Source organism: Fictibacillus norfolkensis (assembly GCF_014836645.1).
In the GTDB taxonomy this organism is placed as follows: Bacteria; Bacillota; Bacilli; order Bacillales; family Fictibacillaceae; genus Fictibacillus; species Fictibacillus norfolkensis.
On sequence record NZ_JACSQM010000001.1, the window covers coordinates 1 to 57,671 of the forward strand.

Annotated in this window: 56 protein-coding genes, 1 other RNA gene, 1 pseudogene and 2 other annotated features (1 of these 60 running past the window's edge); of the genes and pseudogenes, 6 read left to right on the forward strand and 52 right to left on the reverse strand. The window is 40.0% G+C overall.

Going from position 1 to position 57,671, the window contains the following annotated elements; all coding sequences use genetic code 11:
- Window positions 1-91: 91 nt before the first annotated feature.
- On the reverse strand, window positions 92-538 hold the full coding sequence (locus H9648_RS00005) for an RNA helicase (protein ID WP_225218659.1): 447 nt from the start codon (window positions 536-538) through the stop codon (window positions 92-94).
- Between the two features lie 82 nt (window positions 539-620).
- On the opposite strand from H9648_RS00005, the gene H9648_RS00010 reads away from it, so the two are divergent.
- Window positions 621-1,862: a glutathionylspermidine synthase family protein gene (locus tag H9648_RS00010; RefSeq protein WP_191751788.1), complete on the forward strand. Its 1,242-nt coding sequence runs from the start codon at window positions 621-623 to the stop codon at window positions 1,860-1,862.
- A gap of 28 nt (window positions 1,863-1,890) precedes the next feature.
- On the opposite strand, the gene H9648_RS00015 is transcribed toward H9648_RS00010, so the two are convergent.
- The gene (locus tag H9648_RS00015; protein WP_191751789.1) at window positions 1,891-2,043 is read right to left on the reverse strand and encodes a YrzI family small protein; all 153 of its coding nucleotides are present in this window, start codon (window positions 2,041-2,043) and stop codon (window positions 1,891-1,893) included.
- Between the two features lie 517 nt (window positions 2,044-2,560).
- Here H9648_RS00015 and menA point away from each other — a divergent pair.
- Entirely contained in the window at window positions 2,561-3,451 is an 891-nt protein-coding gene (menA, locus tag H9648_RS00020) for a 1,4-dihydroxy-2-naphthoate octaprenyltransferase (RefSeq protein ID WP_191751790.1), read from the forward strand.
- Between the two features lie 39 nt (window positions 3,452-3,490).
- Here the strand turns inward: menA and H9648_RS00025 are convergent, their stop codons facing one another.
- From H9648_RS00025 to H9648_RS00155, 27 genes are all read right to left on the reverse strand, one after another.
- Window positions 3,491-4,282 (reverse strand): glucose 1-dehydrogenase, encoded by a 792-nt coding sequence (locus H9648_RS00025; protein ID WP_191751791.1) that lies wholly within the window; start codon window positions 4,280-4,282, stop codon window positions 3,491-3,493.
- A 13-nt stretch (window positions 4,283-4,295) separates the two neighbouring features.
- On the reverse strand, window positions 4,296-5,150 hold the full coding sequence (locus tag H9648_RS00030; RefSeq protein WP_191752634.1) for a GRP family sugar transporter: 855 nt from the start codon (window positions 5,148-5,150) through the stop codon (window positions 4,296-4,298).
- A 248-nt stretch (window positions 5,151-5,398) separates the two neighbouring features.
- Complete coding sequence (locus H9648_RS00035; protein ID WP_191751792.1) at window positions 5,399-5,635, reverse strand: YrhC family protein; 237 nt, start codon at window positions 5,633-5,635, stop codon at window positions 5,399-5,401.
- Window positions 5,636-6,140: 505 nt separating this feature from the next.
- Complete coding sequence (locus tag H9648_RS00040; RefSeq protein WP_191751793.1) at window positions 6,141-7,274, reverse strand: bifunctional cystathionine gamma-lyase/homocysteine desulfhydrase; 1,134 nt, start codon at window positions 7,272-7,274, stop codon at window positions 6,141-6,143.
- A 2-nt stretch (window positions 7,275-7,276) separates the two neighbouring features.
- Window positions 7,277-8,200 (reverse strand): PLP-dependent cysteine synthase family protein, encoded by a 924-nt coding sequence (locus H9648_RS00045; RefSeq protein WP_191751794.1) that lies wholly within the window; start codon window positions 8,198-8,200, stop codon window positions 7,277-7,279.
- Window positions 8,201-8,212: 12 nt separating this feature from the next.
- Window positions 8,213-8,680, reverse strand: coding sequence for an S-ribosylhomocysteine lyase (locus tag H9648_RS00050; protein ID WP_144698899.1), 468 nt, complete (start codon window positions 8,678-8,680; stop codon window positions 8,213-8,215).
- Window positions 8,677-9,381, reverse strand: coding sequence for a 5'-methylthioadenosine/S-adenosylhomocysteine nucleosidase (gene mtnN / locus H9648_RS00055; protein WP_191751795.1), 705 nt, complete (start codon window positions 9,379-9,381; stop codon window positions 8,677-8,679). The genes H9648_RS00050 and mtnN overlap by 4 nt, the downstream gene beginning before the upstream one ends.
- A gap of 17 nt (window positions 9,382-9,398) precedes the next feature.
- Window positions 9,399-10,037, reverse strand: coding sequence for a class I SAM-dependent methyltransferase (locus tag H9648_RS00060; protein WP_191751796.1), 639 nt, complete (start codon window positions 10,035-10,037; stop codon window positions 9,399-9,401).
- 288 nt (window positions 10,038-10,325) lie between these two features.
- Window positions 10,326-10,961, reverse strand: coding sequence for a YrrS family protein (locus H9648_RS00065; protein ID WP_191751797.1), 636 nt, complete (start codon window positions 10,959-10,961; stop codon window positions 10,326-10,328).
- A 92-nt stretch (window positions 10,962-11,053) separates the two neighbouring features.
- On the reverse strand, window positions 11,054-12,802 hold the full coding sequence (locus H9648_RS00070; protein WP_191751798.1) for a peptidoglycan D,D-transpeptidase FtsI family protein: 1,749 nt from the start codon (window positions 12,800-12,802) through the stop codon (window positions 11,054-11,056).
- A 106-nt stretch (window positions 12,803-12,908) separates the two neighbouring features.
- Window positions 12,909-13,385 carry a transcription elongation factor GreA gene (gene greA, locus H9648_RS00075; protein WP_191751799.1) on the reverse strand — a complete coding sequence of 159 codons (477 nt, stop codon included), beginning with the start codon at window positions 13,383-13,385 and terminating at the stop codon, window positions 12,909-12,911.
- Between the two features lie 151 nt (window positions 13,386-13,536).
- Window positions 13,537-14,178, reverse strand: a complete 642-nt coding sequence (gene udk / locus H9648_RS00080; protein WP_191751800.1) for a uridine kinase — start codon at window positions 14,176-14,178, stop codon at window positions 13,537-13,539.
- A gap of 30 nt (window positions 14,179-14,208) precedes the next feature.
- On the reverse strand, window positions 14,209-14,853 hold the full coding sequence (locus H9648_RS00085) for an O-methyltransferase (protein WP_225218660.1): 645 nt from the start codon (window positions 14,851-14,853) through the stop codon (window positions 14,209-14,211).
- A gap of 186 nt (window positions 14,854-15,039) precedes the next feature.
- Window positions 15,040-16,176, reverse strand: coding sequence for an endolytic transglycosylase MltG (mltG, locus tag H9648_RS00090; RefSeq protein ID WP_191751801.1), 1,137 nt, complete (start codon window positions 16,174-16,176; stop codon window positions 15,040-15,042).
- A gap of 119 nt (window positions 16,177-16,295) precedes the next feature.
- Window positions 16,296-16,595 carry a DUF1292 domain-containing protein gene (locus tag H9648_RS00095; protein ID WP_191751802.1) on the reverse strand — a complete coding sequence of 100 codons (300 nt, stop codon included), beginning with the start codon at window positions 16,593-16,595 and terminating at the stop codon, window positions 16,296-16,298.
- A 22-nt stretch (window positions 16,596-16,617) separates the two neighbouring features.
- Window positions 16,618-17,037, reverse strand: a complete 420-nt coding sequence (gene ruvX, locus H9648_RS00100) for a Holliday junction resolvase RuvX (RefSeq protein WP_191751803.1) — start codon at window positions 17,035-17,037, stop codon at window positions 16,618-16,620.
- Between the two features lies 1 nt (window position 17,038).
- Window positions 17,039-17,314 (reverse strand): IreB family regulatory phosphoprotein, encoded by a 276-nt coding sequence (locus H9648_RS00105; RefSeq protein WP_144698881.1) that lies wholly within the window; start codon window positions 17,312-17,314, stop codon window positions 17,039-17,041.
- Between the two features lie 78 nt (window positions 17,315-17,392).
- Entirely contained in the window at window positions 17,393-20,029 is a 2,637-nt protein-coding gene (alaS, locus tag H9648_RS00110) for an alanine--tRNA ligase (RefSeq protein ID WP_191751804.1), read from the reverse strand.
- A 350-nt stretch (window positions 20,030-20,379) separates the two neighbouring features.
- Window positions 20,380-20,601 (reverse strand) — a binding site (T-box leader).
- Window positions 20,602-20,640: 39 nt separating this feature from the next.
- A complete protein-coding gene (locus H9648_RS00115) occupies window positions 20,641-21,711 on the reverse strand; it encodes an AI-2E family transporter (protein ID WP_191751805.1) in 1,071 nt (356 codons plus the stop codon).
- Window positions 21,712-21,767: 56 nt separating this feature from the next.
- A complete protein-coding gene (locus H9648_RS00120) occupies window positions 21,768-21,947 on the reverse strand; it encodes a DUF3918 domain-containing protein (protein WP_191751806.1) in 180 nt (59 codons plus the stop codon).
- A gap of 35 nt (window positions 21,948-21,982) precedes the next feature.
- Window positions 21,983-22,180 carry a hypothetical protein gene (locus tag H9648_RS00125; protein WP_066240196.1) on the reverse strand — a complete coding sequence of 66 codons (198 nt, stop codon included), beginning with the start codon at window positions 22,178-22,180 and terminating at the stop codon, window positions 21,983-21,985.
- Between the two features lie 148 nt (window positions 22,181-22,328).
- Window positions 22,329-24,659 (reverse strand): SF1B family DNA helicase RecD2, encoded by a 2,331-nt coding sequence (gene recD2 / locus H9648_RS00130; RefSeq protein WP_191751807.1) that lies wholly within the window; start codon window positions 24,657-24,659, stop codon window positions 22,329-22,331.
- Window positions 24,660-24,671: 12 nt separating this feature from the next.
- A complete protein-coding gene (locus H9648_RS00135; protein WP_191751808.1) occupies window positions 24,672-25,331 on the reverse strand; it encodes a tetratricopeptide repeat protein in 660 nt (219 codons plus the stop codon).
- Window positions 25,332-25,687: 356 nt separating this feature from the next.
- Window positions 25,688-26,815: a tRNA 2-thiouridine(34) synthase MnmA gene (mnmA, locus tag H9648_RS00140; protein ID WP_191752636.1), complete on the reverse strand. Its 1,128-nt coding sequence runs from the start codon at window positions 26,813-26,815 to the stop codon at window positions 25,688-25,690.
- 40 nt (window positions 26,816-26,855) lie between these two features.
- Window positions 26,856-27,995: a cysteine desulfurase family protein gene (locus H9648_RS00145; protein ID WP_191751809.1), complete on the reverse strand. Its 1,140-nt coding sequence runs from the start codon at window positions 27,993-27,995 to the stop codon at window positions 26,856-26,858.
- Window positions 27,996-28,009: 14 nt separating this feature from the next.
- Complete coding sequence (gene cymR, locus H9648_RS00150) at window positions 28,010-28,429, reverse strand: cysteine metabolism transcriptional regulator CymR (protein ID WP_191751810.1); 420 nt, start codon at window positions 28,427-28,429, stop codon at window positions 28,010-28,012.
- Entirely contained in the window at window positions 28,362-29,072 is a 711-nt protein-coding gene (locus H9648_RS00155) for a YczE/YyaS/YitT family protein (protein WP_318243464.1), read from the reverse strand. The genes cymR and H9648_RS00155 overlap by 68 nt, the downstream gene beginning before the upstream one ends.
- A gap of 154 nt (window positions 29,073-29,226) precedes the next feature.
- On the opposite strand from H9648_RS00155, the gene H9648_RS00160 reads away from it, so the two are divergent.
- The gene (locus H9648_RS00160; protein ID WP_191751812.1) at window positions 29,227-30,561 is read left to right on the forward strand and encodes an AAA family ATPase; all 1,335 of its coding nucleotides are present in this window, start codon (window positions 29,227-29,229) and stop codon (window positions 30,559-30,561) included.
- 124 nt (window positions 30,562-30,685) lie between these two features.
- Entirely contained in the window at window positions 30,686-31,534 is an 849-nt protein-coding gene (locus tag H9648_RS20950; RefSeq protein WP_191751813.1) for an RsfA family transcriptional regulator, read from the forward strand.
- A gap of 308 nt (window positions 31,535-31,842) precedes the next feature.
- On the opposite strand, the gene H9648_RS00170 is transcribed toward H9648_RS20950, so the two are convergent.
- From H9648_RS00170 to H9648_RS00220, 11 genes and pseudogenes are all read right to left on the reverse strand, one after another.
- Entirely contained in the window at window positions 31,843-32,610 is a 768-nt protein-coding gene (locus H9648_RS00170; RefSeq protein WP_191751814.1) for a tRNA threonylcarbamoyladenosine dehydratase, read from the reverse strand.
- A gap of 116 nt (window positions 32,611-32,726) precedes the next feature.
- Window positions 32,727-32,907: non-coding RNA, 6S RNA (gene ssrS / locus H9648_RS00175), on the reverse strand.
- 91 nt (window positions 32,908-32,998) lie between these two features.
- A complete protein-coding gene (aspS, locus tag H9648_RS00180) occupies window positions 32,999-34,777 on the reverse strand; it encodes an aspartate--tRNA ligase (RefSeq protein WP_191751815.1) in 1,779 nt (592 codons plus the stop codon).
- A 14-nt stretch (window positions 34,778-34,791) separates the two neighbouring features.
- A complete protein-coding gene (gene hisS / locus H9648_RS00185) occupies window positions 34,792-36,060 on the reverse strand; it encodes a histidine--tRNA ligase (protein WP_191751816.1) in 1,269 nt (422 codons plus the stop codon).
- Window positions 36,061-36,351: 291 nt separating this feature from the next.
- Window positions 36,352-36,583 (reverse strand) — a binding site (T-box leader).
- Window positions 36,584-36,626: 43 nt separating this feature from the next.
- Window positions 36,627-36,800 (reverse strand): hypothetical protein, encoded by a 174-nt coding sequence (locus H9648_RS00190; protein WP_191751817.1) that lies wholly within the window; start codon window positions 36,798-36,800, stop codon window positions 36,627-36,629.
- Window positions 36,801-36,861: 61 nt separating this feature from the next.
- Window positions 36,862-37,305, reverse strand: coding sequence for a D-aminoacyl-tRNA deacylase (gene dtd, locus H9648_RS00195; RefSeq protein ID WP_191751818.1), 444 nt, complete (start codon window positions 37,303-37,305; stop codon window positions 36,862-36,864).
- Between the two features lie 22 nt (window positions 37,306-37,327).
- A complete protein-coding gene (locus H9648_RS00200) occupies window positions 37,328-39,511 on the reverse strand; it encodes a RelA/SpoT family protein (protein ID WP_191751819.1) in 2,184 nt (727 codons plus the stop codon).
- Between the two features lie 383 nt (window positions 39,512-39,894).
- Window positions 39,895-40,407: an adenine phosphoribosyltransferase gene (locus H9648_RS00205; protein WP_144698846.1), complete on the reverse strand. Its 513-nt coding sequence runs from the start codon at window positions 40,405-40,407 to the stop codon at window positions 39,895-39,897.
- Window positions 40,408-40,427: 20 nt separating this feature from the next.
- The gene (gene recJ / locus H9648_RS00210) at window positions 40,428-42,779 is read right to left on the reverse strand and encodes a single-stranded-DNA-specific exonuclease RecJ (RefSeq protein ID WP_191751820.1); all 2,352 of its coding nucleotides are present in this window, start codon (window positions 42,777-42,779) and stop codon (window positions 40,428-40,430) included.
- Window positions 42,780-42,850: 71 nt separating this feature from the next.
- Window positions 42,851-45,065, reverse strand: a pseudogene (secDF, locus tag H9648_RS00215) (protein translocase subunit SecDF).
- Window positions 45,066-45,324: 259 nt separating this feature from the next.
- Window positions 45,325-45,585, reverse strand: coding sequence for a post-transcriptional regulator (locus H9648_RS00220; protein ID WP_191751821.1), 261 nt, complete (start codon window positions 45,583-45,585; stop codon window positions 45,325-45,327).
- Between the two features lie 99 nt (window positions 45,586-45,684).
- On the opposite strand from H9648_RS00220, the gene spoVB reads away from it, so the two are divergent.
- The gene (gene spoVB, locus H9648_RS00225; protein WP_191751822.1) at window positions 45,685-47,235 is read left to right on the forward strand and encodes a stage V sporulation protein B; all 1,551 of its coding nucleotides are present in this window, start codon (window positions 45,685-45,687) and stop codon (window positions 47,233-47,235) included.
- 19 nt (window positions 47,236-47,254) lie between these two features.
- Here the strand turns inward: spoVB and H9648_RS00230 are convergent, their stop codons facing one another.
- Window positions 47,255-47,914, reverse strand: coding sequence for a DUF421 domain-containing protein (locus tag H9648_RS00230; RefSeq protein WP_191751823.1), 660 nt, complete (start codon window positions 47,912-47,914; stop codon window positions 47,255-47,257).
- Window positions 47,915-48,110: 196 nt separating this feature from the next.
- On the opposite strand from H9648_RS00230, the gene H9648_RS00235 reads away from it, so the two are divergent.
- The gene (locus H9648_RS00235) at window positions 48,111-48,500 is read left to right on the forward strand and encodes a TIGR04086 family membrane protein (RefSeq protein ID WP_225218661.1); all 390 of its coding nucleotides are present in this window, start codon (window positions 48,111-48,113) and stop codon (window positions 48,498-48,500) included.
- 24 nt (window positions 48,501-48,524) lie between these two features.
- On the opposite strand, the gene yajC is transcribed toward H9648_RS00235, so the two are convergent.
- From yajC to nadC, 11 genes are all read right to left on the reverse strand, one after another.
- Window positions 48,525-48,794: a preprotein translocase subunit YajC gene (gene yajC / locus H9648_RS00240; RefSeq protein ID WP_191751824.1), complete on the reverse strand. Its 270-nt coding sequence runs from the start codon at window positions 48,792-48,794 to the stop codon at window positions 48,525-48,527.
- Window positions 48,795-48,835: 41 nt separating this feature from the next.
- Window positions 48,836-49,978, reverse strand: a complete 1,143-nt coding sequence (gene tgt, locus H9648_RS00245) for a tRNA guanosine(34) transglycosylase Tgt (protein ID WP_191751825.1) — start codon at window positions 49,976-49,978, stop codon at window positions 48,836-48,838.
- Between the two features lie 17 nt (window positions 49,979-49,995).
- Window positions 49,996-51,024, reverse strand: a complete 1,029-nt coding sequence (gene queA, locus H9648_RS00250; RefSeq protein WP_191751826.1) for a tRNA preQ1(34) S-adenosylmethionine ribosyltransferase-isomerase QueA — start codon at window positions 51,022-51,024, stop codon at window positions 49,996-49,998.
- Between the two features lie 92 nt (window positions 51,025-51,116).
- Window positions 51,117-51,308, reverse strand: coding sequence for a DUF2905 domain-containing protein (locus H9648_RS00255; RefSeq protein WP_191751827.1), 192 nt, complete (start codon window positions 51,306-51,308; stop codon window positions 51,117-51,119).
- Complete coding sequence (gene ruvB / locus H9648_RS00260) at window positions 51,305-52,306, reverse strand: Holliday junction branch migration DNA helicase RuvB (protein ID WP_191751828.1); 1,002 nt, start codon at window positions 52,304-52,306, stop codon at window positions 51,305-51,307. The genes H9648_RS00255 and ruvB overlap by 4 nt, the downstream gene beginning before the upstream one ends.
- Window positions 52,307-52,320: 14 nt before the next feature.
- Window positions 52,321-52,914 (reverse strand): Holliday junction branch migration protein RuvA, encoded by a 594-nt coding sequence (ruvA, locus tag H9648_RS00265; RefSeq protein ID WP_191751829.1) that lies wholly within the window; start codon window positions 52,912-52,914, stop codon window positions 52,321-52,323.
- 251 nt (window positions 52,915-53,165) lie between these two features.
- On the reverse strand, window positions 53,166-53,753 hold the full coding sequence (locus H9648_RS00270) for a YhcN/YlaJ family sporulation lipoprotein (RefSeq protein WP_191751830.1): 588 nt from the start codon (window positions 53,751-53,753) through the stop codon (window positions 53,166-53,168).
- Window positions 53,754-53,825: 72 nt separating this feature from the next.
- Complete coding sequence (locus tag H9648_RS00275; RefSeq protein ID WP_191751831.1) at window positions 53,826-54,743, reverse strand: phosphotransferase; 918 nt, start codon at window positions 54,741-54,743, stop codon at window positions 53,826-53,828.
- A 55-nt stretch (window positions 54,744-54,798) separates the two neighbouring features.
- Window positions 54,799-56,418, reverse strand: a complete 1,620-nt coding sequence (locus H9648_RS20830; protein ID WP_191751832.1) for a LysM peptidoglycan-binding domain-containing protein — start codon at window positions 56,416-56,418, stop codon at window positions 54,799-54,801.
- 136 nt (window positions 56,419-56,554) lie between these two features.
- Window positions 56,555-57,652 (reverse strand): quinolinate synthase NadA, encoded by a 1,098-nt coding sequence (gene nadA, locus H9648_RS00285; RefSeq protein ID WP_191751833.1) that lies wholly within the window; start codon window positions 57,650-57,652, stop codon window positions 56,555-56,557.
- Window positions 57,627-57,671, reverse strand: the end of a protein-coding gene (nadC, locus tag H9648_RS00290) for a carboxylating nicotinate-nucleotide diphosphorylase (protein ID WP_191752637.1). It continues 816 nt past the right edge of the window; 45 of the gene's 861 nt are visible here — the last part of the coding sequence; the start codon falls outside the window, past its right edge; the stop codon is at window positions 57,627-57,629. Before nadC ends, nadA begins: the two co-directional genes overlap by 26 nt.

Genomic DNA, 57,671 nt, shown 5'->3' on the forward strand with positions numbered 1-57,671 from the left:
GAATACCCCATAAAAAAACTCCCCTTAAGATAAACAGATTTTTTATTTCATCTGTCTACCTAAAGGGGAGCATATCACATCCGCCACATGCTTAAATTTTATCTCCGACATATATCACATAAACAGCACGGTCTTCATCAATTTCAGCTGAATCGCGTAAAAACTGTCCTTTACCCGGTATATCCACTACGTCTTTTAATAAATATCGGATTACATCCCAATGGCTGTTTAATGCTTGCGTCTGAAGTACAGGCATATCTCCTGAAGAGTTATAAGAGCGGAATTCTAAAAATATCCCTCTTCCTTTATAACTCGTTTCCTCTGTAAATCTTCTCGCTTCTCCTACTTCTCTTACGATTAAAATCTCCTCGCTACCTTTCATCTCATTCGATTGCAGCTCGTACTCTTTTCCACCTGTTACGAAAAATTCACAGAGCTGTCGTGCATATTTTTCATCGTTATGCATGTTTTCTGGAATCTTATACGTTAAGAAAGCTTCATATTCGTTGTCTCTTTCGATAAAATAAGTGAGTTCCATTATTTTCATCCTCTTTATAATTTGTTATGTTTATCATACCAGTTTACAGTTTGATATGTATGTTTTGGAGGTAATTACACGCATGACCTATATAGATAATAGACAAAAATTTTATATTCAGCTACCTGAATTTTGGGCGGATATGTACGGCCAAGAATATGCTTTATACGAACCAGCTAAAATTTCAGAAGACGCTGTAAAAGATGCGAAACTTCTTGGTGAAAGAGGTGGTCATATCTTATTTAAGACGGCTTCCCTTCTGCAATCTGAAAATATTGAAGATGATACCTTACAGCTTCTAGGTTTCCCAGAGGTTCTTAATTCGTTTCTCCGCTATCAAACACCATTAGCTAAAACGGTCATTGGCAGGATTGATTCAATCGAAACACCTGAAGGACATAAGATTATGGAGTTTAACAGCGATACGCCCACGTTTATTTATGAATGTTTTAAAGTAAACGAATTGATCTGTAAGCACCACGGATATTGCGATCCTAACGAAAACAAAGAGAAGCAATTAAAGAATGCTATACGCTCCTCCATCTTGAGTGCATATCGACACTTGGAGATGGAACACGCCCCGCATATTGTTTTTACAGCACATGAAGAAAATATTGAAGACAAGCAGACTGTCCTTTATCTTAAAGAACTTTCAGGATTTCCTTCTCAGTTTGTCCCTTTGGAAGAATTGGTCATACGAAAAGGAATCGGTTTATTCGATCAAAACGGGAAAAAAATCGATGTTTTATATAGACAGACATTTCCGATTGAGCTTCTTATTCAAGATGTAGATAAAGTGACGAACGAGGATATAGGGTTACAGTTAACACAGCTTGTGGTTCAAAACAAATTGGCCATCATCAATCCACCATCAGCCTTTTTATTACAGAGCAAAGCCATTTTAGCCGTCATTTGGGGATTACATGAAGAACGCTCTCCTTACTTTTCAAGTGAGGAACACGAATGGATCGAACGCTATTTTATCCCTACTTACCTTGAACCTGACACGTTTTTAAAAAACAAAGAAAAGTATGTGCAAAAACCCGTTTTTGGCAGAGAAGGAGATACGGTTCGTATATTTGATGGTAACGGCTGCATCATTGATCAAGACAAACATCAGAGTTATGACAACTATGTAAGTGTTTATCAAAAGCATGTATCACTTCCTAAGATGACTTTCCAATCTCATAAAGGGGTTCAAGAAGGCTACCGAATGACAGGTACATTTATCATTAACGGAAAACCAAGCGCTTTTGGATATCGGATTGGTAATGCGATAACCGATAACTTATCCTATTTCTTGCCTTCTTGTATAAAAGAATAGCGCATGCCGAACCGGCACGCGCTACTTTTTACAGCCATGAAGACAGATTATTAGATGCCTTTTCTTTAGCACGTTCATAAAGTGTTTTTACTTCCCTATCGCGAGCGTAAAGCTCATCAGATCGACTGTTCCTCTTAATAGAAAAGGTAATCGTTACAAAAAACAAATGTAGTGTAAACATATCTTTTTTAGCTCCTTCGTTTCAATCGTATTTTTTCCTCAGGTTGAATCTTTCTCCGTTAAAAGCCAAGTCAGCAGTGTAATTCCAATCATTATCATTTTCTTCTCCTCCTTTAAGTTGTATAAAAAAACACCGCAGAATAACCCCTGCGGTGTTAAAAAAGCACACAAAAAACCGCAGGCATTCGACCTGCGGTGTCTTTTAAATAACGTTAAATAGACACACTGCTCTGATTGGCGGTCGAACGTAAAGACTTATTCAGTTGGTAGATTGTATCAATGTACATCATCATTTTGTTCAACCTCCTTTTTATAATTTACTTTACTTAGAAAACCTTACACTATTTACCAAGTTGTGTAAAGAGTTTTTTTATCCTAGATAAGTATATGCATGTGAAATCGAAAGTTCACAAAAATAGGAGAGGTTTTCTATAAATAGGCAATACCTTTACAAGATAATTATGTGTACACTTTCACAAACTTTTACTATAATTGTGAGTGTAAAGGGGGAAACACAAATGATACATCCTAAGGTCATCTTTGCTTCAACACGGCCTTTTTCATTAACAGCATCTGTCATTCCCGTAATCTTCGGGACAATTCTTGCATTGCAGTGGACAAGCATTCATTGGACTACTTTCTTTTTAACACTTATTGGTGCTCTTTTTCTTCAGTGCGGAACAAACTTAGTGAACGACTATTTCGACCATGTTAAAGGTGCGGATATTCCAGGGTCGTTAAGCCCATCAGGCGTCATCGACCGAAAAGAGATGACTCCTCGCCAAGTATATATCACAGGACTTATTTTCTTTGGTTTAAGTATTATCGTGGGACTTATTTTAACTGCACTTACCGGCCCTGTTGTTCTTTACTTCGGGATTCCGTCACTCCTTGTAGGCTACTTCTACACAGCTACTCGTTATGCGCTTGCTTACAACGGATTAGGTGAGATCGCATCTGGAAGTACGCTAGGTATTCTCGCAGTTGTTGGTTCGTTCTACACACAAACATTAACGTTAAACACAGAAATCTTTTTAGCTGCTATTCCTAACGCCCTTCTTGTTATGGCTATCCTTCATGCTAACAACTTGCGTGATTTCGATACAGATAAGCAGATCGGTAAAACCACTATCGCTGGTTTGATCGGAAGAAAAGCATCACGACTAGAATACTATGTCTTAATGCTTGGTACGTACGTAAGTTTATTAGCTCTTATATTCTTAGACATCTTACCGCTTTGGAGTCTAATCGCGGCGATTACCCTTCCCATCGCGTTAAAAGGGTTAAAGATTGCGATCTCCACATGGGATGCTAAAGAATTAAACAAAGCGCTTGGTTTAACTGCACTTCTTCATATGGCTTTTGGTATTCTACTTTGTGTAGGTACGTTAACTGGAATCCTATTATAAAAATGAAAAAGCCCACTTCTAAAAAGTGGACTTTTTCTTTTACCCTTTTCCAGCTTGAAACCCTGGATATAATGTCATTCCGCCATCAGCAATAAGAGTTAGACCTGTAACATAACTTGCTTGACTAGAAGCTAACCAAACTGCGGTCGCTGCAATCTCCTCTGGCTCTCCGATATATCCCATAGGAATTAACTTTAATACGCCTTCTTTTTGTTTTGGATCCGAAAACTTTTCTGCATTAATAGGTGTATTGATAGCACCTGGCGCAATACCGTTGATTCTGATACGTTTAGGAGCATATTCAAGTGCGAGCGTTTGTGTCATCAGCTTAATTCCGCCTTTACTTGCTGCGTAATGTACAAAATGCGGCCATGGAATGATCTCATGTACACTCGACATGTTAATTATGGCTCCTTGGATATCATGCTCGAGAAAATAGTCGATCGCTTCTCTGCAACCTAAAAATTGGCCCGTTAAATTCGTAGATATGACTTTGTTCCAATCGTCCAATGTGAGCTCATGTGAAGGAACTTCATTTTCAATACCAGCATTGTTAATCATGATGTCTAGCGATCCAAATTCATCAATTGCTTTTTCAATAAGTTGTTTGATATCACTTTCTTTTGTTACATCTCCTTGAACAGCAATTGCATTTCCACCGCTATCCTTAATTTCCTTTATCATTTCTTCTGTTTCTTTCACTTGTTTATCTGAATGAAAATTAATTACAACGTTAGCATGTTCTTGTCCAAATCTTAATGCACAAGCCTTCCCGATACCCGTAGCGGCACCTGTGATAATAACCGTTTTCCCTTTTAAATCTGGATACATATTGTTCATCTCCTTATGATTTTGTAAATCCTAACATGATGCCACCGGCAATGATTAGAACACAGCCTGAGATTACCCAAATGATCTCTTTTTTGCTCCTTTTTTCACCTAAAAGAAAAATTCCTCCAAGCGTTGAAATGATGATACCGGTCTGTGAGAGCGAGAAGCTAGTCGCGATTCCGATAAGTGGCAATGACAGCAATAATGTCAGATTACCTGTGCTCCAGATTAAACCAGTTAAGATATTGCGATAAGAGTACTTATTAAAAGGCTTATGTTTAAATGATAAAACAAGCGCACCTATAAACATCCCTACCGCTTGCGGTAAAATTGCCTGCCATCCGTTTACTTCAAACCATCTGATAATAACGACATATGTAACATATCCAATCGTTGATATAAAAAGGATGGTGAGTCCTTTTTTAAAGTTTTGTTTATCTTTTTGGTCGCCTTGCTCACTTCTTCTGGATGTTAATAAAGCTCCCGCTATAATTGCACAGATTGCGATGATTCCGATTATGATTTCTGTTGTTGTTTTCCATTCATGAAAAACGATAACGCCGAACAATGTTGTTCCGAACAACTGCATGCCTGTTGAAAGAGGAACAATTTTAGAAACGCCTAAATAATCTACACTAGCAAATTGATTTCGCTGTCCGATCACCCAAAAGATTCCTGACACGATACCGATCGCAAAAACTGTTATATTTAGATCCGGTTGAACGATAAAGAATGCAACAATCGAAAACAACAATGCTCCGAGTGTCATTCCAAATGTTTGACTGTGAAAGTCTCCGCCAAGTTTTTCGCTCACTAATACGATACTTCCCCAGCAGACTGCTGTAATAAGTGCCCAGATGATACCCACTAATTCCACTTCTTTCTCCATATAGATTGTTAAAACTTAGTATGACCTTCTTCGGCCGTTCTGTATCCATACCCCATTGTTCTAGCGAAATAAACTATCTCAACCGAACTTCTTTGAGTGATATAAAAGAATAAATTTGCGTAATCGCTTTCTTTAGAAGAAGGTGTGGTGTGGGAAAGATTAAGATTAAAGACATAAAAAATACCGCCCCCTATTTAAGGGACGGTACGTGAAATTATCTATATGGTTTATTCACTTAATTCTTGTAATTGCGTTTTGCATTTTCTAACGACGTTATACATAAGTGCAGTGAATCCCAAGCATGTTGTAGAAGCAATACCTAATGTGATGGATTGAACAAAGTTTTTGTCTTCAACAGGAAGTACTAGTCCTAAATAAAAGAACGTGCTAACAGCCAATAGAATAAAACCGAAGCGCTGGTAGTCAGCGATTTTCTTTTGAATGAATTCAGCATTGTTTTTCATAGCGGTGTCTACCTCCTACTCCTAATCTCTATATAAAGGATAACATAGGTAAGACCCTATACCCCCAAGTAGATTTTGACAAAAGCGTGAAGTAATTTTGTCTAAATTGTGATCAAAAAATTGCATCCTACGCCATAATTTGAAGGTGAACATATCTTTTATAAATTAGAGCGAAAAAAGGTTCAATGAGGCGTCTTTGAAACTGTTAGCTGTTTATACGATGCGGGGTATTTAAAGTGATAATTCAGGATATTTAGGAATTATTCCTGGAAATTTTGGAATTAATCCGGCGAGTTTTGGACTTAATTCAGCGAGTTTTCCTTATAAACCGGCGAGTTTACATATTTCGACAATCACAACGTATCTTATACCCCTCACCTATGCACTATAAGAGACTTTTTCTGGTTTACATTCTTCCTTAGATCTTGACTTTTCAACACACACTAACCAACAAAAAAAGAACAAGTGCCTGTAAAAGCACTTGTTCTACATATGTGTTCTTCATTTAATTTAAAGCATTTTTCAGATCATCGATCAAATCGTCAGCATCTTCAATTCCAACAGAGATACGGACCAATCCATCTGTGATTCCTAGTTCTGCTCTGCGTTCCGCGGGAATAGATGCATGTGTCATACGTGCTGGAACGGAGATTAAACTCTCTACTGCTCCTAAGCTTTCTGCGAGTGTGAAGTATTTTACCTTTTTCAAAAGTTCATCAGCATTCGCTTGTGATCCAACATCAAAAGATACCATACCACCGAAACCGCCAGATTGTTTCTTAGCGATCTCGTGCTGAGGGTGATCTTCTAGTCCTGGGTAATAAATCTTCTCTACTCCCGGATGAGATTTTAGAAATTCAACGATTTTTTTCGTATTGCTTTCGTGAGCTTCCATACGCAACCCAAGTGTTTTGATACCGCGAATGAGCAACCATGAATCTTGAGGCCCTAAAACGCCGCCTGTTGAGTTTTGTACAAAATGAAGATCTTCTCCTAGCTTTTCGTCGTTTACCACGATTAGGCCTGCTACAACGTCACTATGGCCGCCGATATATTTCGTTGCAGAGTGAAGAACAATATCTGCTCCCAATTCGATCGGATTCTGCCAGTATGGCGTGTTAAACGTATTATCCACCATGAACAGAAGATTTTTCGCTTTTGCCCATGAAGCGACAGCTTCGATGTCTGTAACCTTTAATAGAGGATTCGTAGGTGTTTCCACATAGACCGCTTTCGTGTTTGGCTTTAATGCCGCTTCGATCTGTTCGATGTCTGTTGTATCTACAAACGTCGAATCGATACCAAGACGGTTTAAGACCTTCGTCATCACGCGGTACGTACCTCCATATACATCGTCTGTAAGAATAACATGATCACCAGAATCAAATAACATCATAACAGCTGTGATAGCAGCCATGCCTGAACCAAACGCAAAACCGCGTTTGCCACCTTCTAGATCTTTGATCAGTTCTTCTAACGCATGTCTTGTTGGATTTCCTGTACGAGAATATTCAAATCCGCTATGCACTCCTACATCTTCTTGCTTGTATGTGCTTACTTGATAGATCGGAAAAGACACAGCTCCTGTTGTTTTATCAGAAGGAATGCCTCCGTGGATCAATTTTGTTTTACGTTTCATTATCAGATGCCTCCTTCATAAATTTTCTTGCTTAAATATCGCTCCGAGCTGTCAGCAAAGATCGTGACAATATTTTGTCCTGGTTGTGCTGTTCGAGCTTCAATGAGGGCTGCGTGCAACGCTGCTCCTGACGAACTTCCGACAAGTAGACCTTCTTTTTTGGCTAGTTCGGCAACTCTTTGGAACGCATCAACATCCATGACCGTATGGATGCTGTTGAAATAAGATGAATCCATATATTCGGGCAGAAATTCCATACCGATACCTTCTGTCTTATGAGGTCCGGATTCTCCACCATTAAGAATAGAGCCTTCAGGTTCAACAATAACCGTCTTCACGTTTTCGTTCTTTTCTTTTAAGTAGCGAGCTGTACCCATGAACGTACCACCTGTACCCGCCCCCGCTACAAAAACATCTACATGACCATCAAGCGCATCCCAGATTTCTGGACCTAATGTTTTGTAGTAAGTGTTTGGGTTATCCGGATTAGAAAATTGAGAAGGAGAAAAAGAATTCGGAATCTCATTCAGCAATTCCTTCGTTCTTTTGATCGCTCCTTTTATCCCATCGGCAGTAGGGGTATGAACGATGGTCGCACCCAATGCTTTCATAAGCTCTTGTTTTTCTATACTGAACTTTTCTGGGATAACAAAGATTACGTTTATCCCCTTATTGATCGCAGCAAGAGCAAGACCGATCCCTGTATTTCCTGCTGTAGGTTCGATGATCGTTCCCCCTTGCACAAGATCACCCTTAGCTAGGGCTGCATCTAGCAGCTCCACACCTAAGCGATCTTTCACACTTCCTCCAGGATTCATGAACTCCAGTTTTGCAAATAAACGAACACCTTCTGGAAGTGAAAACTGAGTGATCTCCATAAGAGGTGTATTGCCGATCATCTCATGCACGTTTTTAAAATATTTCATTGAAATCGTCCTCTATTCTCCGAAAACAATATGCCACTCGTCTTTTTTAGCAAGCATCTTGCGCGCGATCTCTTTCGCACCTTCAAGACTGTGGTTAGCTGCCCATCCACATTGAACTTCATTACATGCAGGTACTTCAGTCGCTTCTAAAACATCGTTCAACGTCTTTTCTAGAACGTCTAAAATCTCATCATAGTTATCATGGTTGATCACAGATAGATAAAAACCAGTTTGACAACCCATAGGACTTATATCAACTACAGTAGAATGGTGATTACGAATATTCTCCGCCATTAGATGTTCGATAGAATGAAGTCCTTCCATCGGCATATGATCTTTGTTCGGCTGACAAAAACGGATGTCATACTTATGGATAATATCTCCGTTAGCACCTGTTGTCGTACCTGCCAAACGGATATAAGGCGCGACTACTTTTGTATGATCAAGGTTAAAGCTTTCTACATTCATTTTCTTTGTCATAATGATTTCAGCTCCTCTACGATTTTTTGTACTAGTTCTGCTGAGTTTTTAGATGCTGTTTGTAAGAATTGGTCATAAGAAACACGTGCATCTTTTCCTGCAATATCTGATAAAGAACGGATGATCACAAAAGGAACTTTGAATTGATAACACGTTTGAGCGATAGCTGCGGCTTCCATCTCAGCTGCATATAGAGCCGGAAACTTGCCTCTGATATCTTCTACCCTAGCATGGTCACTCATAAACGAATCTCCTGAAGCGATCAAACCTTTTGCAACTTGAATGTTTTCTACTCTCGCTCCAGCTCTCTCCGCTGCATTCACAAGTTTTTCGTCTGGGAGGTAGTTCGGTGGCATCTGTGGCACTTGACCGTGCTCATAACCAAAGATCGTTGCATCTACATCATGATGGCGCACATCAGTTGAGATGACTACATCACCGACGTTCAGATCTGAATGAAAACCTCCTGCAGATCCCGTGTTCAAAATAACGTCTGGTCCATAGAGTTGGATCAACAACGTCGTCCCGATCGCTGCGTTTACTTTTCCGATTCCTGATTTTAATAACACGACTTCTTGACCGTTTAGTAAACCTTTGTAGAACTCACAACCTGCAAGCTTATTTTCTTCTAGGTCTTCTAATTGCTCTCTCAACAGAACAACTTCTTCTTCCATAGCACCAATAATTCCGATTCTTTTCATGAGTGATTCTCCAATGTCTATTTTTTTACCGCTTCCATCAGCCAGACATATTCATTAAGTTTTTTGAACGAAACTTCAAAATCATGTTTCTTAAATAGATCTTCGAGTACTCCGAGCGTTGTATAATACTCGGTCTGCAAATCTTTTAACAGATTAAGAAACCCTTGAGATCTTACTTTTTCATGACGCTCTTTTTTATCATCTTCGTGAAGATAAGCGGTATCTGCAAACACAATTTTACCATTCTTTTTAAGCAGCTGGCTATACTGTCCGATTGCAAGATCCTTTTCTTCGTCTGTTAGGTGGTGGAACGCATAAGTGCTTACAATAGTATCAATCTCTTGATCGAGTTTTGGAAAAGATAAAAAGTCACCATCATGAAGTGTTAGATCTGGATGACGGTCGGACGCTTTTTCACGCATCCCTTTTGAAGGCTCAATGCCAATCACTTGTTTACCGCTTTTAAGTAATTTCTCGCTTAAGTTGCCTGTTCCAACTCCGAACTCCAGGACAACACTTCCTGAACGCTGAACAACTGTTTCTAATATTTCATCATATTTATGAAAAACTTCCTTATATTCCTGATCATTTCCTGAAACTGTTTCGTCATAAGAAGAAGACCACTCATCAAACAGATCAATAAATTCTCGTCCCATTTTTCACACTCACCTTTTAATTTATATAATTCCTATCAATATACTATGAATTAAAATCTTACAGGTTCCAAATTATCATAATTACTAAAAATTTTCAAATGAAAAATCTTTTTCTATTGGCAAAAATTACAGATACATGCCGACTTTACGATTACAAAAGAATGATCTGTAACGTTATATAGACTATTGTTCCTCAGCGTTTTTTGTACCTGATTCTTTGTATTTGCTCGAAAAGGTCTTTAAACATATAAAAAAACAACCTGCTAAAAAGAACAGGTTGTTTTTATCTTATTGAACGGGTGCTACACTCGTTGGCTGCCATCCTTTTTCAGGTACCCACTGAAGCATAACATCATATTTTTTACCGTCAGCTTTCGATTGTACGGTACCTTTTGAAAGATCAGGTCCTCCACCATTACCTAACCAAAAAATGGTCATCTGGTCTTGTGGAATGCTGGTCGCATAGGAAAGGGCTTGGACCATCTCGTTCCAATCTTGTGAACCATCATCATATGTCTTTGTATGAGGTTCTGTTTGTGAAGTTCCAATTGGTTGCCATGGACCTTCAGGGCCTCCACCTTCAGGCGTTTCTGATTCTGTTTTTTCTTCTTCTGTTGTTTCTTCATCTGCTTTGTTTTGATCTTCAGCTGACTCTTCTTTATCCTGAGACTCAGAATCTTCATTATCAGGTTTAGACTTTGAATCATCCGTTTCCATCTCAATTGAACTGTTATTGGATTCGTTGTTTTCTTTAGTTTGTTCAGAATTAGATTTGTTCGTTGAAGCTGTTTCGTTATCATCGCCTGAGAAAAGATTGAATGCAACAACAACAATCAGCAAAACAACTAACCCGATTGCTATGTTTAAAAAACGATTTTGTTTTCGTTTTTCTAGTCTTGATTCATAACGCTGGTTTCGTTTCATAATATCCTCCTCAGTAAAATACTTTTTTTATTTTACCACGAGGAAGTGGTATAGGCACACTATTTCCTATTACTCTTTTTGAGATCATATTATTATTCAATCTTTTTTTTCATGATTTCTATTGCGATGTCCCGAAATACAGGGATTGTACGATTAACGGTATCGTGTTTTAAATCTACGATTACTAGTGCAAAACGTGGTTTTTCGGCTGGAAAGTATCCTGCAAACCATTTATTGTTAAAGCGTTGATCCTCTCCTTTTTGTGCCGTTCCTGATTTTCCTGCAACTTGAAAAGGCAATGACTGTAATGCGTGTCCAGTACCTTTTTCGTTCTTTACGACGTTCAAAAGCAGGGATTGAAGTCTCATGATCGTATAAGGAGAAAGCTTTTCATCCTCTTTCTTATGATCTGCAAACTCAATCAGTTCGGTACCATTAGCAAAATTCACGCTTTTAGCTGACTTTACCTCATAACTGATCCCACCTCTAGCGATCGTCGCCATCATGTTAGCAACTGCAAGTGGGGTAACTTTAACATCCAGCTGGCCGATCGCAGTTTGAGAAGTCGCTAATGAACTTTTGTAATTGGATTCTTTCTTTTTTGAGTTGTAGACCTGACCCGATTCTTCTTTATAAAAGTGCGAGAACGCCTCTAGATGATAGACTTCTCCTTGCCAACCATTGTGTGTTAGTAGCCCTAACTTTTCAGCATACTTTTCCATAAAATCCGTATCTTTTTTTTGTAATTCATTAGCTAACTCTCCGAATGTTCTGTTGCAGCTTTGTGTAAAGCTGTTCTCTACATTTAGCATCCCTAACTGTCTCTCATCTTTTTCACCATATATGTTTAGATTACAATCATACGTCTTCTCGTTTTGTATCCTATTTTCTTCAATAGCAGCTGCTGCTGTCACAATTTTAAATACCGAACCAGGAATTTGTTGAGACGTCATATGATCTACATGTTTATAGATGGTCTTACTCGAAAATAAGGGTCTGCTTGACATCGACAACAGTTCATTGGATTCGATATCAAGCAAAACAGCTCCACCTTCTTCAACACCATGAGCATCAAGTGCTTTTTCTACCGTTTCCTGCATCTTCTTATCTAGCGTCGTTTTCACGTGAAGAGGATATAGGGGGTTCGATTGCGAACGGAATTTAACATCAAGTCCAAACAACGGATGTCCTTGACGATCCACATGATAAATATATTCTGTTTCTCCTTCCGAAATTAGAAAAGGATCAAACGTATATTGCATGCCGTTCTTACCTGTTTTTGTGCTTATCGTAACCGTACCTTTTTTTAGTTTATCTTCATACTTTCTTTTGATCAGATCCGGATCTTGTCCAACCGCTCCAATGATATGATTTGCGAACGGAGTTGGATTTCGTTTTGTAACAAGCTGAGCATAGAGCCCGGGAATCTCGAGTTTATTAATCTCATTCATCTGCTCAATACTGATTTCTTCTGAAAGAGAGAGTGCAGACGGTTTCTTTAGATCACTGATTTTTTTTGTAAAGTTACTTGTTTGTATATCCAGTATGTCAGCAATAGACTCAATCGGCCATTTACTTGAGTAAAGATTAGGAAAGACGATGACCTGAGCTGTTACATCTGTTGAGAGCAGCTCACCATTTCGATCAAGAAAATAACCTCTTCCATCGTTGATCGTAAAACGGTGCGTACGCTGATCAACACTTTCTTGTATGAGGTTCACTTTATTCTTGGAAAAGGATGTAGTAGAAATCAGCTGTATATCCGCTAGCCGATACGTGAGAAAAAGGATAGCGAACAAGAATAAAAGTGCTACGACCCTCGTTCTTTTCTTTGATAACATAGGTTCACCCCCTTACCCCTATTCTCACCCACTACTTTTGTTCCTAAACGATTGCAAAAAAAAGAAGACTTGCATATTACTGCAAGTCTTCTAATAGGTTAAACATTTATTTCACTTCTAGGATAACAACGCTGATTTCGCCACCAGGTGTTTGAACAGAAACCTTATCTCCCGGTTTTTTACCAAATAGACTTTTTGCCATTGGAGAGTCGTTAGAAATTTTCCCTTCAAATGGATCCGCTTCTGCACTACCTACGATGATGTATGTTTCTTCGTCGCCGTCTGGAAGCTCTTTAAACTTAACTGTTTTCCCGATGGAAACGTTATCAGATTGGTCTTTATTATCTTCAATAATTACCGAATCACGAATCATTTTTTCTAATTGAACGATACGAGCTTCTACGAATGCCTGCTCGTCCTTTGCTGCATCATACTCAGAGTTCTCAGAAAGGTCTCCAAAACTGCGAGCTACTTTAATTCGTTCAACAACTTCTTTTCTTCGTTCTGTTTTTAGAAACTCTAGTTCTTTCTCTAACTTCTCTTTACCTTCTAAGGTCATATAGTGTTTTTTCTCGTCTGCCATTGTTTTTTCACTCCTTAAATAATCAGTACCCTTGTTACGTTATATGATAATTCGGCTAGGGTATGTATAAAATATGGGTCATTAGTTGATTGCCAAATGGCTTAAAGCTGAAATTTGTCACTGTATACCGAAAAAATGAGGATGATGTTCCTCATTTTTTCAATAATGCTTTGTCTTCCAATATCGTCTTAATCTTTGTTACCATTAAGTCGATCGCAACAAGATTCTGGCCGCCTTCTGGAATGATAATATCCGCATATCGTTTCGTTGGCTCTATGAATTGATTATGCATCGGCCGAACCACTGCAGTATATTGATCGATAACAGATTCAAGTGTTCTTCCACGGTCTCGGATATCTCGAACCATCCTTCTAATAATACGAACATCTGCATCCGTGTCTACAAACAGCTTGATGTCCATCAAATCACGTAGTCGTTCGTCTTCAAGGATCAAAATACCTTCCAGTATAATGACATCTTTAGCATCAACTGGGATAATTTTATCACTTCTTGTATGTGCTGTATAGTCGTACACTGGTTTTTCGATGGAATCGTATTTTAGAAGTGAAGAAATGTGCTGGATTAACAAATCATTATCGAAAGCAAGAGGATGATCATAGTTCGTATCCAATCGTTCTTCCATTGATTTATCTGATTGATCTCTATAATACGCATCTTGCTCTATGATTAAGATGGATTGGTTAGCAAACTGCCTGTAAATTTCTTTTGCTACCGTCGTCTTACCTGATCCAGATCCACCTGCAACCCCAATTACTATTGGTTTTTGTGCCATTTTGATTACTCCTCCAAACTGCATGTCCCATTAAGAATTTCTAATACTCACCATCATCCCATCTCCAACCGGTAAGATTGAAGACTGATAGTCAGGATGCTGCATCATATATTCGTTAAAACTTCTAATTTTTTTTACTAGAGAACGAAGTCTTCTACTCTCTAAGCCGCTTTCATCAGCGACATACCCTCTAAAGAGAACATTATCTGTGACGATGATGCCATCATGAGACAGCATGGAGGAATAATGATCAAAAAAGTTTTGATATTGTCCTTTTGCTGCATCTATAAAAATAAAGTCATATGGGGCATAGTTTTCTACTTGGCTCTGCAATTCATTCGCATCACCAAATAACAAAGTAATTCTGCTCTCTAGATGAAACGATCTAACATTATCTTTTGCTATATTGTACCGTTCTTCATCTCTTTCAATACTAATAATTTCAGCATTCTCACATGCAAGAGCCATTCGGATGGCGGAATATCCAATCGCTGTTCCTACTTCTAATATACGTTTCGGTTTTTTCAATCTAACGTAGGACAAAAGTGTCTCCATACCTGTTAGATCCATGATCGGCACATTATGCTCTTTCGCGTATTGCTCCATTTTTAGTACTTGTTCAGAGCGCGTTGGAATAATTTTTTCGATATATTGGTTCAATTCTTTTGAGACCAAAGTAACACGCCTCCTTCACACTAACCGGTATATTGTAACATAATCTTTATTTGAAGGCGAGAGTCCTATTTCTTTATGGCTGTTTTCTATGGAATTACAGATTGTTCACTCTTCAAAGGCTTTCTTAACATGTTGATTGTACAGCATAAAAAAAGAGAATACATACTAGTATCCTCAGAAACATGCTTAAGTATTGTCTTTTTCTTGCCAAACCTTCCATTCGTCTCTGTATTTTTTATATACAGCATTATGTTCGCTTAATGTTTTTGTGTAGATGACTTCGCCGTTAGGTCTTGCATAAAAGAACAGCTCCTCCATCTTAACAGGTTGCAATGCAGCTTCAATCGCTTTTTCACCAGGTGAAGTGATAGGTCCGATCGGAATACCTTTATAAAGATACGTATTGTACTTTGAATCATACTTTAAATGTTCGTATAAGACTTGCACATCAAAATTCTTTCTAGCGTATTTAACAGTTGGATCGGAGTCTAGTTTCATATCTTTACTTAAGCGATTATAAAAAACACCTGCAATTTTTTTACGATCCTCTTCACGCTGAGATTCTTCTTCTATAATAGAGGACAACGTAATGATTTGAAAGAGGGAATAACCGCTATTCTTTATTTCTGTTTCATGTTTAGTTAAAACAACAGAAGATTGTTCGACCATCTTATCGATTACATCTGTTAACGCCGGTTTTTTCACATCAAAATCATATGTTGCAGGAAACAAAAATCCTTCTAGAGGGTAATAAAGTCCATCCTTCATCAAATCATCAGGTAGGATCGGATACTTTTCTTGAAGCTGTTTCAGATAAGATGTATCAGTCATTTTTTTGATAATATCAGCTTCACTATAACCCGTTTTCTGACTGATTAATTTTGCGATCTGTGGGACATTATATCCTTCAGGAATCGTTAATGTTAGAGCTGGCTTCTTAAACATCTTTCCGTCTTTCAGTGCTGAAATAATTTCAGAAAGGTCCATGGAAGGAGTTAGTTCGTAAATTCCCGCTTGAAAGTTGCCTTCTCCTTTAACTCTTGTGTAGAGTCTGAAGAAATCACCATTGTAGATCAACCCTTTATTCTCAAGCTCTTGTCCTATTTTTGACGAGGAAGAACCAATTGGAATTTCCACCGTAATTTTTTCATTATTAGCTGCATCGATCGGTCCAATATTTTTATTGTAATAATAATATGCACCTATAGCCGCAGCAATGATTAAAGCAACAAATAGAAACAAAATGGATAGAACAATTGTTTTGGTACGCTTTTTACTTTTATTCTCATTTATGTAATTCCCAGATGACTGGAGATGTAACATGTTATTTCCCCCTTTCCACCTGTTTAATTATACGTTTACTAGCAGAAATTGTCGAGATTGGCCGTAAAATGGAATAAAAAAAGAAGTTGGTTAGAAAACCAACTTCCTTTTTGTTTCACCTATTGTTCTGTTTCGTACTCGTCATCTTGAAATGTGTTTAGCATTTCTTCAATCATGTCCCATTCTTCATCTGACTCGAGTGGGAATAGAGCAAGATCGTCTTCTTCTGCATTTTCTTCATAACGGAAAGGGAAAACTTCTACTTCATCCGTATCATCATCTTCTGAATCAGCTACAGGAATAGTTACCATGTATGATTTTCCAGTTTGATCTACATCAAATTTGAATAGAACTTCAAATAGATTTTCGTCACCATTCTCGTCTGGAATAACGATGCGTTCGCGTTCTTCTTTTGCCATAATTGGCTCACCTCTTCTTTTGTTATTGTTGGCTGTCCAAATAACCTTGCAGAATGATCGAAGCTGCTAGCTTATCAATCACCTGTTTTCGTTTCTTTCGGCTCACGTCAGCTGAAATCAATGTTCTTTCAGCTGCCATGGTGGTCAGCCTCTCATCCCATAGGATAACCGAAAGACCTGTCAGACTTTCAATATCTTTTGCAAAGTTTTGACAAGCTTCTCCGCTGGGACCGATCGTACCATTCATGTTCTTTGGAAGACCTACTACAATCTTACTGATATCATGCATCTGAATCAGCTCTTGGATCCTTGCATAGTCTTCTTCTGGCTTATTAGGACGGCGTCGTATCGTTTCGACTCCTTGTGCTGTCCATCCCAATGCATCTGAGACGGCAACACCTATCGTCTTCGTTCCAACATCCAGTCCGAGTGTTTTTGTCAAATTAACGACTTCCTTCTTTTTGAGTGGATAGATATGATTTTACAAGCTCCTCAATAAGCTCATCTCGCTCCAGTTTTCTAATCATGCTTCTCGCATCATTGTGACGAGGAATATAAGCCGGATCCCCTGAAAGCAAATAACCTACAATCTGATTGATAGGGTTGTATCCTTTATCCTGCAGGGCGTCGTAAACAGAAAACAGGACAGTTTCTACATTCGTCTTATAAGCATCTTCTTCGTTGAAGTTAAACTTCATCGTTTTGTCCATTGAACTCACTGGCGAACACCTCTTTCTGAAGATCTCCCTTAAGGGACAAATTAGTTCTTGTCTCTATTGTACATGAAAGATGAAAGCTTAGGAAACGGTTTTGATCATTTCAACTGCAGAATCTATTCCTTCTTGCAGCTTTTCGGGATCTTTACCTCCAGCTTGGGCCATATCAGGACGGCCACCACCGCCTCCGCCGCAACGGACAGCCACTTCTTTTACTAGGTTACCCGCATGATAGCCTTTTGTCACTAAATCTTTTGTGACTCCCGCTACGATATTCACTTTTCCGCCGTTTTCTGCACCAAGAATAACCACTCCGCTTTGAAGTTTATTCTTTAAATCATCTACGATTGAACGCAAGCCGTTCATATCCACGCCGCTCAATTTTTTAGCGATAACAGAAACACCGTTAATCGTTTGAACTTCATCAACAAGGCTTCCTGCTTCCATGTTTCCAATCTTAGCTGCAAGAGATTCTTTCTCTTTCTGCAACTCACGAATTTGTTCGTTTAATGCGTCTATACGCTGTGGCACGTCCTTAAGATTTGTTTTCAACTTAGCTGCCGTGTCTTTTAATAGCTGGACTTGGCCGTTCATCAAGCGGTACGCGTTCTCACCTGTAACAGCTTCAATACGACGTGTTCCTGCACCGATACCAGACTCTGATACGATTTTAAACAAACCGATCTCTGAAGTGTTATTGACATGACATCCACCGCAAAGCTCAAGACTGTAGTCTCCTACTTTTACTACGCGTACCGTTTCACCGTATTTCTCACCGAATAGTGCCATTGCTCCCATCGCTTTTGCTTCGTTAATGTTCTTAACCATCTTTTCAACAGGAATGTTGCCCCATACTTTTTCGTTAACAATCTCCTCGATCTTCTCAAGCTCTTCTGAAGAGATGCTTCCGAAATGTGTGAAGTCAAAACGCAAACGACCTTCTTGTACGAGAGATCCTGCCTGATTCACGTGCGGTCCTAGCACATCTTTTAATGCTTGATGAAGAAGGTGAGTAGCCGTATGGTTCTTTACTACTTTTGCACGAATCTCAGGGTCAACCTCGACAGAAACATTTAAATTGTTTTCAAGAACACCTTTTTCAACAACTACGGTATGAAGGTTTTGTCCGTTAGGTGCTTTTTGAACATCTTTCACTCTAAGTAAAAGCTCTTTACTTTTTATCGTTCCTTGGTCAGCGATCTGTCCACCGCTCTCAGCGTAGAATGGTGTCACATCTAATATGACTTGAGCTTCTTCTCCTGAAGCGACCATCGCCACTCGCTCACCGTTTTGTAGTACTTCTGAAATTTTCGCTTCTCCTGCTAAGTTATCATAGCCAGAGAACTCACTTTTTACGGTAATATCAGAAAGAATCCCACCTTGTACTTGCATGCTGCCTACTTCTTGTCTTGCCGCACGTGCACGTTCACGTTGAGCCTTCATCTCGATTTCAAAGCCTTCTAGATCTACATCCATTCCGTTTTCAGCTGCATACTCTTGTGTAAGCTCGAATGGGAAACCAAATGTATCGTATAGCTTGAATGCGTCTTTTCCAGAGATGACGTTTCTTCCTTCTTCTTTTTCTTTTGCCATAACATCTTCTAAGATAGCAAGACCTTCGTTGATCGTTTCATGGAAACGCTCTTCTTCCGTCTTGATGACTTTTTGGATGAACGGAACTTTTTCTTTTACTTCCGGGTAGAAGTCTACCATGATGTCTGCAACAGTTGGTACTAGTTCATACATGAAAGGCTTGTTGATGTTGATCTTTTTAGCAAAACGAATCGCTCTTCGGATCAAACGTCGAAGGATATATCCTCTTCCCTCATTTGATGGTAGAGCACTATCACCGATCGCAAAACTTACCGTACGTACATGGTCAGCGATTACTTTAAACGCAGTATCTATTTCTGTACTCAAGCCATAAGATGTGTCAGAAAGCTTTTCTGTTTCTTTAATGATCGGCATGAATAGATCTGTTTCAAAGTTCGTCTTCGTGTCTTGGATCACACAAACCATTCTCTCTAGTCCCATACCTGTATCGATGTTCTTCTTAGGCAGTGGCGTATACGTACCGTCAGGATTATGGTTAAACTGTGAGAACACCAGGTTCCATACTTCAAGGTATCTGTCGTTCTCTCCACCTGGATATAGTTCAGGATCTGACGGATCGCTGCCGTAAGCTTCACCGCGGTCATAAAAGATCTCTGTGTTAGGTCCACTCGGCCCTTCACCGATATCCCAGAAGTTTCCTTCTAAACGAATGATACGCTCTTCAGGTAATCCTACTTGTTTTGTCCAAATGTCAAATGCTTCATCGTCTTCTGGGTGAATCGTTACAGAAAGTTTTTCAGGATCAAAGCCGATCCATTTTTCACTCGTTAAGAACTCCCATGCCCAAAGAATAGCTTCCACTTTAAAATAATCACCGATCGAGAAGTTTCCTAACATCTCAAAGAATGTATGGTGCCTTGCTGTGATCCCAACATTCTCGATATCGTTCGTACGGATCGATTTTTGTGCGTTTGTGATACGAGGATTCTCAGGAATCACACGGCCATCAAAATATTTTTTCAATGTCGCAACTCCACTGTTTATCCATAAAAGTGTAGGGTCCTCATGCGGTACTAAGGAAGCGCTAGGTTCTACACCATGGCCTTTTTCTTGGAAAAAATCAAGGAACATCTGTCTAACTTGAGCTGAAGTCAAATTTTTCATCGTTTTCATTCTCCTTTTTTAGATAAATATAAAGACTGATTTCGTATTCATGTTGCTATGGTAGGTAGTTGATTTCCGCTCCAGGTCGCTCGCTTTCCATGGGGCGTGCGGTGAGCCTCCTGCCGCTTTGCGCCATTAGGAGTCTCCACCTGACCGCTCGTCCCATAGGAGTCTCGCCACCTTCTGCTGCAATCAACTTGCATAAGAAGAGAAAAGATCTAAAGCAACAATCTTTTAGAAAGAGCCTAGTTAAATAATGTAAGTGATTGAATGGCTAATTAGGTACAAAATCAATCCTAAATCTACAAACAAATAGCAAGTGGCAAAATAAAAAACTCCCATCCCTAAAAAACAGGGACGAGAGTTTGAATTCACGCGGTACCACCCTGGTTATATGCTTATCTTCAAGCATATCACCTTGATTAAAGCCTTAACGCGGCATAACGGCAGATTTTCCTTCTGCACTCCAGAGTAGCTTTCTGTTTCGCTTCTTCCTAAAACATCTTTCAGCCGATGGATGTTTCTCTCTTTTGGAAGGACTGAAACGTACTTATCTCTTTCAGCGATTTTTGATCTTCTAGCGTTAGTATACGTTTATTCAATCTTACTTGTCAATCCGATGCTTGAAGTCGATGTTCCCTGATATGAATGATAATGACCTTAATCACACTGAAGATCGGAACAGCCAAGATCATACCTGGTACACCAGCTAGTTCGCCCCCAAGTAATAATGAAAAAATGATAAAAACAGGATGAATGTGCAGATTCTTGCCGACGATAAACGGACCAAGGATGTTACCTTCAATAAACTGCAACACAAGCATGATGCCAACAGTGATCCATACCATCTTCCAAGAGATTGTTAATGCGATCAACACGACGGGAATCGCTCCTAAGATCGGACCAAAGTAAGGGATGATATCTGTTATCGCTATCACCAGTCCTAAAAGAATGGGATACGGCATTCCCACCACCCACAAAGCAATCATTGCCGCAGCTCCAAGTATAGCACCTACAAATAATTGTCCTCGGATATACCCTCCAAGTGATTGGTCAATATCTTTTATTAAGTGCTTTCCTTCATAACGGTATTTTCTTGGTGTCAGATACCAGAGAGCTTTTTTCAGCTTTTCAAAATCGTTTAGAAAATAAAACACTAAGAAAGGTACAACGATGATAACGAAGAAATAATCTACAATTTTTCTTAATGAAAAGATGGCATTTGTCAATACATCCTGTGCATTGCTTTCCATTTTCACGATATAATTTTCTATTTTAGTATGAACCGAATACGGAAGTGCAGATGTTCCACGGTCCACTTGGTACAATAGTTCCTTATAATCCTCAGCAAGTACAGGTACGTTAACTAACAGCTGCTTCATCTGTACGACGAAATAAGGAAACCCTTTTACTGCCGCAATTCCTAGACCACCAAAGAAAAGGATGTATATGCTTAAGATCGCAACAAAGCGAGGTAATCCTTTTTCATGTACGTATTCCACGACGGGATGGAGTAGATATGTAATTAGAGCAGCAAGAAAAAAAGGCAGAAAGACCCCTTTGATCGCACTCCATAATGGCTCGTAAAGAGGGTAAAGTTTCATTAAGAGAAACAAACATAAAAACAATAATAAAGAAAGGCTCAACCTGTAAACCCACTTCATTCGAATGTCTTTTGTCATCCTTTCACCCTTTTCTTAAAAAACCCCGTCTTTATTTGAGACGGGGTATGCTTTCTTTAATAAATGGCTTTTGCGACTTTTTTACGGATTTTCTTAACACGTCGTGATGTCCACAGATCAGCTATATCGGAAAGATTATAGTTCATCTTAGACATTCTTGACATCCTCTTATTTCTCATCGCATATGTTGCCGCTCCAATACCAAGTGCGAAAAGAGAACTCATCGTCCTGCTCATGCTAAATCACCTCGACATCAGAGATTTGTTTTCTTTTATGATGTGCTTTCTCTATAAGTCAGATCTTGATCTTCAAATAAATCATCGAGTGATGTTAGAGAGCCGTCTTCTTCCACCTGATGAAGGGACAGTCTTCCTTTAACAATGGAAAGCTCTATAAAACAGTTCCAGCAATAATACTGGTTCACTCCGATCTTCCCAATATCTTTTCTACTGCAGTTCGGACATTCCACTTGCTCTCTCTCCTTTAAATTTTACTTTTACAAGGGTGTCCTGAATTTGTAGAAAATATACAGAAAATAATATTTGAAGGATCGTGACTTCTAGAAAAACAAAAAAGAAATGTCCGACAAGATGACATCTTACATCTCTCGAACATTTCTAGTTTGTTTCGTTAAGAAGGGTATCATTCATTAAATCTTTTTCCAGTATCGTCTCTTGAAGACGAGATGCTAGACCAGAGTAACGTTCCGTTTCATCTGATCGTTCAACAGCCCAAGTAAATGCTTCTTGTTCTCCACAGAGGATCAGATATTCTTTACTTCTCGTTATTGCCGTGTATAACAAGTTCCGTTTTAACATTCGGTAGTAGCTTTTTAAGACAGGTAGAACGACGATCGGATACTCACTGCCCTGCGACTTATGGATCGAACAGCAAAAAGCGTGAGTAAAATGATGAAATTCACTTCTTTTATACGTAACCTCTATCTCATCAAAACTGATGACGATCTGATCTTCTTTATCTGTGTTTTCTCTTGCATAGATAACTGCAACGATTTCACCGATATCACCGTTGAAAACCTGATCTTCGGGTTGATTGACGAGCTGAAGCACCTTATCTCCTTTTCGATAAAACACATTTGCGACCTGCAGCTGACGCTGTTTTTGTTTCTCCGGATTAAACAGACGCTGAAGTTCCATATTTAATCGATCAATTCCAACTGGCCCTTTGTACATAGGTGCTAACACTTGGATATCTCGAGAACTGTATCCTTTTTTAATCGCATTTTCACAAACCTGAAGGATAGCCTGAAACACTTGTTCACCTGAACATGCAAAAAAACGTCTGTCGTTCTGAGGAACGAGCAGATCTTGCGGCACGTTTCCGTTCTTCATCTCATGAGCTAACCGGATAATAGATGACCCTTCTGCTTGTCTATAAATATCCACTAATCGAGATTGTGGAACATGCTGTGCTTGTAGAAGATCTTTTAATACTTGACCAGGGCCTACGGATGGTAATTGATCTTCATCCCCAACAAAAATGATCTGGATGTGAGATGGCAGAGCTTTTGCTAAAGAATGTGCAAGCCATATATCCACCATCGACATTTCATCGACGATCAGTAATTTTCCATCAATCTGTTCATCTTCATTTTTTTCGAAGGTCCCGCCACCCTTCCATCCTAACAAACGATGGATCGTGTGAGCCGGTATTCCTGTTGACTCTGTCATTCGCTTTGCTGCTCGACCTGTTGGAGCAACGAGTAAAACAGGAAACGATTCTTTCTTTCCTCGGTAATCATCAGGATTCAAACTTACACCATGAATCTCACTATAAAGTTCGACGATTCCTTTAATTACGGTCGTTTTCCCTGTTCCAGGTCCTCCTGTCAGAACCATTAAAGAAGATGTTAACGCCTTCTTAATCGCCTCTTTTTGACTTTTCGCATATGTCATGTTGAGTCTTTTTTCAAGAGCTGTTAGCTCAGATTCCAATTTTGAACCCTCAATGTGATAATCATTTTTCTGACTATGTAATAATTGATTCATTTTTTGAGCAAATCCACGTTCAGCGAAATAAAGAGATGGCAGATATACAACGTTTTCTTTTACGATCAATCGCTGCTCTGTCTCCATATCTTGAATCTCTCGAAAAATACTCATCTCATCTACCGTATTCTTTCCATCTGCTAAAAGCTTTCTTACACCTTCTAACAGTTGGTCCATCGGAAGGTATGAGTGTCCAAGATCTGTTCCTTGATCACGAAGTACGAACTGACAGGCAGCTTGAATTCGTTTTGGATGATTGACTTGCATCCCATTTCCTTTTGCGATTTCATCAGCCCGGTGAAAACCAATTCCAGAAACGTCTTCGATCAGTCGATACGGCTCGTCTTTAATGATCTTTACAGCATCATCCTGATACGTTTGAAAGATTTTCATCGCAAGCTGCGGTCCGATCCCATAGGGTTGAACGACCATCATCACTTGATCTAATCCTCGATTCTGCATAAGGGATATTTGCAAACTTTGAGCTTGCTCTTCTGTTAGCTTTGGAATCTGACTGATATATTCCGGTGATTCTAAAAGCTTTGTGATCGCATCGTTTCCCATGACTTCTACAATATGCTCGGCAGTCTTCTTACCGATCCCTTTAAACAGATCGCTCGAAAGATACTGAATCATTGCTTCCTTGGATTGAGGCATTTCTTTTTGAAACAAATCAACTTCGTATTGTTTACCATATTTCGGATGATCTTTAAATTTTCCATAAAACACATAAAGTTCATCTTCTCTTAACGGAGGAAGGATGCCTGTAATCATGATTTCTTTTTCATTGTAATTTTCGTTCGTCTCTTTTACCCGTATTCTAGCGACCGTATAGAGACTCTCTGTTTGATGATAAATTGTAGAGATCAATGTACCTTTTATATATTTTTTTATTTCAGTCGACTCATCTTCTAAATGAAAAGAAGGCTGCTGTGCCATAAAGCACCCCCTTTAATGGTTGGTGTTTTTACTTTCGATATTTCGCTTCCCATTCCCTGCCAAATAATGATCGGGTTGAATATCTAACGCACTTTGAAAAGCTTTTAGAGCATCTGCGTTCTTATCAAAATAACTATACGTCACACCTAAGTTGTACCATGCATCGGCATGTGTCTCATCGCGTTCAATGACTTTTTCAAAAGTTGTTGATGCCGAATCAATATCGCCTGTTCTCGCCTGACAGAGACCAAACTGAAAAAGTGCCTCATGATCTTGATCGTTGAGCTCAATAGCTCTCATTAAGTAAGGAAATGCTAGCTTATGTTCACCTAGTGAAACGAACGACATGCCTGTCATAAAGTGAGTATCACTATCTTGCAGACCGCCTTTGAGGGCTTCTTGAAACAGTTTTGCACTCTTAGAAAATTCTTCAAGATGATAGCAGGCAATACCCGCACCATAGTAAGCAACAACAGCATTTTCATCGAGCGATAGAGCTTTATCAAAAAATTGAATCGCTTTTTCGTGTTCATGAACAGCAGAAAGCAGATTTCCGAAGTTAATATAATGTACTGGATTTTCTGGATCTGCCTCGATCATGGATTCCAGACTTTTTGCTGCTTCTTCGAACTTTCCTTTTTGTAAATATTCCAGACCTTTTGAAGGTTCCATCTTCATTACCCCCACTTTTAATTTCCTTCAAAAGTATAACAAATGAAGGTAGCTGGCGCATAATTTTTTTCTGATTGCTTTTATTGGCGCTCGTATTTCTCGGATGGCGCTCGTATTTCTCGGATGGCGCTCGTATTTCTCTGATGGCGCTCGTATTTCTCGGATGGCGCTCGTATTTCTCGGATGGCGCTCGTATTTCTCGGATGGCGCTCGTATTTCTCGGATGGCGCTCGTCCAGCGTGCATTTCATGCCGCTAAGACGAGCTCATTATAATATCTTAAATCATTTAAAAAGAAAAAAACTGGCTCCCTTAGGTCATTTGAGGTCCTAGTAAGCCAGTTTTTTAAACATTCTTTTATAGATAAGTGATTGCTTCGTCGTTTTTGTATACCGTGTCGATCGTTGCTCCACCTAAGCATACATCTCCGTCGTAAAACACGACAGCTTGTCCAGGTGTGATCGCACGTTGTGCTTCATCAAATACCACGTGCAGCGTTTCGTCCTCCATCACATGGACGGTTACACCCATATCAGGCTGACGGTATCTAAATTTCGCTGTACATTTAAAAGTAGCGGGCAGCGGTTTATCCGAAACAAATCCTGCTTTTACAGCTTTTAAGCTGTCAGAATAAAGCTTCTCATTGTGAAACCCTTGTTCAACATACAATATGTTATCTTTTAAATTCTTACCGACAACAAACCAAGGTTCTCCGCTTCCACCGATTCCAAGACCGTGACGCTGCCCGATCGTATGGTACATGAGTCCATCGTGCTTGCCCTTAACTTTGCCTTCGAACGTTTGCATCTCACCAGGCTTTGCAGGCAGATACTGACTTAAGAATTCTTTGAAGTCTCTTTCTCCAATAAAGCAAATACCCGTAGAGTCCTTTTTCTTAGCGGTAGCAAGTCCAGCTGCCTCCGCAATCTTTCGGATTTCAGGCTTCTTCAATTCACCAATCGGAAACAATACGCGACGTAATTGTTCTTGAGAGAGCTGGTTAAGAAAATAAGTTTGGTCTTTATTCTCATCAACGCCTCGAAGCATTTTTACTTCTCCATCTATTTCAGCCACACGTGCGTAATGGCCAGTTGCTACATAATCAGCACCTAAGTTCATGGCATGCTCAAGAAATGCTTTGAATTTGATCTCCTTGTTGCACATCACATCAGGATTAGGTGTTCGTCCTGCTTTATATTCTTCCAAAAAGTACGTGAATACTTTATCCCAGTATTCTTTTTCAAAATTCACCGCGTAATATGGAATGCCGATCTGGTTGCAGACCGCAATCACATCGTTGTAATCTTCTGTTGCTGTGCATACGCCATTCTCATCGGTATCATCCCAGTTTTTCATAAAGATCCCGATCACATCATAGCCTTGCTCTTTCAGTAAAAGTGCGGCAACGGAAGAATCCACACCGCCGCTCATCCCAATAACTACTCGTGTATCTTGAGGTGCCTTTTTGTTTGATTCTGTTTGCATCATGTCCACCTCATTTCTTTCATATGACAAACATTGTAACTTATTTTGCTAAACGTTTCACGATTTTTGCTGTCTCATATGCTGCATATTCAATATCTTCCAATTCATTACCTAGACCGAAGCTAAAACGAACAGATGATTTTGTACGTTCATCATTACCAAACATCGCTTTTAAAACGTGTGAAGGTTCGTGTGAGCCAGCCGTACAAGCTGATCCGCTAGAAGCTGCGATACCAGCAAGGTCTAGATTGACTAAGAGCACTTCTGTTTTAACACCATGAAAGCTAACGTTTAAAATATGCGGAAGAAAATGATCAGAACTTCCATTTTCGATGAAAGATACCTCTTCTTCTAGCCATATTCTTTTCATCGTCTCCCTAAACGTCTTGTATTGGCTGAAGCGTTCTTCTCTTTCTTTTTCTGCGATGGATGCTGCTTTTCGTAAAGCAGCGATTCCAGCTACATTTTCTGTTCCAGCACGGCGCTTACGCTCTTGTTCACCGCCGAAGCCTTGAGGAAGAAAAGGAACTCCTTCTTTCACAAATAGAAATCCTGTTCCTTTTGGGCTATTAATCTTGTGACCAGAAGTACTTAACAGATCAATGTTCAGTTCATATACATCGATCGAGATCAAGCCATAAGCTTGTACGGCATCGGTATGAAACAAGATCTCTTTTTCCTTTAACATATTTCCAATCTCTTTTATGTCTTGTGTCGTCCCTGTTTCATTGTTGCAATACATGATTGAAACGAGGACCGTATCTTCTCTTAGAGATCTTTTCAGTTCGTCTAATGAAATTCTGCCTTCCTCATCAACGGACAAGTAAGTTACATCGTAACCTCTCTTTTCAAGCTCATGAAAGGTATGAAGTACAGCATGATGTTCTATTTCTGATGTGATAACATGCTTTCCTTTCTTCCCTAGAGCAGAGATTGTGCCAAGAATAGCCAGGTTATCACTTTCTGTACCGCCGCTTGTGAAAATGATCTCATTACGTGAAGCACCTATAGAATTTGCAATCATTGTTCTTGCATCATCAAGAGCTTTACGAGTCTGTCTTCCGTATTGATGGATGCTAGAAGGATTCCCAAAATGTTCAGTTAGAAAAGGAATCATTTCTTCTATGACTTCAGGATGAACAGGAGAGGTTGCAGCGTGATCTAAATAAACGTTTTTCATTGCTCATTTCCTTCCTATATATAAAACATGTAAGCGTCCTGTGCGCCCTCATCTTCATAGTTCGCCAAATCTTCGAGTGTTGTAGAATCTAACACATCTTTTACAGCATCTCTGATTTTAATCCAAAGATTTCTTTTCGCAGGCTCTTCATCATCCAATACTTCAACGGGAGAGATCGGTCCTTCAAGGACTCGGATGATATCTCCAGCAGTAATCGTGGATGCTTCTTTTGCGAGGATGTACCCACCATAAGCACCGCGGATACTCTTAACAAGTCCTGCATTTCTGAGCGGGGCGATAAGCTGCTCTAAATAATGCTCTGATAGACTATATTCTTTTGCGATTAATTTCAATGCGATCGGACCTTCACCTGATCTCTTTGCTAATGCCATCATGATGGTTAATCCGTACCGACCTTTTGTTGATATCTTCATATTGTTCACTCCGTTCTAAAACAAACTTCACTAATTTTTGGCAATACGGAAGGGTCCTGCCCACGATTGCTCCTATCGTTACACAAAAAAGGATTGTTCCGAACGAAACGGGTCCCTTTAACATCCAACCAAAAAACAGAACAACAAATTCCATTAAGAGTCGAATACTTGAAACTTTCATCCCTGATTTTTCTGTAAGAGCGAGCATCAGACTATCTCTTGGTCCTGCACCGCAGTCTGATGAAATATATAACCCGATACCAAAACCTAAGATTAAGATACCGATGATTAAGAACATCCATTTCCCAAAATCAGTTACAGGATCATGAAAAAAAGGAAGCCATAAATAAAAGTCAATAAACAAACCAACAGACACCATATTTAAAAAGGCACCTGATTGAGGTTTCTTTTTAGTTAATAAGGATGTAGCTAAGATGACGAAGAATCCCATTATGATCGACCATGTGCCTATGGACAGTCCAAACTGTGCAAACAGTCCGATATGAAGAACGTCCCACGGAGCACTTCCTAGGTCTGCCTTAATCATAAGCGCGATTCCGAAAGCCATAATAAATAATCCAATAAAAAATACAGACCACTGAAACAAAAATTTGTTCCATCTTGAATGCGTTTGGTCTTTCACTGTGCAAAATCCTTCCCTATTAAGTTGTCTCATTTCGGTTAATTCCATAAATCTAAAGCTTATTATAGCATGAAATCATTTCAACTTGCATGATGTACTATTGTATAGTATTGTCATATGACGATTAGAACAAGTGTACGGAAGGATGATTGTAATGGACTTGTTTTCTTACAAAGACGAAAGCTCCCATTCATTAAAAAGACCTCTTGCCAACAGAATGCGTCCTAGAAAAATAACGGAATTTATCGGCCAAGAGCATATAGCTGGAGAAGGTAAGCTGTTGAGACGGGCAATAGAAGCCGATCAACTCACACCGATGATCTTTTTCGGACCTCCTGGCACAGGTAAAACAACTTTAGCTAAAATTATTGCGAATTCCACATCTGCATGGTTTGAACAACTTAATGCGGTTACGTCTGGAGTCGCTGATCTAAAGGTCATTATGGGAGCTGCTAGAGAACGCTTGTTATTAGAAGAAAAAAAGACAGTGCTCTTTATCGACGAGATCCACCGTTTTAACAAAAGTCAGCAAGACGCGCTCCTTCCATACGTGGAAGACGGATCGGTTATCTTAATCGGTGCAACAACAGAGAGTCCTATGTTCGAGATCAACCCGGCTCTCTTATCAAGATCTCGGTTGTTTCGCTTTGAACCACTAACAGATGAACACATTTCAAAAGTGATTCAGCAGGCTCTTTCCGATAAAGATAGAGGATATGGAAAGCATCCGATATCTATGAAAAAAGAAGCAATCGATCATATCGTCTCTATTTCGAACGGAGACGCAAGGACAGCTCTTAATGCGGTGGAACTTGCTGTGTTAACGACGAAACCAGACAAAGACGGAAACATTACGATCACACTAGAAATCGCTGAAGAATCCATTCAACAAAGAGTCCTTCAATATGATAAAAAAGGAGACAACCATTATGATACAGTCTCTGCTTTTATTAAAAGCATACGTGGATCAGACCCGGATGCCGCTCTATACTGGCTTGCTAAAATGATTTATGCTGGCGAGGATCCTCGTTTTATTGCTCGCCGATTGCTCGTTCATGCAGCAGAAGACGTCGGCCTCGCTGATCCGAACGCGTTACTTGTGGCACATGCTGCAAGTTATGCTGCTGATTTTATCGGTATGCCTGAAGCTCGAATTCCGCTGGCAGAAGCTACACTTTATTTAGCCACTGCTCCTAAAAGCAACAAAGTAATAACAGGAATTGATAAAGCACTTGATGCAGTCAAAAAAGAAAAAACAGGTCTCGTCCCGATCCATCTTCGTGATGCCCACTATAAAGGAGCGAAACAACTTCAACATGGTGAGGACTATAAATATCCACATAATTTTGAAGATGGGTATGTACCACAAGAATATTTACCAAAGCATCTGCAGGGTAAGACGTTTTACGAACCTACTGAACGCGGCTTTGAAAAGAATCTTAAGAAGCGTCTCGACTATTTTAATGATCGTAAGAAAAAGGGAAAGTAAATCTATGAGACTTAATAACTTAGCAAACTAGCAAAAGTTCTTCAGAAGTGTGTATAGGATTCTCTCTGATTGGTAAACATGAAAATATCAAATGAATATTTTTGTAGCTAAGGAGAGGATAACCGTGTCAAAAATCAGACAGGACGCCTGGTCAGAAGAAGACGATCTATTGCTTGCCGAAACGGTCTTACGCCATGTGCGTGAAGGAAGTACACAGTTACATGCTTTTGAAGAGGTAGGAGATAAATTAGAGCGTACGAGTGCAGCAGTTGGATTTAGATGGAATGCAATCGTGAGAAAAAAATACGAACAAGCATTAAAGATTGCTAAAAAGCAAAGAAAAGAACGTCAGCGTGCGCTAGCGAGATCACAGCAGCAACAACAACAGGCGAAACCTGAAGCAAAGCCTATACAATCGAATAATACTCCACAGATGCACGATGATGAAACCTATCATCCAGAAGAGTTCTTCAGAACACCTTTTTCGTATGAAAGGAACACAGCAGCACCAACTCCAACTGTATCTTCAGCTCCAGTTCAAGAACAACAGAATTTTGTACAGCAAACTGAAGCGGAAGCACCAGAAGTTACGAGCTTACAAGGATCACAACAACATTCAACACCCATCGCCTATCGTCAGCCACAAGCTAGTAATGAAAGTAGTCTTACACTTGATGAAGTCATAGATTTCTTAAGTGGGATAAAGCGAAACGGAATGTCGAACGGCAAGCTCGTTCAAGAAAACATGGAACTTCGTCTTCAAATGAACGAGTTAATGCAGCAGAACAAAGTGATGAAAGATCAGCTTTCTGTTCTTGAGAAAGAGCACCAGACGGTACAGGAAGATTATCAAGCACTGATCCAGATCATGGATCGCGCAAGAAAAATGGTATTGTTCCAAGACGAAGATACCAATCCTAACGTAACCTTCCGTATGGATAAGAACGGAAATCTAGAGAAACTAGCAAAATAAAATTAGATGACTCATAGGGTTTAGCCTACGAGTCATCTTTTTTGTGCGGCTTTTCGCCCTAAAATCGGATAAGTTATTTTATCTCCGGAATTATTTAGGTTATACCCGGATATATTTCAAGTTACCCTGGAATTATTTGAAATTACCTCGTAAAAATTAGGAGTGTTCATTTGAGAAAAACATTTTCTTCGCCACGTCTTACTGGAAAGCACAATTCCTCTCACCAACATTTATAAGTAGTAATAAATTCATCAATAGACGAAAAAAAGCCCTGACTTTAGATCAGTCAGAACTCTTCTTCAACAAATTTATCGTACTCTTTCTATCTTAATATTGTTATCTTCAATGATTTTATTGATCACGTAACCTGCCATGTAAAGTCCTGAAACAGATGGTACAAACGCGTTTGAAGATGGCGGCAACTTCGCTTTTCGAATGCCAGGAGCGTTCTCAGGTACGATCTCTTTTCGAATCTCTTCACGAATCTGGATTGGCTTTTCATCTGAGAATACGACCGGAATACCTTTTGTAATTCCTTCTTTTCTTAGACGCTGGCGAATGACCTTAGCGATCGGATCATAGCTTGTCTTAGAGATATCAACGATCTGAAGACGTGTTGGATCCAATTTGTTCGCCACACCCATACTCGAGATAATTGGTATTTTGCGGTTTAAACATTCCTTCATGAGGTGGATCTTATAGGAGATCGTGTCCGATGCATCTACTACAAAATCAAGTCCAAATTCAAAAATTTGTTCATATGTTTCTTCTGTATAAAACATCTTAAGGGCTATAACTTCACACTCTGGATTAATAAGGGCGATTCTTTCTTTCATAAGATCTACCTTTGGCTGCCCAACGGTATTCACAAGTGCATGTATTTGACGATTCACGTTCGTGATATCGACATCATCTTTATCGATAAGGATTAGTCTTCCAACTCCTGAACGAGCTAGTGCTTCAGCTGAAAAGGAGCCAACTCCTCCGATTCCAAGCACTGCAACAGTTGAGTTTTTTAAGACGTCTATTCCATCTTTTCCAATGGCAAGTTCATTTCTTGAGAACTGATAAAGCATATTAGTGAAATCTCCTTTCAAACGTGCACGTAAAATAAAGAAAATGCATCTTTATCAGCATATCCACTTTTGAAAACAAAATCAATATGCTTACTTGGTTTTTTTCGCACAAAAAAATGAGCCCCAAAAATGCCGTATCCCCTTAGTTTTGAACCTGCTCTCGCAGGTGGGTGCCCTGTTTCGCATTTTGTCCGTCCCCTAGCTTTCAGGGCATGGACGCTGTGAGAAAACACAAACTCCCTAATACTTAATGTTGGCTCAAAACTTTCGGGTTGTTAACGGTCACCATAGGACCCATCGCTTAAATTCATACTATCACACGAATAAATCAAATACAAGACAAAATGTGTCTCTTTATAAAACGATTCGTATTTTTCTAAATATTCACTTACTTGGTTTCTTGCTTCACTTTTACAGATAGGTGAAGTTCATCAAGCTGCTTTTCGTTTACACCAGATGGTGCATTCGTCAGTAGACACGATGCGGAAGCTGTTTTCGGGAAAGCAATAGTATCTCTTAAATTACTTCTTCCCGCTAGTAACATCACCATACGATCAAGCCCTAGTGCAATTCCACCATGTGGAGGTGTTCCATATTCAAAAGCCTCTAAAAGGAATCCAAACTCCTCACGTGCTGCTTCCTCAGTGAATCCTAATGTTTTGAACATTTTCTCTTGAATGTCACGTTGGTAGATACGCTGCGATCCGCCCCCAAGCTCGTAACCGTTAAGAACTAAGTCGTACGCTTGTGCTCTTACTTCAGCAGGGTTGGTATCCATTAAGTGAAGATCTTCTGTCTTCGGCATCGTGAATGGATGATGAAGCGCCACAAAACGGCCTGCATCCTCATCATATTCAACAAGTGGGAAATCAACGACCCACAGGAAATTGTATTTTGATTGGTCGATCAGATCTAGATCTTTTGCTAGCTTTTGTCTTAACGCACCTAAGCTGTCTGCTACAACGGACGGCTTATCTGCTACAAACAACAACAGATCGCCTTCTTCTGCTTGTAGTGCGTTCGTTATGTTTGCGGCATCTTCTTCATTAAAGAACTTTGAAATAGGTCCCTTTAATCCTTCTGCTTCTACTTTCATCCAAGCAAGACCTTTTGCTCCATATCGAGCAGTGAATTCAGTCAGACCATCAATATCTTTTCTAGAATAATTGGCTGCTTTTCCTTTAACGTTGATCGCTTTAACTTGACCACCGTTTTCAACCGCTGCTGCAAATACTTTAAATCCAGAATTCTTTACGATTTCTGATACGTTGATCAGTTCAAGGCCGAAACGCGTATCCGGTTTATCTGAACCATAACGATCCATTGCTTCTTTATAAGTCATTCTTGGGAAAGGCTTTGGAATCTCTACACCTTTTACCTTTTTCACAAGTCCTGTCATCATCTCTTCCATCATAGCTAAAAGTGGTTCTTGGCCCATGAAAGAAGTTTCGATATCGACTTGAGTAAATTCTGGCTGACGGTCTGCGCGCAGATCTTCGTCTCTGAAACAACGAACGATCTGGTAGTATTTTTCGAAACCTGAAACCATAAGCAATTGCTTAAATAATTGTGGAGATTGCGGCAATGCATAGAATTCTCCTGGGTGCACACGGCTCGGTACTAAATAGTCACGCGCTCCTTCAGGTGTGCTCTTCGTAAGCATCGGTGTTTCCATCTCCATAAATTCATCATTCTCCAGGAAGTTACGGATATAGCGAGTTACTTCGTGTCTCATCTTTAACGTTTCCTGCATGATCGGACGTCGAAGATCAAGGTAGCGATACTTCAGACGGATATCTTCTGTAATATCCATATCTTCGCTGATGGAGAAAGGTGGTGTCTTCGCACTGTTTAAGATCTTAACTTCTTCTCCAGAAATTTCAATCTTACCCGTATTCATAGCTGGGTTAACCGTGCTCGGGTCACGCTCAAGCACTTTTCCTGTAATCGTAAGAACATATTCACTTCTTACTTTTTCAGCCGTTTCTAACGCTTCAGGTGATACTTCTGGAGAAAAGACGATCTGAACAACTCCAGAACGGTCACGCAGGTCGATGAAGATCAGTCCACCTAAGTCACGTCGTTTTTGTACCCAACCTGTTATTGTTACTTTTTCACCGATAAATTGCTCTGTAATCTTTCCACATTGATGTGTGCGATATTCCATGAGATGTGTCCTCCTTATTTACCTTGCTTTAAAAATGTGCTCAGCTTCTCAAGCGCTACTTCCGACTGTTCTCCGGAATCCATGTTCTTCACGTTGATGATTCCTTTGGACAGTTCTTCTTCACCTAAAATAGCTACAAACTTCGCTTTAAATCGGTCAGCTGCTTTAAATTGTGCTTTCATCTTTTTATCTAAATAATCTTTGTCACTCTTAATCCCTGCTTGACGAAGCTGACTTAAGATCGCTACTGATTTTCGCTTAGCTTCATCACCTAATGCTACAACATAACAATCTATTTCTTCTTCTGTTTCAAGAGTGATGCCTTCTGCTTCAAGTGCTAATAATAAGCGTTCTAAGCTCATCGCAAAACCGATACTTGGCGTAGCAGGTCCACCTAGATCTTCAACAAGCCCATTGTACCTGCCGCCTCCACTAAGTGTTGTGATAGCACCGAACCCTTCAGCCTCACTCATGATCTCAAATGCAGTGTGGTTGTAATAATCAAGTCCACGTACGAGGGTAGGATCGATCACATAATCAATCTTCATCGCATCCAAGCTCGTTTTCACTTCTTCAAAGTATGTTTTCGATTCTTCGTTTAAGTGTTCTAGAATAGAAGGAGCGCTCTTCATGAGTTCATGGTCTCGGTCTTTTTTGCAATCCAGAATTCTTAAAGGATTCTTCAATAATCGATTTTGACAATCTGAACAAAATTCATCGATTCTAGGTTCAAAGTGTGCGATCAAAGCTTCTTTATGAGATTTACGGCTCTCAGCATCACCTAACGTATTCAATACAAGACGGAGTTTTTTTAGACCTAGCTCTTGGTAAACCGTCATCGCAAGTGAAATTACTTCTGCATCAATGGCAGGATCGGCAGAACCCATCGCTTCAATACCGAATTGTACAAACTGACGATATCGACCAGCTTGAGGTCTTTCGTATCGAAACATAGGTTGGATGTAAAAGAGTTTTACAGGCTGTCCTGGTAACCCAAACATTTTGTTTTCAACATAAGAGCGAGTTACTGGCGCTGTCCCTTCTGGTCGAAGAGTTAAGCTGCGGTCGCCTCGATCATTGAACGTATACATCTCTTTTTGAACGATATCTGTTGAATCTCCTACACCGCGTTGGAAAAGGTCTGTGTGCTCAAAAATCGGTGTTCGAATCTCTTTATAATTAAATCGCGCTGATACTTCCTTTGCTTTTTGTTCGATCAGCTGCCATTTTTCCACTTCTCCTGGGAGTATATCTTTCGTTCCCCTTGGAATGTTAATACTCATTTTCTTTCATCCTCCCGTTTTTACATGTTCGTTAAAATCAAATGCTGTTCTCGCATCGTAGCTTTTGAAGGTGTTGATTTTCGTTTCAGGATCCTGGCTTTCCGGGGGGCGTGCGGTGAGCCTCCTAGCGCACTGCGCTACAGGAGTCTCACCTGGCCCGCTAATCCCCCAGGAGTCTCGGACCTTCCACTACAATCAACTAGCATTGATGCACTTTTAAAAACCAACTCAAAAGCTGCTATATTTTTGAAAAAATAAAAAAATCCCGTCCCTTATGAAATCAGTCATTTCATAAGGGACGGGATTTCCCGCGGTGCCACCCTGCTTCGAAGCTAAAAATAGCTTCCTCATTTATGCAAGTAACGATTGCCCACGTGTAACTCTACTGAGGTCAAAACTAACCGTTCGAATTAAAACCTATGAAGTGTCTTTCACTTTATCATCAGGGAGAGATACTTTCAGCCATGGTATCTCATCTCTTACCCTGTGGGGTAAAGCTACTTTTCTTCGTCATCAGTTTTCATTTTGGAATTGTAAATTATCATACTTTTAGATGGGGTGTGATGTCAATAGTTTTCGCGTTTTATTTTTTTCTTTAACTGATTCACTTGAAAAAGATTCATTCCAAATTCTTCAGCAAGCTCCATTGTGTTTGCTGATTTTTCAAGAGAAAGAAAATCATGAAAGCTCAGCTGCTTCCATTGAGGGATTCCTTCTATGCCTTTCCGGTTCTGCCTCATAAAAAAACCTCCACCTTTTTGATTTAGTCTTTCCATCAAGGCGAAGGTTTCATTCATGATATTAACTTTTAGAGTCCATGATTAAGGTTACCGGTCCATCATTCGTAAACGACACATCCATCATCGCGCCAAAAACACCAGTTTCTACATGTACACCTAAGCTCTTAAGCTTGCTATTAAAATAGTCATACATCGTAATTGCATGGTCTGGTTTAGCAGCATCCATAAAGTTTGGACGTCTTCCTTTTTTCGTGTCACCGAATAACGTGAACTGCGAAATAGATAGGATGCTTCCTTCTGTATCTTTTAAAGAAAGATTCATCTTTTCATTTTCATCTTCAAATATGCGAAGATTTACGATCTTTTCTGCTAAATAATCCGCATCTTTTTCTGTATCTTCATGTGTAACACCAACTAAGAGTACAAGGCCTTTATCAATTCTGCCTTTTACTTCAGAATCCACTAAGACCTTCGCCTCTTTGGAACGCTGTAATACTACTTTCATTGCAGAATCACTTCCTTAACTCCTATTGCATCAATCTTCTAACCGCATATATGTCAGAAATTCTTTTAATTCGTTCGACCACTTTTTGAAGGTGGCTGACGTTGTGAATTGAGATTGACATACTGATCGTTGCCATCTTGTTGCGATCTGACTTGCCGCTAACGGCTGTAATATTTGTCTTCGTTTCTGCAACTGCATGCAGAACCTCATTCAGAAGGCCGCGACGGTCAAAACCATTGATCTCAATATCAACGTTATAATTTTTCGGTTGCTCTAGATCGCCTTCCCATTCTACCGGTAAAAGCCGTACTTGTGCATCTTCGTTGTGTACGTTAACACAATCCTCACGGTGAACAGAAACACCGCGACCTTTTGTGATATAACCTACAATGTCATCTCCAGGAACAGGATTACAACATTTAGATAATCGAATCAGCATGTTATCAATGCCTTTAACCACAATACCAGAATCTGTTCTGCGTTTTGGTTCGGGCTTTTCAGCAGAGTCTCTTATTGCATCAAGCAACTCAGAATTATCCGGGTCCTGCTCTTTTTTACGGCGGACTTTATCCGTTAATCGAGTGGCAATCTGTGCAGCTGTTATTCCATTGTATCCTACAGCAGCATACATATCTTCTTCGCCTGCAAAGTTATACTTTTGAGCCACATATTGAATGTTGTCATTCGTGAAGATATCTTTCAGATCATAACCGCGATTCTTTATTTCTTTTTCAACAAGCTCTTTGCCTTTTGCGACGTTTTCTTCTCTTCTCTCGCGCTTAAACCATTGACGAATCTTGTTTTTCGCATGAGAACTCTGTGTGATCTTCAGCCAATCCTGACTCGGTCCGTAGGAGTGTTTGCTCGTTAAGATCTCGATAATATCTCCCGTTTTCAAACGGTAATCTAACGTGACCATCTTTCCGTTTACTTTTGCGCCGATACATCTGTTACCGATCTCAGTGTGAATGCGGTATGCAAAATCAATAGGCACCGACCCTGACGGAAGCTCGTAAACATCTCCCTTAGGAGTGAACACGAACACCATATCAGAGAAAAGATCGACCTTAAGAGATTCCATAAATTCTTCAGCATCTACAACATCGTTTTGCCATTCAAGAATTTCACGGAACCATGTTAATTTATTTTCAAATGAGCTGACAGGAGCTTTCGTTGCTCCCTCTTTATATGCCCAGTGTGCTGCGATCCCGTATTCAGCTACGCGATGCATATCAGACGTTCTGATTTGGACTTCAAGTGGATCACCTTTTGGTCCGATTACCGTTGTATGAAGAGACTGATACATATTTGCTTTAGGCATAGCGATATAATCTTTAAAACGGCCTGGCATCGGCTTATAAGCCGTATGGATGATACCAAGGGCAGCATAACAATCTTTAATATTCTGAACGATAATACGAACAGCTAAAAGGTCATAGATCTCATTGAACTGCTTTCCTTGTTTAGCCATTTTTCGATAGATGCTATAAATATGTTTCGGTCTTCCAGAGATATCAACTTGAATGTTAACTTCTTTAAGTTTGCTCTTCATCTCATCCATCACTTGATGAACATACTCTTCCCGTTCCGCACGCTTTTGCTGCATCAAGTTAACGATTCTGTAGTATTGCTGCGGATTCAGGTATCTTAAAGAAACATCTTCAAGCTCCCACTTTATCGTTGAAATCCCAAGGCGATGGGCAAGCGGAGCGAAGATCTCAAGTGTCTCATTCGCTTTTTGGATCTGTTTTTCTTTCGGCATATGCTTTAATGTGCGCATATTGTGAAGTCGGTCAGCCAGCTTGATCAAGATACATCGAATATCTTGGGCCATAGCGACAAACATCTTCCGGTGGTTCTCAGCTTGCTGTTCTTCCTTAGACTTAAACTTGATCTTCTTCAGCTTCGTAACACCATCAACAAGCATTGCCACTTCTTCATTGAATTGAGTGGAAATATCTTTTAGTGTGATCGGTGTATCTTCAACTACATCATGAAGGAACCCTGCTGCTACAGTCACAGGATCCATTTGGAGGTTCACCAGAATGGCTGCTACTTCAACAGGATGATGAATATAGGGCTCTCCCGATTTACGGAATTGTCCCTCGTGTGCATTTCTTGCGTATTCATAAGCCTTCGTGATGAAGCTTAAATCGTCTTTAGAAAGATAGCTCTCCGCTTTTTGCAATACTTCCTCAATCGTCATGGAATCACCTTACGTTGTCATTGTATATTGCTTCTATTATCGTTAAATTGGTCCTTCATGTAAAGCGAAAAACGAAATTTGTCGAATGATTGGGCAGATTTTGTGACAGGATTGTAAAAAAACACTGTTATCGTAATACATTGTTGCTCTTGAAAGTAAGTTGATTTCCGTTTCAGACACTCGCTTTCCACGGGGCGTGCGGTGAGCCTCCTGCCGCTTTGCGCCATTACGAGTCTCCACCTGACCGCTCGTCCCGTAGGAGTCTCGCATCTTCCACTTCAATCACCTTTACGATGAAGTGAATAACAAAAGAACTTGTAAGTAACAACCCTTCGGAAAAGAATCTAAAAAAGAGCCCCTTCTAAAGGAACTCTTTCATCGTTTTAGTATTGAGTTAATGTGAAGATATCATAACCTGAAAGTTTCTTACGGCCATCTAAGTAAGTAAGTTCGATCATGAATGCGATTCCTGCAACTACTCCGCCAAGCTCTTCTACTAGCTTGATGGTTGCTTCGATCGTTCCGCCTGTTGCTAGTAGATCGTCTGTGATCAAGACTCTTTGGCCTGGTTTGATCGCGTCTTTATGCATCGTTAGCACATCTTTACCATACTCAAGACCATAATCAACTTTGATCACTTCACGAGGTAGTTTACCTTCTTTACGTACTGGGACAAATCCTAATCCTAATGTGTAAGCTACAGGGCAGCCTACGATAAATCCACGTGCTTCAGGTCCAACGATTACATCCACCTGTTTTTCTTTTGCGTATACAGCAATGTCATCCATTGCTTGTTTATATACTGCACCATCAGACATAAGTGAAGTAATATCTTTAAAACGAATGCCTTCGATTGGGAAATTCTCTACTACTGAAATAAACGGCTTATAATCCATGAATCTTTGCCTCCTGAAAATTACAAACTGGCTTTTGGCCGTGTTTGTTCTGTAAACCAGCTTTTTAAAGAATGATAAGAAGAGTAAACGAGCTGATTTTCAATGTCTGCTTGTTCAAACTTTTTCTGATAGGTTTCAGAGCTTTCTAATTCTCGTTTGCTAGGTTCTTTGTTAATGAAAATAACACCACCGTCTATTGTAACAAAATCCAGCTCAAAAAACACCTTTGACATGAAATCTATTGTTTCTTTCGACCAGCCTTTCCATTTCGCCAGTTCTGCACCATCCCTCTTCACGTTAAAGGTTTTCCTTTTTGCAAGGAATCCATAGAACCATTTGAAATGCTCTCTCGTTGGTAGAGTCGTAAAAAAGTGTTCTGTACTCTGATGAAACACCGCATAGATCCTTGAAGGTTCACCGATGGTTTCTAGCCATTCCGAAAATCGGGTTAGAGAAGGAGGAACATCTAAGAACACTAAATTCTTTTCTTTAAAATAATCCTCGGGTAGAGTCAATAACTCATCTTCACCGATGACTTGGTCAGACAGCGCTTCGAAATCTTTATGCCTTACTGTTTCTTCTTCAAACGCGATAAAACATGTTTTCGAGTACGGCAGACCAATTAACCTTTTTGCAGCATCTTTAAGGCCTCTATAATCAAACAGTTGAAAATGATTGACAGAAAGATCTTCAAGAAGAAGCTGAGGCTTTCTATAGCCGTTCCATTCGTTCAATTGGATCTGACCAACGATTGAAATCAACGAATAAGGTGTCATCTCTTCTAACAAGCTACCTTTTTGAAAACCAATGCAATCTAGAACCGATAGCTCACCATTGCCTACTTGCAATTTGAGGTGATTGGACTGACTTCCTATCTTTTTCATCTCGCGGATCGGAACATCTTCAACCATAACGCGAGGCGATGGGTTTCCAACACCAAAAGGAGATAACGTACTTAACAGCTCAACCGTTTCTAGTGATATCTCATTTAATCTAGCTGTTAGATCGATCGTTGTAACCGGCAGATAATCTTCTGGTTTTAAACATTCCTTAGCTTGCCGGATAAGCCTACTTCTTAATTCATCGACATCATGCATCGAAAGTGTCATTCCTGCTGCCATTGGATGTCCACCGAAATGAGGAAGAATATCTCTAGATCCTGAAAGGTTTTCAAACATATCAAATCCTTTGATGCTTCGCGCTGACCCTTTTGCTGTTTCTTTTTCAGGATCCAAACAAAGCACGATCGTAGGACGATAGAATTTTTCAACCAATCGTGAGGCAACGATACCAATAACCCCTGGATTCCAGCCCTCTTTGGCGAGGACAAGCACTTCATTCTCATCAGGAGGATAACTTTCTTCTACCATCGCGATCGCTTCTTTTGTAATCTCGTTGACGATTCCTTGACGTTCCTTGTTTACCGAATCGATCTCTTGTGACAACATGGCTGAATCGTCTCGATCAGTTGAAGTAAACAGCTCCACCACTGGCATCGCTGAACCAAGCCTTCCTGCTGCATTCACTCGCGGGCCGATCGCGAATCCTACATCTTCAGCTGTAAGTTCTTTTTCATAAAGCCCCGCTACTTTCAGCAGTTCTTGCAATCCGATCTTATCCGTTTTCGAGAGTGCTTCTATCCCGAGCTTCGCGATCACTCTATTCTCATCAACAAGCGGAACAAGGTCTGCTATTGTACCGATGCAGGCATAATCAAGCAAATGTAGTGGTGGTTTACCATGAAGGGCATGTGCTACTTTGAATGCTACACCTACACCTGCAAGACCAGAGAAAGGATATGTACAGCCAGGTTTCTTAGGATTGATAATGCTATAAGCATCTGGCAATACAGGAGGTGCCTCGTGATGGTCCGTAATAATAAAGTCTAACCCGATCTCTTTTGCGATATTAGCTTCGTGTACAGCTGATATCCCTGTATCAACAGTTACAACGAGTGAATAACCATCCTCTTTCGCTTTTCTTAATGCAGGCTCATTCGGACCATAGCCTTCTGTAAAGCGGTTCGGAATGTAATAGTCAAACTGTGCGCCGAGTTCTTTCAGTGCATAATACATTACCGTCGTACTGCTTACACCATCAGCGTCATAATCGCCAAAAATTAAAATCTTCTCATTCGATTCTACAGCTCTATGTATCCGCTCAACGCTCTCTTTCATGCCATCCATCAAGAATGGATCGTGAAATTGGTCGGTATCTATTTTTAAAAATGCTTCTGCTTTCTCTATCGTTTCAATTCCTCTGACAACCAATAGATTCGCGATCAGAAGAGGGATATCTAATTCTTGTGACAACCATTTTGCCTTGTCTTCCGATGGTTCTTGAATCTCCCACCGTGTTCTAGGCTCCAACATAAAAATCACCTCTTAACCTATTCATTATACAAAACAGGATAAGAGGTGACAATTTATGAATGATATTTAACTTAAATTTCTGGCTCTGCTTCAACTGGTCGTGTTTTTTTTGATTTCATCTGTCGTGATTTCATAACGTACCACAACTGAGAAGCAATAAAGATGGAAGAATACGCACCAAATGTTAAACCGATCAACAATGCGATCGAAAAGTTTCTGATCGAATCAGCTCCAAAGATCAATAGTGCCACTGCTGCGATAATAACCGTTAGTACAGTATTGATGGAGCGACCCAACGTTTCAAAAATACTTCTGTTTACGATTTCAGCCAGTTTTTCTTGTGTTCTTACTTTTTCAAGTTTCATGTTCTCACGGATTCGGTCGAACGTAACGATTGTGTCGTTAATCGAATAACCAACAATCGTAAGAACTGCTGCAATGAATGGAAGATCCACTTCTATCCTGAAGATGCTGAAAACTGCAATGATCATAAAAGCATCATGCAATAAAGCAACTACAGAGGCAACAGCCATGCTCCATTCAAAACGGAACGCTACATAGATGATAATACCAACAGAAGCGATCAGCACGGCAAAAAACGCATTCTGTGCTAGCTCACGGCCAACCGTTGGCGTAACCGTACTAATACTTGGCGTTTCACCGTATTTTTCTTCAAAGTGAGTGTTGATCTTCACTACTTCGTCTTTTGACAAAGCACCTTTAAAAGAAACATTGGCTTGATCATTTTTCCCCGCAAGAACGACTGCTTCAGGTTCAAGTCCAAGTGTCTTAAACTCTTCTTCTACACTTTCATTGGTAAGTGTCTCGTTCGATTGAATATTTACACGAGATCCGCTATCAAAATCAATACCAAGCTTTAATCCAGCTGTAAGCAAGAATACAATTCCAATAACCGTAAGGAGAGTCGAGATAATGAAGTAAAGGTTTCTGTTTTTTACAAAGTCGTATTTAAAGCTCACGGATGTCACTCTCCTTTACACCAAACAAGCCTGGCTTCTTATCCATAACACGTGACTGTACCCATAAACCTAAGAAAAGTCTTGTACCGAAAACGGCCGTGATGAAACTTGCCAGAACTGAAATAATTAAAACTAACGCGAATCCTTTTACTGAGCTTGTTCCATATGCGAACAAAACAGCAGCTGCAAGGATTGTCGTAATGTTTGCATCAAAAATCGTAGTGAATGAACGACGATTTCCAGCTTTAAACGCACTTAATACAGATTTCCCGCTTCTAAGTTCCTCTTTGATCCGTTCATACGTGATGATGTTAGCGTCAACCGCCATACCCACTCCAAGAATGAGAGCTGCGATACCTGGAAGCGTTAGAACTCCGTTCATCAGATAGAAAATAGCTAAGATCAACCAAATATAGATGGATAGCGTGATAACAGCAATGATTCCAGGCACACGATAGAAGATGAGCATGAATAAAAAGATCACGGCAATTCCGATAAAGCCAGCAAATACTGTTTCATTTAATGCTTTCTCTCCGAATTTCGCTCCAACTGATGTAGAATACACCTCATCAAGTTTCACTGGCAAAGCCCCAGCGTTTAAAATTTTCGCTAAGCTCTGTGCTTCTTCAACAGAGAACTGTCCAGAGATTGTTACATCTTTTTGAGTAAGTTTTTCATTTACATAAGGAGCAGAAATATACTTAGGCTGTTTTCCAGCGAGTTCTTTCTTCTGTTCTTCTCTAAATGAGTCACCTTTTTCATAATCTAACCAAATAACCATGATGTTTTCACCTTGCGGCTGACGCTGAAGAACTTCTTCTGTTATTTTAGCAAACTTATCTGCGTCTTTTAGCTTAAGAGAAACAATTGGCTTATTATTTTGTGATTCAAACGTTTGTTTTGCACCATTTCCTTCAAGATCTGATCCATCTAAAAGCACCTTATCATCCACATCGCGGAATGTTAACTCTGCTTGTGTAGATAATAGTTCACGTGCTTTGTTCTGATCGGTTACACCAGCAAGCTGAACACGAATTCTGTTGTCTCCTTCGATCTGAATCTCAGGCTCAGAGACCCCTAACACGTTGATACGGCTGTTCAACGCTTCAACCGTACTCTTCAATGTTTCCTGTGTAATTTTTTGACCTTTTTTCACAGGTTCTACATCGTAAAGTACTTCGAATCCGCCTTGGAGATCTAGTCCAAGCTTTGTACCTTTTACGATCTTTTCTGTTGTAAGCCCTATTAGTGCTGCGAACATGATGAGCACAACAAAAAAGATGACGATCTTACTCCTTTTTACCACTTCAAGAAACCTCCTTCATGCTGTATCAAAAAACAACACTATGTATAAGTACGAATACTAACCCTTCCCATTATAGCGATTGTTGTTTTTTTCTGTCAATTTGTCCTGTGAATGTTCATAAATAAAACATAATAAATAAAGGCTGTTTCATATTTCACTGTTGCTTTGTTGGTAGTTGAATTGAGCTCCAGGTTGCTCGCTATCCATTTGGAAACTTAATTAGTGCTATCAAAAGAACAAGGCTGCCCAAAAGTAAGTTCTACTCTTGAGTCAGCCCCTCTTCTTTATATGAGCGTATCGTTAGCCACGTCATAAAATCATTTAATGAAAGAGCTAAAATTGTGTCAACCAATGCATAGAGACGAGGCTCAATTTTCTTTTTCTTTAATTTAGATTGAACACATTCCCATATTTCCTCTTCTGTTACACTTTCATACCCCAAATAATGAAATTCTTCTTTTTTACTTAGTACTGCTGGTTTGACTTCGTTCTTCCATTCCGAAAAATGTGTATTCTCCATTCTACATTCTCTCCTTTCGAGATAAAACAAGCTGTCATGACGGTTCACACTACTTGCATATAGTGATATATAAGATTGTCCAAGAAGGGACAGGTTAAAATGACAAAACAAACACTCGTGCAAGGAACGATCCTACTTATATTAGCAGGTCTAGTAACTAAAATTCTCGGCTTCGTTAATCGAATCGTCATGGCTCGGGTCATGGGTCACGAAGGTGTTGGCCTTTATATGATGGCAGTGCCTACATTCTTATTAGCCGTAACGTTAACAAGGCTAGGTCTGCCGATCGCCATATCAAAACTTGTTGCAGAAGCAGATGCGACAGGAGATCGTTCAAAAGTAAGAAAAATTTTGATTGTATCTTTAGCCATCACAGGGATTTTAAGCATTGTGATCACGATCGCTTTGTTTATCGCTGCTCCGTTATTAGCTGAATACTTCTTTACAGATGATCGTACGATTTGGCCGTTGCTCGCCATCGCACCTGTAGTACCTGTCATTGCGGTCTCCTCGGTCTTGAGAGGGTATTTTCAAGGTCTGCAGAACATGAGACCTTCTGCTTATTCACAGGTCATCGAACAGGTAGTCAGAATTGCTCTCGTGGCATTATTAACAGGTTTATTTCTTCCATATGGCGTAGAATATGCGGCAGCTGGCGCGATGATCTCTGTTATTATCGGTGAGCTCGCATCACTTCTTTATATGTTCTCGATGTTTAAAGTGAAAAAGAAGATGCGCATACGAAAAGGATTTTTCAAGCAGCTGAAGCAAGGTCATGAAACGATGAAAGACCTCCTGAATATCGCTCTCCCAACAACGGGAAGTCAATTGATTGGTTCTGTTTCCTACTTTTTTGAACCAATTGTTGTGGCAAATAGCTTAGCAATCGCTGGAATCACTACAGCTGTTGCCACTGCGCAATACGGAGAACTTGCAGGTTATGTTATCCCACTATTGTTTCTGCCAACATTCATTACGTATTCTCTTTCGATCTCTTTAGTACCTGCTATCAGTGAAGCGAACGCACAAAAAAAATACCACTTAATTGAACATCGTCTGAATCAAGCACTTAGGCTCTCTATGTTATCTGGCGGTATTGCGGCAGTAATTATGTATGTATACGCGGTACCAATCATGGACTTAATGTATGAATCACCAACTTCCGCGTCCTATGTAAAGATCATGACACCTTTTTTCTTTTTCCTTTATTTTCAAGGTCCGTTACAAGCCGTACTTCAGGCTTTGAATCTGGCTCGTTCTGCCATGATCAACAGTCTCATTGGTGCACTTGTTAAGTTAACAGCGATTTTTGCTCTAGCTACCCGACCAGAGTTTGGGATCATGGGAGCAGCACTTGGAATCGTGATTAGTATCGTCGTCGTTACTCTGCTTCATTTTGCTACAGTCATTAAAGCCATCAGTTATACGATCGTGGTGAAAGATTTTGTCTTATGCCTGCTTTCGATCTTTATAACAGGAGGAGGGGCGGTTTATCTGTATCAGTACATGATGCCGCAATTTTCCCCAATAAAAGGTCTTACAATATGCGTAACGGCAACATGCGGTATCTATTTGTTTGTTCTCGTCTTCTTTAAACTTTTAGGTAAAGAAGATCTTAAACACATACCTTTCATTAAAAGATGGATCTAAAACAGCCAGTTTGGCTGTTTTATTTTTTGCTGTTCAGTTCGTCAACATATAATGTCCCATCTTCATTCAGTGTACAGAAAGAAATGTTCTTTATCTCTTTAAACCCAACCTTCTTTAACTCTTGTCTTAACCAAAATGACGTCTTATCCATCTTTTCAAGATTATCTTCTAGGATCTTTCCGTCCAAAATGAGAGGCATGATCATTTGGATCGGTGTATTTTCAGATTCCTCATCTTTTTTTATTATTGATAGCTTACCCGTTGTTTCTAATATTCCAAATTCAACTTCGTTCAAACTTCTAATATTGTTCTCACGTAATTGAGTTAAAAGATCATCAAAGTTGTACCGCTGCTTTTTCATCTCATGCTCATCCACTTGTCCTTCTTTTATGATTAATGAAGGTTTACCGTCAACGATCTCTCTCATCCTTCTGCTCTTTAATGAAACGAGAGCCAATATAAGCTGGATGCTCAACAAGACAAAGATGGACACGAGGGAATTCAACATGGGAATCGTAGGATCTTCAATTGAGATTACGGCTAATTCTGCGATCATGATCGAAACAACAAAGTCAATAATCGATAACTTTCCCATCTCGCGTTTTCCCATCATTCGAAAGATAACCATGATTAAAAAATAGATAAAAAGCGTCCTGAAAATAATCGTATACAGTTCCATGATTCCCCTCCTTCCATAGTACGTTACATGTTCATTCCATTTCTTAGTGTGGCACAGATATGAAAAAACATGATACGCAGGTTTTGCCAAATAAAAACCAATGGAAACGGAAGGGAAAATACTTGCTTGTACTTCTAATTTTTCCGTTGTCTGAATAAAGTATATAGAAAGCTTCTAGGGATAAGGAGGATCAAAGATGGGGATTAAACACATGGCTTCTTCTATGGGACGGGGTCTGATTGCTGTTCTACTGATGATCATGCTTTGCAGTTTAGTGCTCTCACTATTGCTGCGGTTTACAGGGCTAACAGAAGGATCGTTAAAATGGGTGACAGTAGGTCTTTCTTTTTTATCATTATTTATTGGTGGATTGATTTCAGGTAAGAAAGGTCAGAGTAAAGGTTGGCTGTTAGGTGGGGGTACAAGTCTCTTGTTTTCTTTTTTTGTTTTTCTTGTGCAATACTTAGGCTATCAAAGCACGTTCAACTCCTCTCAGTATATGTATCATGCTCTTTTTCTTTTATTAGCGATCATCGGTGGCATCATGGGTGTCAACTTAAGCAGTCATAAGCAAACATATAAATAAGACCCGTATGAACGGGTCTTTTTGTTATAGTACTGCTTCTTCTTTTACTTCACGAATCGCATTACGATCGAATGTTAACTTTGCGCCATCGGTCGAACGAATAACAGCGATGTTATCATCGATGCTGTCTAGTGTTCCGTGTAGTCCACCGATCGTTACAACTTTGTCGCCCTTTTTAAGGTTAGACTGCATCTCACGAACCGCTTTTTGTCTCTTTTGCTGCGGTCGGATCAACAGAAAATAAAAAATTGCAAACATCAAGATAATTGGCAATATTCCTCCAAGGTTTCCCATACTATTTCACCCCTTTCTATAAGTAAAATATTTATCATTTTCTAGAAATTACGCGCGTTCGGTTTGTTGAACCCATACATTTCAAAGAATTCATTTCTAAAATCAAGAAGTCTGTCATCCATGATCGCTTGTCTTACTTGCTTCATTAAGTTTACCAAAAAATATAGGTTATGGTAACTTGTTAATCGGAAACCAAATGTTTCGTTCGCTTTTACAAGGTGACGAATATAAGCTCTAGAGTACGTTTGGCAAACATGACAGTCACACTTTTCATCGATCGGACGGAAATCTCTTGCATACTTCGCGTTACGAACCACTAGCCTTCCTTCACTTGTCATACACGTACCGTTTCTAGCGATACGCGTGGGCAGTACACAGTCAAACATGTCGATTCCACGAATCGCTCCATCAATAAGTGAGTCAGGAGAGCCTACGCCCATCAGATAACGCGGTTTGTTTTCTGGAAGGTGAGGAGTTGTAAAATCTAAGACACGATTCATCACATCTTTCGGTTCACCTACTGATAAGCCTCCGATTGCATAACCCGGGAAATCGAGCGATACAAGATCTCGAGCACTCTGTTTTCGAAGCTCTTCGTATTCTCCACCTTGCACAATACCAAACAGGGCTTGATCCTCTGGTCTTCCATGTCCTTTTAAACAGCGCTCTGCCCAACGGCTTGTTCGTTCAACAGAAGATTTCATATAATCATATTCTGCAGGATAAGGCGGACACTCATCAAATGCCATCATAATATCAGAACCTAACGCGTTCTGAATCTCCATTGCACCTTCAGGACTTAAGAAAAGCTTTTCACCACTCAGATGATTTCTGAAGTGAACACCTTCTTCTTTGATCTCTCTCAGATCACTTAATGAGAAAACTTGAAAGCCTCCTGAATCCGTAAGTATCGGACGATCCCAATTCATAAATTTATGAAGACCACCCGCTTCTTTTACAATATCATGACCAGGGCGTAACCATAGGTGATACGTATTGCTCAGAATGATCTCTGCTCCAAGCTCTTTAAGTTCTTCCGGACTCATCGTTTTTACGGTTGCTAATGTTCCCACTGGCATAAAGATTGGTGTTTCAAATGTTCCGTGCGGAGTATGAACTTTCCCTAATCTTGCCCCTGATTGTTTGCACGTTTTTATTAATTCATATGTTACTGCTGGTTTCATCTTAAAATATATCCCCCTTAAAGTATAAGCATCGCGTCACCGAAACTGAAAAAGCGATACTTTTCTTCAACGGCTTCATGATATGCTCTTAAAACAAAATCTTTGGAAGCTAATGCGCTCACCAACATGATTAATGTTGATTTTGGAAGATGGAAGTTCGTAATCAGTCCATCGATCGCTTTAAACGAATAACCTGGATAGATAAAGATATCTGTCCAACCTGAATCTTCCTCAAACTTGCCATCAAATTTATTCGCTACCGTTTCAAGTGTTCGTGTACTCGTCGTTCCAACGGTAATAATTCTTCCGCCAGCCTCTTTAACCCCATTTAAAAGTTCAGCTGTTCCTTTTGTTACTTGATAAAATTCTGCATGCATGTCATGTTCCAGAACATTTTCTACACTAACAGGACGAAACGTACCTAAACCGACGTGAAGCGTAATAAACGTAACATGTACACCAATTGATTTAATCTCCTCGATCAACTCGGTTGTAAAATGCAACCCAGCGGTCGGGGCAGCTGCAGAGCCTTGATGTACAGCATAAACTGTCTGATAACGATCTTTTTCTTCTAACTGTTCCTTAATATATGGTGGAAGAGGCATCTGACCAAGGTCATCGAGCAGTTCGTAGAAGATTCCATCGTAGATAAACTTAAGCTGTCTGCCTCCGTGGTCACTCTCACCTGTACAAACTGCTTTTAAACGGCCGTCTCCAAAAGAGATTTCCGTTCCAGGTTTTATTCTTTTTGCTGGCTTAACAAGTGTTTCCCAAGTGTCGTTGCCTTCTTCTTTTAAAAGAAGCACTTCAACTTTTCCACCAGTATCTGATTTTTGCCCGAAAAGTCTTGCCGGAAGAACACGTGTGTCATTTAGGACAAGACAGTCTCCTGCTTTTAAAAAATTTTTCAAATCATAAAAATGTTTGTGTTCAATTGTTTCTTGTGATCTATCTAAGACCATCAATCTTGAGGATGTGCGGTTCTCAAGCGGTGTTTGCGCAATTAATTCCTCAGGAAGATGGAAATCAAAATCATTTACGTTCATGTAATGTATTCCTGCTTTCTATATAGCACTTTTGAAACCGAGCAACCCGGAGTGGAAACCAACCACTTATAGAGCAAAGTGGCAATAACTTTCTATTTGAATCGACCTATGATCATGAAGATCAAGGAAAGTACAACACTAACGATAATGGACGTCACGATTGGAAAATAAACGGTTGTGTTTCCTTTTTTCCATACCATATCTCCAGGAAGTTTACCTATATACGTCCCTACTAATCCTATAATAATTAGGACGATTCCTGCAACGATTAACAGTTTGTTCAATCTGCGGAAACCTCCAGTCCGAAGTATTGATAGGCCCGTTCTGTTACCATCCGTCCACGTGGAGTACGCTGTAAAAAGCCAATTTGAAGAAGATACGGCTCATAAACATCTTCAATCGTCATCGATTCTTCACCTATTGTAGCCGAAATGGTCTCTAGACCTACAGGACCGCCCTTATACGTGTGAATGATCCCTAGTAATAATTTATGGTCAATATGGTCTAAACCTAAACGGTCTACTTGCAGAAGCTCTAAAGCTTTCTGACAGATTGGCAAAGAAATCGTATCCTTGCCTTCAACCTGCACAAAATCTCTGACACGACGTAACAAACGGTTTGCGATCCTCGGTGTACCTCTTGATCTTCTCGCAATCTCTTCAGCAGATCGATCATCTACTCTTACACCAAAGACATCACCTGTACGCCTTACGATCTCCCCCAACTCATCCGGCTTATAATATTCTAGCCTTGCGAGTACGCCGAAACGATCTCGGAGAGGGGCTGATAAAGAACCCGCTCTTGTGGTCGCGCCTATCAATGTGAAAGGAGGCAAGTCTAATCTCACAGATCTTGCAACCTCTCCTTTTCCGATCACGATATCTAAACAAAAGTCTTCCATTGCCGAATATAAAATCTCTTCTATGGCACGAGATAATCGGTGAATTTCATCAATGAACAATACATCACCTGGTTCTAACGATGTTAGGATGGCTGCCAAGTCACCGGGCCGTTCAATAGCTGGCCCACTTGTTGTTCTCAAGTTAACTTCCATCTCGTTTGCAATGATCGATGCCAGCGTGGTCTTCCCTAAACCAGGAGGTCCGTACAACAGGACATGATCAAGAGGTTCGTTGCGGAGTTTTGCAGCTTTAATAAATATCCGCAAATTGTCCTTTACGGAGGTTTGTCCAATATACTCGTCTAATAGTTCAGGGCGCAGGCTTAACTCGATATTTGCTTCATCTTGACGTTCCTCTGAAGAAACAATTCTCTCTTCCATACATCCTCACGTCCTTATGAATTCATTAACTTCTTTAATGCTGCTTTAACATATTCGTTTGCTGACATCTTTTCTTTTTTCAGATCCGGAAGAATTTTTTGGATTTCTTTTCTGCCATAACCTAAGACAGCAAGAGCTTCAAGTGCTTCGTCAAGTTCATCACTCTCTGGTTCAACATCTGCGAAAAGTCCATCCGTGAATTCTACATCTGCGAAGATTGAGATTTTTCCTTTCAGATCTAAGATCATCTGACGTGCGGTCTTCTTTCCTACACCAGGAAATTTCGTTAGGAACTTTTCATCTTCCTGTTCGATCGCATTGACCACCTGCTCAGGCTGACCGAAGGCAACAATCGCTAGTGCTCCCTTTGGACCGATTCCAGACACGTTCAATAGTTTTAAGAACAAGTCGCGTTCCTTTCTATTCTTAAAACCATAAAGTGCCAGTATATCCTCACGAACATATTGATACGTATATACCGTTTTTTGATCGTTCAATTTATAAATAAATGGATTTGGACATAAAATTTTATATCCGATTCCATTATTGTTAATAACAATATATTCTGCCGTTATGTAATCTACATTTCCAGAAATACTTTCAATCAAATTCTTCTCTCCCTAACGCTAAACACGAGCGTATGTTTCTATGGCTTATTGTATCATAGGCTCTCCTTTAATTCCTTATAAAAAGTGAATTTGAATACTTTTTGAACATCAGCTGAAGACGTATTTTTTGTATATTTTTAGATGAAATCAAATAAGAAACTCTTTTACATACTTTTCAAATAGAACAAAGCTGCATAAACAAAAAAAAGAACTGTTCAAAAGTTGATTTAACTTCTGACAGTTCTTTTATACTAGCGGTTGTTTTCGAAAGGACGTTTTATCGCATTTCCAAGGTCACTGCCGGCATTTACGATATCGTTGCTGATTCCGCGAACATCTGATTCAACTTCCGTGTAAGCACGGCCATCTCGCAGATCGTTATCAACGTTCTCAATGCGGTTAACCATATCTTGATCAGCTACAATTTTCACATCACGATTTGGTGCCAATTTAGAAGTGATCTCTCTAACTTTGTTAGTTAGTTCCGTCCTCTTCTTATTATCCGTGTCTATTCCTACAATGACGTTGTTATCCTCAAGAATAACGTGAGCATCGTCTACACCCCGGATGTCATTGACATTTTTCGCGATTCGTTCAGCAAGTTTACCATCATAGTCTTCATGGTAAGTTGCAGTATGATCATTTACATCTCGATCAGCCATATCAGTTATGAATCCTTTACCACGGTCAAGATCACCACGATTATCTCCCTCATTGGAGTAGTAGCCAATCGGTCGAACATCGTTGTCATTCTTATCCTGTGATTCATTTACACCATTACAGCCTACAAGACCTACTGCTAGGATTGTTACGGTAAGTGATTTCCCTAAAAAGTTCAATGGAAAAACCTCCTTTCACCATTAGCTTGGCAGAAGAAGGCTCTAATTAATCTGTTAAATGTAGGATGATTGTTAACTCATCCTCTTCATTATCTTTTCAACAAATTTTTTTCTGTGAGAAAAATCTCGCAACGTAAACCTCGTTACGGCTTCAATCATTTCCTTGTCACCCGTTTTAAGGGCCCTATTCCATTCTCGATAGAGGTCTGTAGGAAATACTAAGCAAATAACAAACCACTTTTTAGTAAAACACTTTAAGAAATCTTCATTTCCAACCTCTTCCATCTTAGCATAAGACCAATGCCAAAACGGTAAGATTCGATTTGCATACTGCAACCAATCAAAAGCTTGAGGAACTGCCGCAAAAAGATCAAAGTCAATCAGATACGTGTCTCTATCTTTATACTTCACAAAATTATGTGGAGCAACATCACCATGTGTAATTTCTTTTTTCTTATATGCTTTTTTCTCCAGCGCTTTTACAGCTTCATGATCGAAATGATTTAAGCTCCATTCTCCCCACATTATGATTTCAGAAATTAAAGGGTGCATCTGATGATTCCAGTTTGCAGATCGTGCATGAAATTTAAAGGCGTCCAATCTGTCACTCCATTTTTTAAACAAAGAGTATGAAGACAATTGTTCATAGAGTGGTACCGGTATATGTTTTGAGAAAGAATGAAAACGGCTGATGGCATCAACTCCAGCTTTTACATCGTCCTTTTTGCCAAAATGAAGACCTTCTCCTTTATAAAACGGCATGATTGCCCAAGTGTATTTTCCGAATTGAACGGTTTTTTTCTGATTTGGAAATGCCGTATAAGTGCCCATAATCCTTGGCTTTTGCCCATGATACAGTTTAGAGAGCTTTAATTGTTTGCTGCAAGTTTCCGATCTGTTGAACCCTTTTAAAACAAATTTTCCTTGTTTGGTTTTTATCCAGATAACGTTCTCTCTAAAAAAACCAAAGTCTAGCACATCAAGATCCATTTCATTCATCTTTTTTAAAAAAAGACGATCCCCTTGGAAATCGTCCCTTACGTCCCTATTCATCTTCTTCCGTTTCTTCCGTAAAATTCTCATCTATTTCACGAGATTGAGCTTGTGAATAAGGGTTAGGCATACCTTGTTGCATCTGTTGAGGCATACCAGGCATTCCTCCGCCCTGCGGCATCATGCCCATCTGGCCCATCCCTGGCATTCCTCCACCTTGTGGCATCATACCCATCTGCGGCATTCCTGGCATTCCTCCACCTTGTGGCATCATACCCATCTGACCCATCTGTGGCATTCCTCCGCCCTGTGGCATCATACCCATCTGACCCATTCCTGGCATTCCCCCGCCCTGCGGCATCATACCCATCTGGCCCATCCCTGGCATTCCTCCACCTTGTGGCATCATACCCATCTGCGGCATCCCTGGCATTCCCCCGCCTTGTGGCATCATGCCCATCTGTGGCATCCCTGGCATTCCCCCGCCTTGTGGCATCATACCCATCTGACCCATTCCTGGCATTCCGCCTCCTTGAGGCATCATACCCATTCCCATTTGACCCATCTGTGGCATTCCACTGAATCCTTGTGGCATACCCATAGGCATCATGCCCATTGATCCTGGCTGCTGCATACCCATTTGCATATCCTGCATACCTTGTTGTTGCCCACCAGGTGTGTATTCTCCTGAAGGCATTTGGTCCATATCAGAATCAGGATATTCTCCAAAAGGCATAGATCCTCCTTGCTGCATGCCACCTCCACCTTGTTGCCCACCTTGTGGATATCCGCCACCATAGAGTTGCGGCATTCCGCTGAACCCTTGAGGGGGCATCATTCCATAGCCCTGTGGCATTTGAGAATAGGTTTGTGGTTTAGGAAACATTGGCGGCATGGAACCATACATGTTCTGCATCATTCCAGATGATTCTTCCATCAAAAATGGATGTTTATTTGGCGCATAGCCATCTTTTCCTGCATATATCCCGTGCTTGCCCGCCATGTTTGGCTGGTTTGCCATATTCGGCATGTTCGCCATGTTTGGCTGGTTTGCCATATTTGGCATGTTCGCTATGTTTGGTTGATTTGCCATATTTGGCATGTTCGTTATGTTTGGTTGCTGATTCGGGTATCCCATCGGAACATAATGCCCTAGATTGGAGGACTCCACCATTCCAGCAAAATCTTTATCATGAATAGGTGCCATAGGCTGCTTCATCGGCGCTTTCATCGGTTGATCTTTTAACATTGGAACATCTTTTTTCATTGGTGAATCTTTTTTCATAGGAACATCTTTTTTCGACGGTGCATCCTTTTTCATCGGAGCATCTTTCTTTTCCATCTTTGTTGGTGCTGGTTTTAATGGCGCCGGCTTCATTGGTGCTGGTTTCATTTCTTGTTTTACCGGAGCCGGTTTCTTTGGTGCTGGCTTAACTGGTGCTGGCTTCGGAGCCTCTTGTACAGGTGCAACCGGTTTTTCTTTAACCGGTACAATAGGCTGTTCTTTCTTCATACCTGGCATCTTGATCGGTATTTTAATCTTTTCCCCCCGTTCAATTACATCTGTTTTGGAGAACCCAGGATTTGCTTTTCTTAATTCATTTACTGGTACATCATATTTTTCAGCAATTTTGTCGAGTGTGTCCCCTTTTTGCACAATGTGTATTCTCACGCTGCAAAACTCCCTCCTGCCAAATTTCCTTACAGTATATGAACATTTGGGCATATTGCTACATCATATTAGAAGTGACATTATTCCTTTATCAATTTATGCCTCATAAAAGGAGGTTATGACAGGGGGAGAAACACTACATCATTCGATTCAATGCTGTGATCGCATATTTTTTTGTTTCTTCATCTACTTTAATTACGTTTTCAACATTTCCGTCTATTATATTTTCAAGCGCCCATAAAAGGTGTGGCAGATCAATTCGGTTCATCGTAAGACATGGGCAGAGATTCGGGTTTAATGAAACGATTTTCTTGTCATTGAATTGTTGAGCCAGTCTGTTCACTAGATTCATCTCTGTTCCTACTGCCCAGCTTGTTCCTGGTTCTGCATGTTTAATCGTCTCAATAATAAAATGAGTAGATCCGTTTAAGTCACTAGCTCTTACAACCTCATGTGTACATTCTGGATGAACAATAATCTGGAACTCCGAATGATTTTCTCTAAAGTCGGCAATCTGACCCACCGTGAACTTTTCATGAACAGAACAATGGCCTTTCCATAGGATCACTTTAATTTGTTCGATATCCGTACCGTCATAGATCAATCGGTTTGAGATCGGATCCCAGATTGCCATATCTTCTAGTGCTATACCTAGATCAAATGCAGTATTTCTTCCTAAATGCTGATCCGGAAGAAACAGCAATCTTTCTTTTTGACCGAAAGCCCAGCTTACCATCTCTTTAGCGTTTGAAGAAGTTACTGTAGCCCCTCCATTCTTTCCGCAAAACGCTTTTATCTCCGCTGTTGAGTTCACATAAGTAAGTGGCAGAATCGTATCACCGAAAAGCTTTTGAAGTTCAGCCCAAGCTCTCTCGGTCTGATGAATATTCGCCATATCCGCCATCGAGCAGCCCGCTTTCAGATCTGGCAGAATGACCGTTTGATTGTCAGTGCTCAACATGTCAGCTGTTTCAGCCATAAAATGGACACCACAAAATACGATAAAGTCAGCATCTTTATTCTCTGCAGAAATTTTTGCAAGCTGAAGAGAGTCACCTGTAACATCAGCAAATTGAACGATTTCATCTTTTTGATAATGATGAGCCGGAAGGAACAAACGCGTTCCTAAACTGCTTTTAATCTCGTGAACCCTAGCTTCCATTTCTTCAACTGACATGGTGCTATATCGATCTGGTAATACATTTGTTTTAGAAAAAGTTTTTAATAAAGTCATGTTTTACAACTCCTTTAAC

Coding starts and splice junctions, on each gene's coding strand:
- H9648_RS00005 (WP_225218659.1), bottom strand. CDS start 538: ATGGAACTCACTTATTTTATCGAAAGAGACAACGAATATGAAGCTTTC.
- H9648_RS00010 (WP_191751788.1), top strand. CDS start 621: ATGACCTATATAGATAATAGACAAAAATTTTATATTCAGCTACCTGAA.
- H9648_RS00015 (WP_191751789.1), bottom strand. CDS start 2,043: ATGTTTACACTACATTTGTTTTTTGTAACGATTACCTTTTCTATTAAG.
- menA (WP_191751790.1), top strand. CDS start 2,561: ATGATACATCCTAAGGTCATCTTTGCTTCAACACGGCCTTTTTCATTA.
- H9648_RS00025 (WP_191751791.1), bottom strand. CDS start 4,282: ATGTATCCAGATTTAAAAGGGAAAACGGTTATTATCACAGGTGCCGCT.
- H9648_RS00035 (WP_191751792.1), bottom strand. CDS start 5,635: ATGAAAAACAATGCTGAATTCATTCAAAAGAAAATCGCTGACTACCAG.
- H9648_RS00040 (WP_191751793.1), bottom strand. CDS start 7,274: ATGAAACGTAAAACAAAATTGATCCACGGAGGCATTCCTTCTGATAAA.
- H9648_RS00045 (WP_191751794.1), bottom strand. CDS start 8,200: ATGAAATATTTTAAAAACGTGCATGAGATGATCGGCAATACACCTCTT.
- H9648_RS00050 (WP_144698899.1), bottom strand. CDS start 8,680: ATGACAAAGAAAATGAATGTAGAAAGCTTTAACCTTGATCATACAAAA.
- mtnN (WP_191751795.1), bottom strand. CDS start 9,381: ATGAAAAGAATCGGAATTATTGGTGCTATGGAAGAAGAAGTTGTTCTG.
- H9648_RS00060 (WP_191751796.1), bottom strand. CDS start 10,037: ATGGGACGAGAATTTATTGATCTGTTTGATGAGTGGTCTTCTTCTTAT.
- H9648_RS00065 (WP_191751797.1), bottom strand. CDS start 10,961: ATGAAACGAAACCAGCGTTATGAATCAAGACTAGAAAAACGAAAACAA.
- H9648_RS00070 (WP_191751798.1), bottom strand. CDS start 12,802: ATGTTATCAAAGAAAAGAACGAGGGTCGTAGCACTTTTATTCTTGTTC.
- greA (WP_191751799.1), bottom strand. CDS start 13,385: ATGGCAGACGAGAAAAAACACTATATGACCTTAGAAGGTAAAGAGAAG.
- udk (WP_191751800.1), bottom strand. CDS start 14,178: ATGGCACAAAAACCAATAGTAATTGGGGTTGCAGGTGGATCTGGATCA.
- mltG (WP_191751801.1), bottom strand. CDS start 16,176: ATGTTACATCTCCAGTCATCTGGGAATTACATAAATGAGAATAAAAGT.
- H9648_RS00095 (WP_191751802.1), bottom strand. CDS start 16,595: ATGGCAAAAGAAGAACGCGAACGCATCGTTATTCCAGACGAGAATGGT.
- alaS (WP_191751804.1), bottom strand. CDS start 20,029: ATGAAAAATTTGACTTCAGCTCAAGTTAGACAGATGTTCCTTGATTTT.
- H9648_RS00115 (WP_191751805.1), bottom strand. CDS start 21,711: ATGACAAAAGACATTCGAATGAAGTGGGTTTACAGGTTGAGCCTTTCT.
- H9648_RS00120 (WP_191751806.1), bottom strand. CDS start 21,947: ATGAGCAGGACGATGAGTTCTCTTTTCGCACTTGGTATTGGAGCGGCA.
- recD2 (WP_191751807.1), bottom strand. CDS start 24,659: ATGGCACAGCAGCCTTCTTTTCATTTAGAAGATGAGTCGACTGAAATA.
- H9648_RS00135 (WP_191751808.1), bottom strand. CDS start 25,331: ATGGAACCTTCAAAAGGTCTGGAATATTTACAAAAAGGAAAGTTCGAA.
- mnmA (WP_191752636.1), bottom strand. CDS start 26,815: ATGCAAACAGAATCAAACAAAAAGGCACCTCAAGATACACGAGTAGTT.
- H9648_RS00145 (WP_191751809.1), bottom strand. CDS start 27,995: ATGAAAAACGTTTATTTAGATCACGCTGCAACCTCTCCTGTTCATCCT.
- cymR (WP_191751810.1), bottom strand. CDS start 28,429: ATGAAGATATCAACAAAAGGTCGGTACGGATTAACCATCATGATGGCA.
- H9648_RS00160 (WP_191751812.1), top strand. CDS start 29,227: ATGGACTTGTTTTCTTACAAAGACGAAAGCTCCCATTCATTAAAAAGA.
- H9648_RS00170 (WP_191751814.1), bottom strand. CDS start 32,610: ATGCTTTATCAGTTCTCAAGAAATGAACTTGCCATTGGAAAAGATGGA.
- aspS (WP_191751815.1), bottom strand. CDS start 34,777: ATGGAATATCGCACACATCAATGTGGAAAGATTACAGAGCAATTTATC.
- hisS (WP_191751816.1), bottom strand. CDS start 36,060: ATGAGTATTAACATTCCAAGGGGAACGAAAGATATACTCCCAGGAGAA.
- H9648_RS00190 (WP_191751817.1), bottom strand. CDS start 36,800: ATGAGGCAGAACCGGAAAGGCATAGAAGGAATCCCTCAATGGAAGCAG.
- dtd (WP_191751818.1), bottom strand. CDS start 37,305: ATGAAAGTAGTATTACAGCGTTCCAAAGAGGCGAAGGTCTTAGTGGAT.
- H9648_RS00200 (WP_191751819.1), bottom strand. CDS start 39,511: ATGACGATTGAGGAAGTATTGCAAAAAGCGGAGAGCTATCTTTCTAAA.
- H9648_RS00205 (WP_144698846.1), bottom strand. CDS start 40,407: ATGGATTATAAGCCGTTTATTTCAGTAGTAGAGAATTTCCCAATCGAA.
- recJ (WP_191751820.1), bottom strand. CDS start 42,779: ATGTTGGAGCCTAGAACACGGTGGGAGATTCAAGAACCATCGGAAGAC.
- H9648_RS00220 (WP_191751821.1), bottom strand. CDS start 45,585: ATGGAGAATACACATTTTTCGGAATGGAAGAACGAAGTCAAACCAGCA.
- spoVB (WP_191751822.1), top strand. CDS start 45,685: ATGACAAAACAAACACTCGTGCAAGGAACGATCCTACTTATATTAGCA.
- H9648_RS00230 (WP_191751823.1), bottom strand. CDS start 47,914: ATGGAACTGTATACGATTATTTTCAGGACGCTTTTTATCTATTTTTTA.
- H9648_RS00235 (WP_225218661.1), top strand. CDS start 48,111: ATGGGGATTAAACACATGGCTTCTTCTATGGGACGGGGTCTGATTGCT.
- yajC (WP_191751824.1), bottom strand. CDS start 48,794: ATGGGAAACCTTGGAGGAATATTGCCAATTATCTTGATGTTTGCAATT.
- tgt (WP_191751825.1), bottom strand. CDS start 49,978: ATGAAACCAGCAGTAACATATGAATTAATAAAAACGTGCAAACAATCA.
- queA (WP_191751826.1), bottom strand. CDS start 51,024: ATGAACGTAAATGATTTTGATTTCCATCTTCCTGAGGAATTAATTGCG.
- ruvB (WP_191751828.1), bottom strand. CDS start 52,306: ATGGAAGAGAGAATTGTTTCTTCAGAGGAACGTCAAGATGAAGCAAAT.
- H9648_RS00275 (WP_191751831.1), bottom strand. CDS start 54,743: ATGGATCTTGATGTGCTAGACTTTGGTTTTTTTAGAGAGAACGTTATC.
- nadA (WP_191751833.1), bottom strand. CDS start 57,652: ATGACTTTATTAAAAACTTTTTCTAAAACAAATGTATTACCAGATCGA.